This is a genomic window from Gordonia sp. LMA167 (assembly GCF_058130025.1).
Genome location: NZ_CM176708.1, coordinates 2462682 through 2520352 on the forward strand (window position 1 = coordinate 2462682; position 57671 = coordinate 2520352).

The 57671-nt window shown below is 65.1% G+C and carries 53 protein-coding genes (2 of these 53 cut by a window edge); 26 read left to right on the plus strand and 27 right to left on the minus strand.

The genetic code is table 11. The features are described from left to right. Positions 1–733, plus strand: the end of a protein-coding gene (locus ACVT6V_RS11100; RefSeq protein ID WP_119032178.1) for a class I adenylate-forming enzyme family protein. 824 nt of this gene lie to the left of the window's left edge; only the last 733 of its 1557 coding nucleotides appear in the window; the start codon falls outside the window, past its left edge; it ends in the stop codon at positions 731–733. On the opposite strand, the gene ACVT6V_RS11105 is transcribed toward ACVT6V_RS11100, so the two are convergent. Continuing rightward, positions 709–1371 (minus strand): TetR/AcrR family transcriptional regulator, encoded by a 663-nt coding sequence (locus ACVT6V_RS11105; RefSeq protein ID WP_489899799.1) that lies wholly within the window; start codon positions 1369–1371, stop codon positions 709–711. The genes ACVT6V_RS11100 and ACVT6V_RS11105 overlap by 25 nt on opposite strands. Before the next feature lie 245 nt (positions 1372–1616). On the opposite strand from ACVT6V_RS11105, the gene ACVT6V_RS11110 reads away from it, so the two are divergent. Both ACVT6V_RS11110 and ACVT6V_RS11115 read left to right on the plus strand, forming a co-directional pair. After that, entirely contained in the window at positions 1617–2828 is a 1212-nt protein-coding gene (locus ACVT6V_RS11110; protein WP_489899800.1) for an amidohydrolase family protein, read from the plus strand. A 250-nt stretch (positions 2829–3078) separates the two neighbouring features. Then, on the plus strand, positions 3079–3207 hold the full coding sequence (locus ACVT6V_RS11115) for a hypothetical protein (protein WP_489899801.1): 129 nt from the start codon (positions 3079–3081) through the stop codon (positions 3205–3207). A gap of 53 nt (positions 3208–3260) precedes the next feature. Here ACVT6V_RS11115 and ACVT6V_RS11120 read toward each other — a convergent pair whose 3' ends face one another. Beyond that, positions 3261–5489: a CoA transferase gene (locus ACVT6V_RS11120; protein WP_489899802.1), complete on the minus strand. Its 2229-nt coding sequence runs from the start codon at positions 5487–5489 to the stop codon at positions 3261–3263. A 46-nt stretch (positions 5490–5535) separates the two neighbouring features. Further along, a complete protein-coding gene (locus ACVT6V_RS11125) occupies positions 5536–6759 on the minus strand; it encodes a CaiB/BaiF CoA transferase family protein (RefSeq protein WP_039880741.1) in 1224 nt (407 codons plus the stop codon). Positions 6760–7014: 255 nt separating this feature from the next. On the opposite strand from ACVT6V_RS11125, the gene ACVT6V_RS11130 reads away from it, so the two are divergent. Together ACVT6V_RS11130 and ACVT6V_RS11135 are read left to right on the plus strand one after the other, a co-directional pair. Then, complete coding sequence (locus ACVT6V_RS11130) at positions 7015–8115, plus strand: acyl-CoA dehydrogenase family protein (RefSeq protein WP_489899803.1); 1101 nt, start codon at positions 7015–7017, stop codon at positions 8113–8115. A gap of 4 nt (positions 8116–8119) precedes the next feature. Beyond that, the gene (locus ACVT6V_RS11135; protein WP_489899804.1) at positions 8120–9199 is read left to right on the plus strand and encodes an acyl-CoA dehydrogenase family protein; all 1080 of its coding nucleotides are present in this window, start codon (positions 8120–8122) and stop codon (positions 9197–9199) included. Positions 9200–9306: 107 nt separating this feature from the next. Here the strand turns inward: ACVT6V_RS11135 and ACVT6V_RS11140 are convergent, their stop codons facing one another. The 4 genes from ACVT6V_RS11140 to ACVT6V_RS11155 form a co-directional block, all read right to left on the minus strand. Beyond that, on the minus strand, positions 9307–10863 hold the full coding sequence (locus ACVT6V_RS11140) for an AMP-binding protein (RefSeq protein ID WP_489899805.1): 1557 nt from the start codon (positions 10861–10863) through the stop codon (positions 9307–9309). 47 nt (positions 10864–10910) lie between these two features. Next, positions 10911–11516 carry a cysteine hydrolase family protein gene (locus ACVT6V_RS11145; RefSeq protein ID WP_124708141.1) on the minus strand — a complete coding sequence of 202 codons (606 nt, stop codon included), beginning with the start codon at positions 11514–11516 and terminating at the stop codon, positions 10911–10913. An 8-nt stretch (positions 11517–11524) separates the two neighbouring features. Further along, positions 11525–12301, minus strand: coding sequence for an SDR family oxidoreductase (locus ACVT6V_RS11150; RefSeq protein WP_005199139.1), 777 nt, complete (start codon positions 12299–12301; stop codon positions 11525–11527). A gap of 265 nt (positions 12302–12566) precedes the next feature. Further along, a complete protein-coding gene (locus ACVT6V_RS11155) occupies positions 12567–13391 on the minus strand; it encodes a PaaI family thioesterase (RefSeq protein WP_005199140.1) in 825 nt (274 codons plus the stop codon). Positions 13392–13503: 112 nt separating this feature from the next. Between ACVT6V_RS11155 and ACVT6V_RS11160 the strand changes: the two genes are divergently transcribed. From ACVT6V_RS11160 to ACVT6V_RS11175, 4 genes are all read left to right on the plus strand, one after another. Further along, positions 13504–14586: a Gfo/Idh/MocA family protein gene (locus ACVT6V_RS11160; protein WP_489899806.1), complete on the plus strand. Its 1083-nt coding sequence runs from the start codon at positions 13504–13506 to the stop codon at positions 14584–14586. A 345-nt stretch (positions 14587–14931) separates the two neighbouring features. After that, positions 14932–16128: an amidohydrolase family protein gene (locus ACVT6V_RS11165; RefSeq protein ID WP_124708139.1), complete on the plus strand. Its 1197-nt coding sequence runs from the start codon at positions 14932–14934 to the stop codon at positions 16126–16128. A gap of 24 nt (positions 16129–16152) precedes the next feature. After that, positions 16153–16443: a hypothetical protein gene (locus tag ACVT6V_RS11170; RefSeq protein WP_039880608.1), complete on the plus strand. Its 291-nt coding sequence runs from the start codon at positions 16153–16155 to the stop codon at positions 16441–16443. A gap of 126 nt (positions 16444–16569) precedes the next feature. Then, the gene (locus ACVT6V_RS11175) at positions 16570–17148 is read left to right on the plus strand and encodes a nuclear transport factor 2 family protein (protein WP_489899807.1); all 579 of its coding nucleotides are present in this window, start codon (positions 16570–16572) and stop codon (positions 17146–17148) included. Positions 17149–17315: 167 nt separating this feature from the next. Here the strand turns inward: ACVT6V_RS11175 and ACVT6V_RS11180 are convergent, their stop codons facing one another. From ACVT6V_RS11180 to ACVT6V_RS11215, 8 genes are all read right to left on the minus strand, one after another. Continuing rightward, the gene (locus ACVT6V_RS11180) at positions 17316–18257 is read right to left on the minus strand and encodes a phosphotransferase (RefSeq protein WP_489899808.1); all 942 of its coding nucleotides are present in this window, start codon (positions 18255–18257) and stop codon (positions 17316–17318) included. A 176-nt stretch (positions 18258–18433) separates the two neighbouring features. Further along, positions 18434–19279: a mycofactocin-coupled SDR family oxidoreductase gene (locus ACVT6V_RS11185; RefSeq protein WP_489899810.1), complete on the minus strand. Its 846-nt coding sequence runs from the start codon at positions 19277–19279 to the stop codon at positions 18434–18436. Continuing rightward, on the minus strand, positions 19279–20727 hold the full coding sequence (locus tag ACVT6V_RS11190; protein ID WP_489899811.1) for an aldehyde dehydrogenase family protein: 1449 nt from the start codon (positions 20725–20727) through the stop codon (positions 19279–19281). The genes ACVT6V_RS11185 and ACVT6V_RS11190 overlap by 1 nt, the downstream gene beginning before the upstream one ends. Before the next feature lie 35 nt (positions 20728–20762). Then, positions 20763–22031, minus strand: a complete 1269-nt coding sequence (locus ACVT6V_RS11195; RefSeq protein ID WP_489899812.1) for a cytochrome P450 — start codon at positions 22029–22031, stop codon at positions 20763–20765. A gap of 27 nt (positions 22032–22058) precedes the next feature. Beyond that, a complete protein-coding gene (locus tag ACVT6V_RS11200) occupies positions 22059–22250 on the minus strand; it encodes a ferredoxin (protein WP_124708134.1) in 192 nt (63 codons plus the stop codon). A gap of 178 nt (positions 22251–22428) precedes the next feature. Further along, positions 22429–23049 carry a TetR/AcrR family transcriptional regulator gene (locus tag ACVT6V_RS11205; RefSeq protein WP_005199151.1) on the minus strand — a complete coding sequence of 207 codons (621 nt, stop codon included), beginning with the start codon at positions 23047–23049 and terminating at the stop codon, positions 22429–22431. Positions 23050–23169: 120 nt separating this feature from the next. Continuing rightward, positions 23170–23520 carry a nuclear transport factor 2 family protein gene (locus ACVT6V_RS11210; protein ID WP_489899813.1) on the minus strand — a complete coding sequence of 117 codons (351 nt, stop codon included), beginning with the start codon at positions 23518–23520 and terminating at the stop codon, positions 23170–23172. A gap of 5 nt (positions 23521–23525) precedes the next feature. Beyond that, on the minus strand, positions 23526–24131 hold the full coding sequence (locus tag ACVT6V_RS11215; RefSeq protein ID WP_005199153.1) for a TetR/AcrR family transcriptional regulator: 606 nt from the start codon (positions 24129–24131) through the stop codon (positions 23526–23528). 96 nt (positions 24132–24227) lie between these two features. Here ACVT6V_RS11215 and ACVT6V_RS11220 point away from each other — a divergent pair, with 96 nt between their 5' ends. Further along, entirely contained in the window at positions 24228–25460 is a 1233-nt protein-coding gene (locus tag ACVT6V_RS11220; protein WP_489899814.1) for an FAD-dependent oxidoreductase, read from the plus strand. A gap of 318 nt (positions 25461–25778) precedes the next feature. Here ACVT6V_RS11220 and ACVT6V_RS11225 read toward each other — a convergent pair whose 3' ends face one another. Both ACVT6V_RS11225 and ACVT6V_RS11230 read right to left on the minus strand, forming a co-directional pair. After that, complete coding sequence (locus tag ACVT6V_RS11225) at positions 25779–26597, minus strand: FadR/GntR family transcriptional regulator (protein ID WP_489899815.1); 819 nt, start codon at positions 26595–26597, stop codon at positions 25779–25781. A gap of 153 nt (positions 26598–26750) precedes the next feature. Next, on the minus strand, positions 26751–27632 hold the full coding sequence (locus ACVT6V_RS11230; protein WP_489899816.1) for an acyl-CoA thioesterase: 882 nt from the start codon (positions 27630–27632) through the stop codon (positions 26751–26753). A 165-nt stretch (positions 27633–27797) separates the two neighbouring features. Between ACVT6V_RS11230 and ACVT6V_RS11235 the strand changes: the two genes are divergently transcribed. Then, on the plus strand, positions 27798–30248 hold the full coding sequence (locus tag ACVT6V_RS11235) for a CaiB/BaiF CoA transferase family protein (protein WP_489899817.1): 2451 nt from the start codon (positions 27798–27800) through the stop codon (positions 30246–30248). 80 nt (positions 30249–30328) lie between these two features. On the opposite strand, the gene ACVT6V_RS11240 is transcribed toward ACVT6V_RS11235, so the two are convergent. Together ACVT6V_RS11240 and ACVT6V_RS11245 are read right to left on the minus strand one after the other, a co-directional pair. Then, a complete protein-coding gene (locus ACVT6V_RS11240; RefSeq protein WP_489899818.1) occupies positions 30329–31090 on the minus strand; it encodes an SDR family NAD(P)-dependent oxidoreductase in 762 nt (253 codons plus the stop codon). A 45-nt stretch (positions 31091–31135) separates the two neighbouring features. Beyond that, a complete protein-coding gene (locus tag ACVT6V_RS11245; RefSeq protein WP_489899819.1) occupies positions 31136–32284 on the minus strand; it encodes an acyl-CoA dehydrogenase family protein in 1149 nt (382 codons plus the stop codon). Between the two features lie 153 nt (positions 32285–32437). On the opposite strand from ACVT6V_RS11245, the gene ACVT6V_RS11250 reads away from it, so the two are divergent. From ACVT6V_RS11250 to ACVT6V_RS11290, 9 genes are all read left to right on the plus strand, one after another. Further along, positions 32438–33202, plus strand: coding sequence for a crotonase/enoyl-CoA hydratase family protein (locus ACVT6V_RS11250; protein WP_039880611.1), 765 nt, complete (start codon positions 32438–32440; stop codon positions 33200–33202). A gap of 1 nt (position 33203) precedes the next feature. Continuing rightward, complete coding sequence (locus tag ACVT6V_RS11255; protein WP_489899820.1) at positions 33204–34715, plus strand: class I adenylate-forming enzyme family protein; 1512 nt, start codon at positions 33204–33206, stop codon at positions 34713–34715. Continuing rightward, positions 34712–36304 carry an AMP-binding protein gene (locus ACVT6V_RS11260; protein WP_489899821.1) on the plus strand — a complete coding sequence of 531 codons (1593 nt, stop codon included), beginning with the start codon at positions 34712–34714 and terminating at the stop codon, positions 36302–36304. Before ACVT6V_RS11255 ends, ACVT6V_RS11260 begins: the two co-directional genes overlap by 4 nt. Before the next feature lie 62 nt (positions 36305–36366). Further along, on the plus strand, positions 36367–36672 hold the full coding sequence (locus ACVT6V_RS11265) for a hypothetical protein (RefSeq protein ID WP_005199164.1): 306 nt from the start codon (positions 36367–36369) through the stop codon (positions 36670–36672). A gap of 14 nt (positions 36673–36686) precedes the next feature. Next, positions 36687–38198 (plus strand): class I adenylate-forming enzyme family protein, encoded by a 1512-nt coding sequence (locus tag ACVT6V_RS11270; RefSeq protein WP_489899822.1) that lies wholly within the window; start codon positions 36687–36689, stop codon positions 38196–38198. Further along, complete coding sequence (locus ACVT6V_RS11275; RefSeq protein ID WP_489899823.1) at positions 38195–39007, plus strand: enoyl-CoA hydratase/isomerase family protein; 813 nt, start codon at positions 38195–38197, stop codon at positions 39005–39007. The genes ACVT6V_RS11270 and ACVT6V_RS11275 overlap by 4 nt, the downstream gene beginning before the upstream one ends. Before the next feature lie 145 nt (positions 39008–39152). Beyond that, on the plus strand, positions 39153–40268 hold the full coding sequence (locus ACVT6V_RS11280) for an acyl-CoA dehydrogenase family protein (RefSeq protein WP_489899824.1): 1116 nt from the start codon (positions 39153–39155) through the stop codon (positions 40266–40268). A 1-nt stretch (position 40269) separates the two neighbouring features. Further along, the gene (locus tag ACVT6V_RS11285) at positions 40270–41463 is read left to right on the plus strand and encodes an acyl-CoA dehydrogenase family protein (RefSeq protein WP_489899825.1); all 1194 of its coding nucleotides are present in this window, start codon (positions 40270–40272) and stop codon (positions 41461–41463) included. 168 nt (positions 41464–41631) lie between these two features. Continuing rightward, positions 41632–42297: a TVP38/TMEM64 family protein gene (locus ACVT6V_RS11290; RefSeq protein WP_005199169.1), complete on the plus strand. Its 666-nt coding sequence runs from the start codon at positions 41632–41634 to the stop codon at positions 42295–42297. A gap of 104 nt (positions 42298–42401) precedes the next feature. Here ACVT6V_RS11290 and ACVT6V_RS11295 read toward each other — a convergent pair whose 3' ends face one another. Continuing rightward, on the minus strand, positions 42402–43382 hold the full coding sequence (locus ACVT6V_RS11295; protein ID WP_489899826.1) for an acyl-CoA dehydrogenase family protein: 981 nt from the start codon (positions 43380–43382) through the stop codon (positions 42402–42404). Between the two features lie 103 nt (positions 43383–43485). On the opposite strand from ACVT6V_RS11295, the gene ACVT6V_RS11300 reads away from it, so the two are divergent. After that, positions 43486–44652: an acyl-CoA dehydrogenase family protein gene (locus tag ACVT6V_RS11300; protein WP_489899827.1), complete on the plus strand. Its 1167-nt coding sequence runs from the start codon at positions 43486–43488 to the stop codon at positions 44650–44652. A gap of 31 nt (positions 44653–44683) precedes the next feature. Continuing rightward, positions 44684–45457: an enoyl-CoA hydratase/isomerase family protein gene (locus ACVT6V_RS11305; protein ID WP_489899829.1), complete on the plus strand. Its 774-nt coding sequence runs from the start codon at positions 44684–44686 to the stop codon at positions 45455–45457. Positions 45458–45532: 75 nt separating this feature from the next. Here the strand turns inward: ACVT6V_RS11305 and ACVT6V_RS11310 are convergent, their stop codons facing one another. From ACVT6V_RS11310 to ACVT6V_RS11325, 4 genes are read right to left on the minus strand one after another with little or no spacing between them, the layout of a single operon-like run. Next, on the minus strand, positions 45533–46300 hold the full coding sequence (locus ACVT6V_RS11310; RefSeq protein ID WP_489899830.1) for an enoyl-CoA hydratase: 768 nt from the start codon (positions 46298–46300) through the stop codon (positions 45533–45535). Further along, positions 46297–47355 (minus strand): TIGR03617 family F420-dependent LLM class oxidoreductase, encoded by a 1059-nt coding sequence (locus ACVT6V_RS11315; RefSeq protein ID WP_489899831.1) that lies wholly within the window; start codon positions 47353–47355, stop codon positions 46297–46299. Before ACVT6V_RS11315 ends, ACVT6V_RS11310 begins: the two co-directional genes overlap by 4 nt. Continuing rightward, positions 47348–48424 (minus strand): NADH:flavin oxidoreductase, encoded by a 1077-nt coding sequence (locus ACVT6V_RS11320; RefSeq protein ID WP_489899832.1) that lies wholly within the window; start codon positions 48422–48424, stop codon positions 47348–47350. Before ACVT6V_RS11320 ends, ACVT6V_RS11315 begins: the two co-directional genes overlap by 8 nt. A gap of 15 nt (positions 48425–48439) precedes the next feature. Then, positions 48440–49702: an FAS1-like dehydratase domain-containing protein gene (locus ACVT6V_RS11325; RefSeq protein WP_489899833.1), complete on the minus strand. Its 1263-nt coding sequence runs from the start codon at positions 49700–49702 to the stop codon at positions 48440–48442. Between the two features lie 71 nt (positions 49703–49773). Here ACVT6V_RS11325 and ACVT6V_RS11330 point away from each other — a divergent pair, with 71 nt between their 5' ends. From ACVT6V_RS11330 to ACVT6V_RS11345, 4 genes are all read left to right on the plus strand, one after another. Further along, positions 49774–50769, plus strand: a complete 996-nt coding sequence (locus ACVT6V_RS11330) for an LLM class flavin-dependent oxidoreductase (protein ID WP_119032136.1) — start codon at positions 49774–49776, stop codon at positions 50767–50769. A 3-nt stretch (positions 50770–50772) separates the two neighbouring features. Then, positions 50773–51543, plus strand: coding sequence for an enoyl-CoA hydratase/isomerase family protein (locus ACVT6V_RS11335; protein WP_489899834.1), 771 nt, complete (start codon positions 50773–50775; stop codon positions 51541–51543). A 67-nt stretch (positions 51544–51610) separates the two neighbouring features. Beyond that, positions 51611–53104 carry an AMP-binding protein gene (locus ACVT6V_RS11340; protein WP_489899835.1) on the plus strand — a complete coding sequence of 498 codons (1494 nt, stop codon included), beginning with the start codon at positions 51611–51613 and terminating at the stop codon, positions 53102–53104. A gap of 39 nt (positions 53105–53143) precedes the next feature. Further along, positions 53144–53911: an enoyl-CoA hydratase gene (locus tag ACVT6V_RS11345; protein WP_489899836.1), complete on the plus strand. Its 768-nt coding sequence runs from the start codon at positions 53144–53146 to the stop codon at positions 53909–53911. A 22-nt stretch (positions 53912–53933) separates the two neighbouring features. Here ACVT6V_RS11345 and ACVT6V_RS11350 read toward each other — a convergent pair whose 3' ends face one another. The 3 genes from ACVT6V_RS11350 to ACVT6V_RS11360 form a co-directional block, all read right to left on the minus strand. Further along, on the minus strand, positions 53934–54665 hold the full coding sequence (locus ACVT6V_RS11350; RefSeq protein WP_489899837.1) for an ABC transporter ATP-binding protein: 732 nt from the start codon (positions 54663–54665) through the stop codon (positions 53934–53936). Continuing rightward, positions 54662–57433 carry an ABC transporter permease subunit gene (locus ACVT6V_RS11355; RefSeq protein WP_489899838.1) on the minus strand — a complete coding sequence of 924 codons (2772 nt, stop codon included), beginning with the start codon at positions 57431–57433 and terminating at the stop codon, positions 54662–54664. The genes ACVT6V_RS11350 and ACVT6V_RS11355 overlap by 4 nt, the downstream gene beginning before the upstream one ends. A 93-nt stretch (positions 57434–57526) precedes the next feature. Further along, positions 57527–57671 carry the 3' portion of an ABC transporter substrate-binding protein gene (locus ACVT6V_RS11360; protein ID WP_489899839.1) on the minus strand. It continues 1118 nt past the right edge of the window, so only the last 145 of its 1263 coding nucleotides appear in the window; its start codon lies beyond the right edge, outside the window; it ends in the stop codon at positions 57527–57529.

A 57671-nucleotide genomic window follows, 5' to 3' on the forward strand; every position in this document is an offset into this window, starting at 1 on the left:
GGAGAAACTGCTGCCGGCGCTACGGAGCCTGAAGGGCGGAGGCGCGCCCTGTTCGGTCGAGCTCTTCGACGAGGTTACCGACATCCTCGGTGTGGCCCTGGCCCACGACTACGGGATGACCGAGGTGCCCATGCTCGCCGTCGCCGACCCACAGGATCTGCCGCAGATCCGTGCCCGGACCGACGGACGGCCGATCCCGGGCAACGAGGTCAGAATCGTCGACCTGGAGGGCAATCTGTGCGCGTCGCTCACGCAGGGTGAGGTTCAGGTGTCGGGACGGGGGGTCTGCCACGGTTACACCGATGCCGACGAGACCGCGAAGGCATTCACCGCCGATGGTTGGTTCCGCACCGGCGACATCGGCGTGATGCACCCGACAGGCCACATCGAGGTCGTCGGCCGGCTCAAGGACATGATCATCCGCAAGGGCGAGAACATTGCGCCGGTCGAGGTCGAGACGGCGCTCATGACGCACCCGGCGGTTGCAGAGGTGGCGGTCATCGGCTTGCCCGACCCGGAACGTGGCGAAATCGTCTGTGCGGTCATCAGCATCGCTGCGGGGGCCGAGGCTCCATCCCGCGCCCAATTGCGGGACCACCTACTCGGCTGGGGCCTGATGCCGCAGAAGATCCCGGAGCGCGTCGAGATCGTGGCGCAACTGCCTCGCACCGGGCTCGCCAAGGTCGCCAAGGCCGAGCTCAAGCTGCGCTACACACCAACCGAAGCGCTCTGAGGTTCGGTGATCGTGCCCATGATCATGTGGGCGATCGCCGCGACGACCTCGCGACTGTCGATGGGCAGGTGGCGGACATGGATCTGATTCCATGTCCGCTCCACCATCGACACGATGCTCAGTCCGAGCGCCTCCGGTGCGTCGGTCGGTGTCATCTGACGGCTTCGTAACGCGATACCCACCAGGAACGCTGTGCGCATCTGCAATCTGTTGGCAGTGGCGCGGAACTCTTCGTCGGTCGGGCCGGACTCGCTGAGCGCGTTCATGAACGCGCCGTGTTGATCCATGAAATCGAAGTAGGACTGCACCCATCCGCGGAGATCGTCGTAGCGGGTGGGACGGGGAAGTTCATCCAGTGCACCGACAACTGCCAGACAGTCCCGATAGGTGGTGCGGCCGAGGACCTCGACCACGTCCATCTTGCTCTTGAAGTAGGTGTAGAACCCTGCCCGCGATGCACCGCACTCGTCGGTGATGTTGTTGATCCGTGTGCCGGCGTAGCCCCGCTCGAGGAACAGTTTGCGGGCGGCATCGAGAATGGCCTCGCGCGCCTTCAACGCGCGAGGGCCGAGGTCGGCCAGTTCCTCGTCCGCAGTTGGCGTCGACGACTCGTTGCTCGCGCTTGTTTCCAAGGTCATCGGTGGTCCTCCTTGTGTCTTGGGATCGTCGCCGTCCGCGCAAGTGTCGCGCCGCGAGTCCATGGTAGCCAGCTACTTGACATCTCGTTCCGGCCATCTCATGCCCGTGTTATGTGTACCTGAACGGGTACTTTCCCCTCAAGTCCGAGACCCTAGCATGCAATAGTTGACACTTTCGTCAAACTAGCGTTATGTTCTGTCCAGCAGCTCATCAACTCTGCGCTCGCTTCTGAAAGGGGAACCCCATGACCCAGTTCACCGACGCACCGATCTTCGATGCGGATCAGCACATGTACGAGACGCCGGACGCACTCACGAAGTACCTACCTGACAAGTACAAGTCGGCAGTGAACTTTGTGCAGGTCGGCCATCAGACACGGATCTCCATCCTCGGAAAGATCCGTGATTACATCCCGAACCCGACATTCGACAAGGTGGCGGCGCCGGGTGCCTGGGAAGCCTTCTTCGCGGCCGAGAACCACGAAGGCAAGACCCTGACGCAGATGGCCAGGGAGCGTGTCATGGAGTCGATCCCGGCGTTCCGCGCGCCGGAGCCGCGTATTGCGGCGCTGGACAACCAGTCTGTGCACGAAGCGCTCATCTACCCGACGTTGGCCAACCTCGTCGAGCACTCGGCGTCCGAGGATCCCGAACTGTGCTCCGCGATGATCCACGCACTCAATCGGTGGATGCTCGAAACATGGGGGTTCACCCACGAGAACCGCCTTTTCATGACTCCGGTCATCAACCTCGGCCTCCTCGACGAAGGCATGCGTGAGCTCGAGTACGTGTTGGAGAACGGCGCCAAGGCCATCTTGATCAAGCCGGCTCCCGTCCGGAACTGGAAGGAGTGGCGCAGTCCCTCGCTCCCCGAGTTCGACCCGTTCTGGCGTGAGGTCGAGGCCGCCGGGCTGCCGGTCGTTCTGCACGCGAGCCAGCCTCCGCTCGACGACTACATCAACAAGTGGGAGCCACCCAACTCGCAGGTGTTCACGGAGATGAGTGCGTTTCGGTGGATTGCGCTCGGTCACCGCGAGATCACCGACATGATCACCGCGCTGATCACGCACGGGACATTCACGCGATTTCCCAAGTTGCGCGTTGCCAGCATCGAGAACGGATCTGCTTGGCTGCACCCGTTGTTCCACGACTACGAGGACTTCTACAAGAAGATGCCGCAGGCGTTCCCGGAGCACCCGATCGATGTGTTCCGGCGCAACATCTGGGTGAGCCCGTTCTGGGAGGGCTCTGTCGCCGACGTGGTCGAGACAGTCGGCTGGGATCGGGTGATGTTCGGTTCGGACTTCCCGCATCCCGAGGGGCTCCAAGAGCCCACCGGCTACTGGCGGTACGCCGAGGGAATGGACGAGAAGCGCACGTATGATTTCATGGGCGACAACGCGCGTCGCTTCCTGGGCCTGCCGGTGCGCAATCCGGCAGAACTCGCCACCTTGTGAGAAGTCACCTATGAGTCCCGCTGCGCTGGTAGTCGGCGCCTGCGAAGCGTCCCGGGAAGCGATCGCCGTCACGGCGACAAGCGTCCCGGGACGTCTTCGTTTGCCCGGTCCGGTGGTCTGTCTATAGTGTTGTGGTTCTTGTCTTTTCGCAGTCTGTTTCACAGCCGCATCTGGGCAGCCCTCACGCCTAGGTGACGGTCTCGAGCTTCTCGATGCGTCGGCGACTGCATCGGAGGCGGACCCACAGGCGGTGGGCACCGCGGTGATGGCGATGCTGGAGCGCTCCTGGTCCGTCGTCGATCACCAGCATCTGCCGTCACCGGATCGTGAGCGCGTTGTCGAGGCCATTGTGGAACTTGTGTGCCGGTTCCTCGCCTGACCGGGACCCGACGTCACCCCGGCTTCGCCGAGGCGAGAGATATTCAGACGTGCTCATGTCTGCAGGCGTTCGACGATCCCCAATTCCGCGAGAACCTCCGCGGTGTGCGTACCGGGCTCGGTCGATGCAGCGAGCCGCGGGGTACCGGAGTCCCACCTGACGAACCCGGCTACCACCGCCATCCGGCCGTGGATGTGGTGGTCGATGATCTGGGTGAAATCGTTGGCACTCAGGAACTCATCGAACATCTCGCGTTCGCGATCGAGCACCGGGCAGGCGGCGACGCCGGCGTCGGTGGCGCAGCGGATCGCGTCGTCCACCGTGCGGTCGGAGATGTCTGCAGTCACTGCGTCGGAAGGCGTGGCGATGCCGAGGGCATGGGCAAGGGGCGCATCGCTGCGGCGATCCGCCGCTGCGAACGCCACCCAGCCGTCGGCGCAGCGCTGCAGACTGCGAGCGAAGAACGGTCCGACGAAGTTCGCGCCGCCCACCACGGCGTTGGGGCTGCCGGCATAACTGGTGAACTCGTCGAACTGCGCGAAACCTGTTGTCTGCGCGAGTGACGACTCGATCCGCGACCCGCGTCCGGTACGGCTGAACCGGGCGTATAGGGCCGCGGTGATCGCCAATGCGCTCAATACGCCTGTTGCGGTGTCGTGCACCGAGATGTTGCTGACGACCGGTGGCCCGTCGCCACCCTGCGCCAGCGCCAGCCCGCTCATCGACTGGATTATCGGATCGAACCCCGGTAGACGCGCGCCGGCCTGGGTCGTGCCGAATGCGGTCACTGAACAATGGGTGATGGTCGCGTTGGCCCGCGCGACGTCCTGTGGCTCGAGTCCCAGTGCGGCACCCGAAGCGGGGCGTAGGTTGTCGAGGAGGACGTCGGACTTTCGGAGCAGCTCGATGAAGTGGTCGTGGTCGTCGGACTGGTGCAGGTCGAGTGACATGCACCTCTTGCGCTGATTCAAGGCGAGGTAAGCGATCGAAAAGGCGCGATAGGGATCTCCGGTTTCCTGCTCCACTTTGACCACGTCGGCGCCCATCTCGGCGAGAACGGCCGTAGCCGTCGGGCCGGCCAGGTACGACGCCAGGTCCACGACTCGCAGACCGTCGAGGGGCAGGTCGTCCCGGTGTTCAGCGCTGCGAGCCCCCCGCTTGTCCCAGCCGAGCGTTGCCAGGGCGGCCTCGTCGTCGAAACCGCCTGCAATCCAGGTATTCCCGTCGATGGTGAGTGGGATGGTAGGCATCTCGATCCGGCCGACAACCGGATGCTCGGCGGTGGTGAACGATCCGAGTTCGGTGACCAACTCACTCTCTCGCCACTCCTGTCGGGTGCCCGTCGGCGCGCACGGGACGCCGGCCTCGTGCAGAGTCTGCAGCCACTGATCGCGGCTGGCGGTGGCGAAGTGGTGTTCGAGGGCGGAGCCGGCAGCGGTGGCGGCGGCGGGCGAGATCCGGATCGAATCCGGATCTCCATCCACTCCCGGCAGAGTGAGGATGTCGAGGCGATCCAACGCGTCGAGGGCGCGGATGAACAAGGGTGACGTCAGTGCGGCGAGGAAGAGCCATTCTCCGTCGGCGCATTGGTATCCACGCCAACTCGGTACCGGGCCGCGCGCACTGCCGGGATTGAAAACCTCGCTGTCGAGTCCATCGACCATCATGGTGAGCATCAAGACGGATACGGCGTGCAGACCGGTCACCACAGCCGCGCCCCCGTGTCGTCCGCGAGCCCGCCCGACCAGCGCGCTGACTGCGGCGGTGGCACCGAGTGCGGCGTGCACGGGAGCGATCAGATCAACTGTGGTGGCCACCGGACTGCCGTCGGCCGACGGTCCATGCGTCGCCACACCGCCGAGCGCGGCCAGCAAGAAGTTGTCGGGCGGCAACTGATCGACCCAACGGCCCGTCGTACCGTAGGTGGGCATCCACACGTGGGTGCATCCCGGGGCCCGATCGGCGATAGCGGCCGCAGAGCACCCATGGTCGTGCAGATCGCCAGGCGGCCGATCAGTGAGATAAATGTCCGCGCTCTCCGCCAGACCCGGTATCTCAGTGGCGGATACGTTCACCCGGCGCTTTCCGCGGTGGTGGACCGGATTCCCACCGCAACAGGTGCACGGGCTCGCCGAATCGTCGTGAATCACCACCCGTACAACATCGGCCCCCAGGTCCGCGAGCAGGAGGCCTGCGAGACGCGCCTGCGGGGTGTGCGAATCCTCGAGTACGCGCACACCTGACAGCGGGGGAACGTTGGTCGTGTGTGAGGCGTGTGGCATCAAGACCTCCTGGGCGGTGACAAACGCGACGGGATCGTGCGCGGACTCAGGTGACTATCGAATCGACCTTCAACGCGATGACAGCGTCCCAGTCGAGGCCCAGTTCCTCCTGCAGAATGGCGTCGGTGTGTTCGCCGGCCGACGGCGCACGGGTGAGATCGGGAGGCGTCTCGTCGTACTGGACGGGGTTCGCGACCAGACCATAGGTGGCCGAGCCATCGGCAGTGGTAACCGGGCGGATGTAGCCGTTGGCGATCACCTGTGGATCCTCGAGGACCTCACCGGGCGTCTGTACGACGGCCCATGCGCCCTTGAGCTTGTCCATCCGCTCGCGCCACTCCGCCAGCGGTCGGGCCTCGAAGGCCTTGCGCAGTTCGTTCACACACTCGACGCGGTTCTGGAATCGGGCACCCGCATCGGCAAAACGCTCGTCGGCAATCAGTTCGGGGCGTTCGATGAGCTCGCACACCTCCGGCCAGAACCGGTCGGCCTGCAGCATCATCAGCTGGACGAAGCGTCCGTCGGAAGTCTTGTAGTAGTTGACGATCGGGTTCGGCATGTCGTCGGTGGTGAAGCGTGGCAGGTTCTCCTCGCCCAGGAGGCCGGTGGCCACCAGATCCGGGGAGATGTGCCAGGCCGCCGCACCGAGAAGTGAGACGTCGACGATCGACGTCTCGCCGGTCCGTTCACGTTTGAACAAGGCGCCTGCAATACCAGAGGCGATCATGAACCCGCCCATGATGTCGCCGAAGGCGGGGCGTTGCATGGGGGGCCACGGTGCGTCGGGTTCCTTGATCATGTGGGCGACTCCGCCTCGTGACAGGTATGCCGTGCCATCGAAGCCCGGCTTGTTGGCCTCGGCACCCTTTACGCCGAAACCGGTGCCGCGCGCGATGATGATCTGCGGATTCGCGGCGCGGAGGTCCTCGACGGTGAGGCGCAGCTTCTCCAATCGTTCCGCCAACATGCTGGTCAGGAAGACATCCGATTTCGCGACGAGCTCGAGTAACAACTCGCGCCCCCGTTCGGTCGTCACATCCAGTCCGAGACTGCGCTTTCCGCGGTTGGGCTGCTCGATGATGAAACTGACACCATTGGCGCCCTTCGCGCCCACCGCACCGACCGACAGTCCGCGTTGCGGATCGCCGGTCACCGGATCTTCCACCTTGATGACGTCGGCGCCCCAATCGGCGAGCACCGCGCCCGCTGTCGGCACAAATGTCCAGCCCGCCAATTCGACGACCTTGACGCCGTCCATTACTCCGGTCACCACATGTCCTTTCGGTTACTGTCTCGACGAGCCATCTGTTCACGGGGTTGGCGGTGTGGAATGCCGACAGAAGATCTGACGCCGGTGTCGCATGGTCTTCGAGCCACTCGCACTCGGCTTGGTGGAGTGTTCACATACGCTGCGAGGTCGGACTTCTGTCACCGGAACTGCTCTACATGAAGCATCGTAGCGAGGTTCTAACGGTGTTGTCACCAATTTGGTGATATCAATGATCACGAGCTGAGAGGAACAATGATGTCGGTTGCAGAAGAGTTCGGCGCGTTCCTCGCGTCGGAGGTGCCAGGTTTCCGGGAGCGATGGGACGACATCTCGGAATGGGCTGCCCGTGTCGACTGGCAGCGCACGCTCAACACCGGTCGATGGGCGGCGCCCGCCTGGCCTGAGGAACACGGTGGCCGGGGACTCGAGCCGCATGAGGTGGTGGTGGTCGAGGAGATGCTCGCCGCGGAGGGGTTCCCGATCATCGCCGGTGTCCTCGGCATCAACAATGTGGGCCCGACGCTCATCGCATGGGGCAACGAGGAGCAACAGAGCCACCTGCCGGCCATCCTCAGCGGAGATGAGATGTGGTGTCAGGGGTTCAGCGAGCCGAACGCCGGTTCGGATCTCGCATCGCTGCGCACCAAGGCTGTGCGCGACGGCGCTCATTTCGTGGTGAACGGTCAGAAGATCTGGACCTCGAACGGCACCCATGCCACGCATATGGAGTTGCTCGTGCGGACCGATCCGCAGGCGGCCAAGCACAAGGGCATCTCGGCGTTGACGGTTGACCTGTCGACACCCGGGATAGACATCCGCCCGATCAGACAGATCAACGGCGAGGAGGAGTTCGCCGAGGTGTTCTTCACCGATGTTCGTGTGCCGGTGGAGAACCTGCTCGGCCCGGAGAATCAAGGGTGGCGTGTCACCATGACCACGCTGGGCCACGAGCGCTCGGCGATCGCCGCTCTCGCCCGTCGACAACACGGCGACGTTGTCGCGCTTGTGCACGATCGCCTGGCAACGACAACCGCTCCGTCGTTGCGCGACGAACTCGTGCGGCGCTACATCGAGACTTTCGTCGCGGCCAACATGGGCGAACAGATGCTGGCCCGGGTGGCTGAGGGGGAACAACCGGGAGCCGAACAAACAGTGATCAAGCTGCTGTGGAGTGAGACCGGTCAACGGGTCGACGCGACCCGTCTGGCGATGGCGGGGGTCAACGGGGTCCTCGGTCGAGACCCTGATCCCGTGAAGCAGTATCTGACCGGACGCGCGCTCACCATAGCCGGTGGCACCACGCAGGTCCTCAAGAACATCATGGCCGAGCGCGTGCTCGGATTGCCGAAGGAGTGAGTCGATGCCCGTGACAACGCAGGCCGAACGGCGCGAGCTGCGCTCGGCAGTACGCGATTTCCTCGAATCCGTGTACCCGCCGCTCTCGTCCGAGACTCGTGTGGGTGCCGGCGACAAGCTCGACGACGCGACGTGGGCGCGGGTGTCGGGCGAGATCGGTCTACCCGGGCTGGTCGTACCCGCGTCGGAGGGCGGACAAGACCTCGGCGTGACCGAGGCCGCCGTCGTTCTCGAGGAGACCGCACGGGTCTTGTTCGCCCAGCCGTTCCTGAGTAGTTCTGTGCTGGCGACCATCGCGATCAAGGAATCAGGTGAGGGCGCAGCGTTCTTGTCCCGGCTGGCGTCGGGTTCGCTGATCGCGACGCTGTGTCTCGACGATGACCCGGACATGCCGATGACGGCCACGCGCGTCGATACCTGTTGGCAGCTCAACGGCGCCAAGGAGCTTGTGCTCGATGCGACGCTGGCGGGGTCGTTTGTGGTGAGCGTCGCGCTGGACGGGGAGACCGCACTTCTCCTGGTGGACGCCGACCAGGTCACGATCGAGCCGTATGAGGGAATCGACCTGACCCGCAGCATCGCTCGCGTACGGTTCGAGGCCGCTCCGGCGATCCGGCTTGGTGGAGACCAGACCGAGTTGGTGGCGCGTCTGGGACACCTTGGGGCGGTGGCCGCTTCGGCCGAACTGACCGGGTTGGCTGATCGAGCCATGACCTTGGCCGTCGAGTACGCGCAAACCCGAGTGCAGTTCGGGAGGCCAATCGGTTCTTTCCAGGCCGTCAAGCACCTGTGCGCGGACATGCTCACCATTGTCGAGAGCTCACGGGCCGCGACCGCAGCCGCAGCAGCGTCCGCCGACGACAGGCCGGACGAGCTCGCCGTCACCGCCGCGATCGCCAAGGCATGGACGTCTGAACAGTGCCCTCTGGCAACCGAACTGCTGATCCAGATCCTCGGAGGCACCGGCTACACGTGGGAGCATCCCGCACATCTGCTCCTCCGGCGGGCGCGCACCCTGGCCGTGACCTTCGGTGACGCTGCGGACCATCGGGAACGTCTGGCCGAGTTGCTCGCTGCCCGCTGAGCATGGCGCCGGTGCGCCGAGATGGTTACCGGCGCAGGAGATCATTTCGCACTTGTCGAGAGGATACGGATCAGCGGACTCGGGCGCTGCGTCAGAATGCGCGCTGCTCACGTCAGAGTCGCGCGCAGCGCCTTCTTGTCCAGCTTTCCGGTGGGAAGCTTGGGCAGTTCACCGACGGAGCGGAGAGACCTGGGCAATTTGTAGCGGGCCAGGGTCGGCGCAAGGTATTCCCTCAGTCCTTCGAGGGTGAGCCGAGCGTTCGATCGCAGGACCACCACGGCCGTAACCGCTTCGCCCCACCGCTTGTCCTGAACTCCGACGACGGCGCACTCGGCCACATCCGGATGTGCGCTGATCGCATCCTCGACCTCGAGTGAGTAGATGTTTTCTCCGCCGGAGATGATGACGTCCTTCTTTCGGTCGACGAGGTGCAGCAGACCGTCGTGGTCGACGATCCCGATGTCGCCCGTATGACACCAGCCGTCTCGGATCGTCTCCGCGGTGGTGATCGAGTTGTTCCAGTATCCGAGGAACATGGTCTCGCTGCGGACGATGATCTCGCCGGCGGTCCCGGTCGGCAAGTCTTCTCCGTCGTCGTCGACAATGCGTATCCTGTTGCCCGGGAAGGGTATGCCGACCGACGACAGTCGGCGGACCGACCGTTCGCCGTTGTCCCTGGTGTGGAACTCGAACGGTAGTCCCGACGTGATGACCTCTGTCTGGCCGTACATGTTGGTGAAACCGGCGTCAGGCATCGCCGTCATGGCCGCGGCGAGTGTCGAACTCGTGATCGGCGCGGCGGAGTAGACCACGACGCGCACCCCGGTCAGGCGGTGATCGGTCCTGCTGTCGGCTTCCTCCAGAAGTTCCTGGAGCATCGTCGGCGCGAGATGCAGGGCGGTGATGTCATCGGATGCGATGACGTGGAGTGCGTCAGCGGGTTCGAACTGCCTGCGCAGCACACAGCAGCCGCCGCGCGCGTGGAGGGCGAGCCCGATCGCCATGGCGCCGATGTGGAACATCGGCATCACCAGCAGCACGCGATCGGACGAGCCCGTCCTCATCTCGTTGTTCGTCGTGAACGCAACACGATGCAACCCGCGCTGTCCAAGCATGCAGCCCTTGGGTTTTCCTGTCGTGCCGCTCGTGTAGATCAGGCAGGCGATGTCGTCGGGTCGCGCACAAAGGGTTCGCGAACGGCCGTCGGCGGACGCCAGGAAGTCCTCGTAGTCCTCGCAGTCGTCAGGTGTCATACCCGCCAGCGGATCGAGCGCGACGATGACCTCGATGCTGCCGAGGGTTGGCAGCAACTCCGCCACCGATGCATAGCAGTCCGCGTCGACGAACAACACGCGCGGCGCTGCGTCCGCGAGGATAGCGACGACCTCGGCGGGTGCAAGCCGGAAGTTGACCGTGGCCACCACGATGCCGCTGAGCTGCCCCATGGCCAGGACCTCGCCGAACTGGATCGAATTGCGGCCGAACACGGCGACCCGGTCCTGGCGGCGGAGGCCCCGCGCCTCAAGTGCCGCAGTCAATCGGTCGGCGCGTTCATAGAGTTCTCGGTGCGTCCTTACCTGACCGTCGGCCAGGTACGCGGGTTGGTCGCCGAACCGTCTGGCGTTGTCCGAGACGAGGTCTGCCAGACAGACGTCGAGAGTCATTTCGGTGCTCCTGGTGCCAGGTGATCGCTGGTGGTCCCGGGGGGCAATCAGCGAGACGACCAGCGGGTGATCAGCTTGTCGGTTGTGGTCAGATCGGCAACCATCGCGATCGAATGCCGCAGCGCCATCTCGGCGTATTCAGGTGGCGTGCCGGCGACCGCGTCGCGTGGCACCACCACCCGGAACCCTGACTGCGACAGGTGCCCAGCAGTGAAAGGTAGTGCGACGTTGAGGGATACGCCGACGAGAACCACCGTCGCGATCCCGTGTCCACGCAGCACCGGGATCAGTTCGGTGTCCAGTGTCGGAAAGAGTCCGTGATGGCGCGGGACCACGAGATCGACCGTGTCGAACAACGCCGACACCACCTGCGTTTCGGGGGTCCCATGCTCCCAGTGGGCAGTGGCGGGACCCAGGGATCGCCACAGGCGTGCGGTCCCGGGTATTCGAGCGCCGACGTTGCCTTCGTGCGTCGCGTGGATCACCTGGATGCCACTGGATCGCGCAGTGCAGAGCAGACGCGCGAGCGTGTCGACCAAGATCGTCGAGTCGGCGCCGAGTGCCGGTAACACGGCGTCGGGTCCGAGCACGCCGTTCTGGCACTCCACACACAGTACGGCCGTCGCGGCCGATGAATCATCGCCATTTGTCATGTCGCGCGCTACTTGGGTTGGAACCTCTGAGCGCCGTCGAGCCGCAGTACCTCGCCATTGACGTACCCGTTGGTCAACAGGAACGTCGCGGCATCGGCGAACTCCTCGGGTGTGCCGAGCCGCTTCGGGTAAGGCACATTGGCGGAGAACTTCGCAATGGCCTCTTCTCCGACGGACTCCATGATGGGAGTCTTCATCGTGCCGGGCGCAATGGTGTTGACCCGGATCCCGACCGAACTCAGATCTCGCGCGGCGGCGAGGGTCAGGCCGATCACGCCCGCCTTCGCGGCCGCATAGGACGTCTGACCGATCTGCCCTTCGTACCCTGCGATCGACGCCGTGAGTACCAGGGCTCCGCGCCCGCCGGAAGCAAGCTCGGGTGCTGTGGCGACAGACGCGGCCACCAATCGGGCCACATTGTATGTGCCGGTGAGGTAAAGATCGATCGTCTTGGTGAACCCACTGAGGTCAGCGGGTGAGCCGTCGCGCTGCACCATTCGTTGGGCCACCCCGAAACCGCCGTGTGCGACGACGCCGTAGCGCAGCTGCCCGAGTTCGTTCGCCTTCTCGACGGCGCTGAGAACGCTCGCTTCGCTGGTGACGTCGGTCTTGACGAACGCTGCTCGCTCGCCGAGTTCCTTCGCGAGCTGCTCGCCCTTCTCCTCGGCGAGGTCGGCGATGACCACGGCCATCCCCTCAGCGTGGAGTCGGCGCACCGCGGCCTCGCCGAGTCCTCCCGCGCCGCCGCTGACTATTGCCGATGCTTCCTCGAATGCCGCGACCATCGTGGTCCTCCAGAATCATGTTCGGTGATCATTAGTTGACGATTATGTCAGATAACTACAGCCGAGGTCCGATGGCAAGCCCATGCGCGTCGCGCCGGTGTGCCCGCAGGGCTGATTTTGATGCTCAACTGCAGCTTTGACCAGATTCATTGCTTCTGGGAAGCTGGTGTCAGATCATCTGTGACTGGTGGAAACGTCCCGTCTCGCCACATCATCGAAGCTGCTAGGCGGTGATCTGTACTCCATGTCAACTGTCGCCGGGGCGTCAGCGATATGCGGTGACTCGAGCGACGAGTGCGACCTTTCCGTCGTCGCCGATTGCGCGCGCGTCGCCCACAGCGGTGCTGCGTCCCACCCGGATCGCCGTGCCCTCGTATCGGGAATTCTCTCCTGCCATGAAGGGGCGGAGGAAGTTCACCCGCAGCGAGGCGGTCTGCAGCTCACCCATATGGCCGTGGTTGATCGCTGCAGACGCAGCGAGTTCGAGGCCGGCTGACGCCACACCGCCGTGCACGATGCCGATGTCATTGTTCAGGCAGGGGTCGGACTTCTGTACCAGGACTTGACCGCCATCCGCTGATCGCGGGCTTACCGCCATGAGGTCGGCGATCGTCGTCGCGGCGGTCCGCTCCAGGGTTTCCTGTGGCCGCGGAGACAGGGTGTCACCTGCGTCGATGAAGAAAGAGCGCACCGTACCCCCGCCGATCACGGTTCCGCGATGGGTCAAAGTGCAGATGCCCAGCGAGGTGGAGCCCGTCGAACCCAGGACGTGCGCGCTCGCAGACACCAGGCCGTCGAGATCCTCGACTGCGGAGAGGTTGAGTTCGAGCGACAGTTCACTGGAGACCGTCCACTGATGTGGTCCACGGCGATGATGGTTAACGATTCCCGCGGCAGCGTCGACGAGTATGGCCAGCGGGCCCACGGTCGGCGCGCCGGTGATCGGATTGCGGTACCGCTCCATCGGCATGGACATCACGGCACTCGCCGCGTTCGGGTCGTCCTCGTCGTACGAGATCCCGAATCGGACCTGAATGTTGTCGGGTGTCTCCAGATCGTGGTCGTCGACCCGCTGTTCTGCCTTGCTCATTTGACAAGGTGTATCACGAGAAAGGCGAATGAGCTGCGTCATCGACAGCGGGCCACGCAAAATCTAACATCAGTGTCACAAGACGTATGCATCACTGGACTGAGGAGAGCGCATGGCGTTGAGGGTCGGCATCATCGGTGTGGGATGGGGTGCCCACGTACAGGTACCCGGGTTCCGGGCGGCGCAGGGGTTCGAGCCCGTTGCGCTGTGTGCACGCACACCTCGGCGACTGGAACGTGTCGCGGCGCGCCTCGACATCGATAGCACCTCAACCGACTGGCGGGCATTCGTCGCCCGTGACGATCTCGACGTCATCTCGGTCGCCACCCCCACGGCGTTGCACCACGATATGGCGCTCGCCGCGCTGGACGCGGGCAAGCCGGTGTTGTGTGAAAAGCCTCTGGCCGGTGATCTCGACTCGGCTCGGAATCTTGTCCGCGCCGCCGCCCAGACTGGGTTGCCCACCGCGTGCGGTTTCGAAAATCGTTGGAACGCAGACTGGTTGGCGGTCGCAGCCAAGGTGCACTCAGGCTTTCTGGGGAAGCCCTACCTTGCGCGTGTCAGCCGTAGCGCCAGTTACTGGCATCCGGACCATCCGCCGCAGGCGGCGTGGATGTACGACCGGGATCAGGGCGGCGGCTACTTGGCCGGGATGCTGGTGCACGACATCGACTTTCTGTGCAGCGCGTTCGGCCGCCCGCAGTCTGTGTGCGCCGAAGTGCGCACCAGTGAGCCTGTCCGCGACCTGCCCGACGGTGGGCGCCTCGCGGTCACTGCCGACGACACCGCCGCGTTGCTGATGCGGATGGAGTGCGGTGTGATCGCCATCCTCAGCGTCTCGGTGATGGGTGCCCACACGGACCACTATCGACTCGAGTTGTTCGGCTCTGACGGGACGATCATCGGAGACGGAGGCCTACGGTCGGCCCGATATCGCGCCGGCCTCGCCGGCGACGACGGGTTGGCGCCACTCTCGGTCGACGAACGCGAGCCGGCCTACCCCGATGTGTTGCCGAGCGGCCTGGCCGGCCATGCTGCTCGTGCACTGGCGCTGATGCTGCGCGATTGGTTGCCCGCGTTCGACGGCGCGCCAAGTGCGGCGCCGACATTCGCAGACGGCCTCCTGTCGCTGGCGGTGATCGACGCCGCGCATCGCTCCGCGACGGGCGAGGGGTGGGTCGACGTCCGTCTCTGATCACGGACGCGCGCGGAGCGTTCACTGCTGTCAGAAGTGACGGAGAATAGTCACTTGAGTTCTGGTCGAATGGACCTCGTTCGTCGCGACCGTGCAGTAATCCATGATGCAGATCAATGCGTGTCGCTCCTCGTTGCTGGCCAAGTTGACTCCGGAAGGGGTGACTTGTTTCCCGGTAGTGCTGGATTGTTGCCTAGATCACGTCTATCCTAATCTGGACGCAGTGTCAGAAACCGGACCGGCCTCAGTAGGTGGTTCCCACCTCGGGCGCTTGCGCGCCGAGATTTGCGGACCAGCGTGAGCCGTGCGTCGGACGTTTACGAACTTTCACGAGCAGGAGGCCCTATGCCACTCCAAGATCACCACCAGATCGTCTCGGTCGACGACCATCTGGTCGAACACCCGAAGGTGTGGCAGGACCGTCTGCCGGCCAAGTACCGGGAGCAGGGGCCGCGGATCATCGAAGTCGACGACAAGCATCTCTGGTCCTATGACGGTGCCGTGTTCCCCACCATCGGTCTCAACGCCGTTGCCGGGAAACCCAAAGAGGAATGGGGCATGGATCCGGTTCGCTACGAGGACATGATTCCCGGGTGCTACGAGCCCAACGCCAGGGTCAAGGACATGGACCTCGACGGTGTGCAGGCCGCCCTGTGTTTCCCATCGTTCCCGGGATTCGGTGGCGGGACGTTTGTGCGCGCGCAGGACAAAGAGCTGGCGTTGCTGTGTGTGAAGGCGTGGAACGACTTCTACATCGATGAATGGTGCGCGACCGCGCCCGATCGCTATGTGCCGATGTCGATCCTGCCGGTGTGGGATATCGAGGCGACGGTTGCCGAAGCCAAGCGGACGATCGCCAAGGGCTCACGCACGGTCTCTTTCCCGGACAATCCCATCCCGATGGGCCTGCCGTCGTTGCACTCTGATCATTGGGATCCGCTGTGGGCGGTACTCAGCGAATCCGGTGTCGTGGTGTCGCAACATTTCGGCTCCGGGTCGTTCGTCCCCGGATTCTCCTTCTCGTCGATGGCTCCCGTGGCCGGGCAGATGGCGATGCCGGATGCTCCGTTCGCGGTTGCCATCACGTTGTTCTCATCCAATCTGATGTGGACCACTGTTGACTGGCTCTTCTCCGGAAAGCTGCAACAGTTTCCGGATCTGCAGATCTCGCTCGCCGAAGGCGGCGTCGGCTGGATTCCGTATATCCTCGAGCGCGCTGACTTCGTCTGGGATCGGCACCGCTACTACCAGAACATCGACTTCGACGCGCGCCCCTCGGATCTGTTCCGCAAACACTTCTGGGGCTGCTTCATCGACGACGAGCACGGTCTCAAGAACCGCCACGAGATCGGCATCGATCGCCTCACATTGGAGATCGACTTCCCGCATTCCGACTCGAACTGGCCCAACTCGCGTAAGCGGGCTGCCGAGGTGCTTCGAGATGTCCCGGACGACGAGTGTTCGCTGATTGTCGAGGAGAACGCGCGGCGGATGCTGAACTTCCCCCGCGTCGACGTCCGCGACCCGGCAATCGTCCTCTGAGATGCGCACCGTAGGGGAATGGGCATGAGTGACAGTGATTCCGGTCCCGATGCACCGCAACGCGAGGAGGCCGAAGACCACGATCTGCTGACCTACGGCGAAGCCGGTGTGCGAGTGTTCGCAGAGGTGGGCAAGCAGAAGGATCTGCTTGCCGAGATGATCGCCGCCGGCGCTGATGAGGCTGCGATAGTGCGGGCCCGGCAGCGTCTGTCTGCGCTGGAAGACGCGCAGGAGCGCAACCGTAGGCAGCCCATCAACGACGAGAACTTCGAGTCGTTCTTCGGATACCCCGGAACGGCTCGACGCAACACGTGAACGAGCCGTGCCGGCTTGTCACTTTCGTGACAAGCCGGCACGCAGCCGGTCCTGGCCTGTTCGGTGCCGTTGGTGAAGCGGACGACCACTGAGTTCAGGACCTTGACATCGAAAGTAGGAACGCAGATGGCGGATCGAGCTGAAGTCGAGGAAGCATTCAAGGAGTACGTCAGGGTCGGGCTGGTCGGTGAGGACTGGGAAGCATGGACGAAGCTGTTCACCGAGGACGCCACCTATTTCGACCACTTCTACGGCACGTTCACGGGGCACGACGAGATTCTGCGCTACATCGAGGGCACGATGGGTGCGGCGCCGCACGTGTACAGCGTGCTTGTCTGGTACAACGTCGACGGAGATCGTGTCGTCTACCAAATCGTCAATCGGGCAGACAATCCCGAGCCGGGTGCACCCCCGATCGACTTCCCCTCGTGGCAGGTCATCCAGTATGCCGGCGACGGACGCTGGAAGTCCGAGGAGGACATCTGGGTGATGGGTGAAATGAAGACATTCGCACGCACATACTCCGAGGCCGCGCTTCGTCATCCCCAGTCGCTTGACGAGCGCCTCAGCCGGAAGGACTGGGGGCCATGGGTTGACTGGGCGCGCCCGGAGCCCGGTCACGTGGCGCGCCCGTCCTGGTACGACCGCCCTGGTTGGAAGCCATTGGGCTACAACGATATCGACTTCGGAATACGCAGTCACTGATCGACGTGGATACGAGTTGGGTCCAGTTGGTGTGAGTGCGCTGTGATTGCGTTCGCTGAACTTCGGGCGGAGTAGAGTACCTTACCTGCCGCTGTGAGGGCCCCGCATGAGCGTCCGTCACATCATGACCTCCGGCCGACGGCAGGTACGACGGGTACGGACCCAGCTCAGCGGAGTCCAGAAACCGCGTCGGCGCTGTGGAGATCCTCGATCGCAATGCATGCACGCCGCCAGCCGGCTTCGGCGTTGTCGGGTGCTTGCAGTCCTGGCCAGGCAATCGTCATCGCCGTCGCATCCCATGCCTCCGCGGCGTAGACGCGATACTGATCGAACGCAGTCGCCGCATCAGGCACACCAGGTGTCCCGGCTGATCGAAGACCGTCCAGGTAACGGTCGATCAGTTCGCGTTCGTGGGCCCGGCGTGTCTCCGGCTCGAGTCCGGTCACCATCCAGTAGGTGACCTCACGGATGCCAGGGCCACGCCAGATGACCTGCCAGTCAAGCAGTCCCGAGCGACCGTCGGCGCGGGAGAAGGTGTTGCCCAGGTGAGAATCGCCGTGCAACAACGTAAGCGGCCCGGTTTCGAAGGCGCGGTAGAAGGCGTCGGCATTGCCGTCGAGAGCCGAGACCAGGGCCTTCGCAGCGGGTCCGGCTTCGGGGCGGTCGAGCTGCAGGGCGGCGTGGCGACCGCGCGAGTAGAAACGATTCAGGAACTGGCTGCCCGGCCGCGTGCTCCACGGGCGTACCCAGTCGAGGTCCGAGGCGAAGCGCGAGCTGTCCCAGAATGTCGAATGCAGCCTGGCGAATGCGTCGATCAGTCCGCGCGCGTGGTCGATGGGACACGGGTCGGCCAGGGCGTACGGCTGCCCGCCTTCGGCGACCAGATCCTCCAGGACCATCAGGAATCGGGCCCCGCAACCGGCTCGCGCATACCAGGCGCGCGGAGCCACATCGCCGAGCGCTGGTGCGAGCTCGTTGTAGAAGCGGACTTCGTTGACGGCCATGTCGAGGGTGACGACCATGGCCCGGTTCTTGGCCGATAACGGCGTGCTCTTGATGAAGACGTTCTCCGGCAGACCCGCCGATTTCCCTGTGTCGTTCCACGCCACCGCGAGTCGGACGCGATCGGTGGTGCCGGTGGTCCCACCGATCGGTCCGGGTGTTGGTTAGCAGACGTGTTGATCGGGCAGATGAGGGACGTGGCATTGGTGATCGTTGTCCTTAGAAAGACGAATGCCTGGCTTCGTGGGCCGCCGAGTGCCCACGGAGCCAGGCGGACGATGCGTCAGCGCACGGTGAATCCGGCGTCGAGCGCCCATTCGGTGCCGGTGATGAACTGTGCCTCGTCGGAGACCAGGAAGGCGACCGCGTTGGCGATGTCCTCGGCGTCGAGGATCGAGATCGGTAGTGCGTTCTGCATCGCCGAGATGTTGCTGCCGATCTCGGCGGCCTTCTTGGCCATCGCCTCGTTCATCGTCATTCCCGAGATCACCCCGGTGGGATGGACGGTGTTCACGCGGATCATCTCTGGTGCATACTGATTCGCCAACACCTGCATGTATCCGACCAGGCCGCGCTTGGCGGCGGTATACGCCTGCGGGCTTGCATCCGGTGACGCGGTGCCCTTCAATCCCGCCGATGATGATGTCAGCACGATCGAGCCGCCCCGGCCACCCGCACGCAACTCGTCGATTGAGGCTCGGACGGCGTTGAAGGCGCCGGTCAGGATGACATCGAGGGTGTCCCGCCACTCCTGCTGCGGGTTCTCCTCGTCGGCATAGCGGATCATGCCTGCGTTGGCGATCACGATGTCGACCCGGCCGAACTCGGCGAATCCCGCGTCGAAGGCGGCCTTGAGTGCGCGGAAGTCGCGCACATCGGCCACCCCGGCGTGCATCCGTCGTCCCTCGTTCTCCACGAGTTTCTTGGCTTCCTCGAGCTCATCGAGCGTCGCACACGGATAGTCGAAAGTCGCCATGTCCGCACAGATGTCGACGCCGATGATGTCGACGCCGAGCTGCGCGAGACGAACTGCATGCGCGCGTCCCTGGCCGCGGCCGGCGCCGGTGATGAACGCGACGCGGCCTTCCAGCGAGCCGACCGGTAGCTTCTGCCCTTCGAGATTCAACATCAGACCAATCCCATTCCCACACTCTTGACACGGAGAAACTCTTCGATTCCGGCGCGGCCGCCTTCCTTGCCGACACCGCTGATCCCGATCCCACCGAACGGACGATGGACCGCGAGATTCATCGCGCCGTTGATGAGTACCTCGCCGGTTTCCAGCTCGGCGGCGATCCTGGTGGCGCGCGTGAGGTCCCGCGTCTGGATGTAACCCGACAGACCGTATTTGGTGGAGTTGGCGATCTCGATCGCCTCGTCATCGGTGCGGAACTTCGTGATGGCGAGCACCGGACCGAAGACCTCGGTCTGGGCCAGTTCGGATGCCGGGTCGACGTCGGCGAACACGGTCGGCTCGATGAAGAAGCCCTCGCGCTCCATGCGCCTTCCGCCGTGGAGCAGGCGTGCACCCTCGGCCTGGGCTCGCTCGATCATGCCCATGATCCGCTCGACGGCCGCCTCGTTCACGACCGGTCCGGTCAGCGTGGCGGGGTCGAAAGGGTCACCGGGGGCGATGGACGCCGCCGTGGCGAGGACGCCGTCGAGCACCTGGTCGTAGACGGACTCCTGGACGAGCAGTCGGGTGGGGAATGCGCATCCCTGACCGGTCATCAGCCCGACCGACATGAATGCGGCGTGTTGGCAGGCCGTTGCCAGATCGGCATCCTCGAGCACGATATTCGCCGACTTGCCACCGAGTTCGAGGACGACCGGCTTCATCGACGGTGCGCAGGCCTCGAGAATCCGGGTGGCGGTGACGGGACCACCGGTAAACGACACCTTCTTCACCAGGTCATGGGTGACGAGCTGATGCCCGGCTTCGGCGGTGCCCGGCAGGATGTTGACCACGCCGGGTGGGATCCCCGCCTCCTCCACCAGGTCCATGAACAATTCGGGTGCGAAGGGCGTCATCTCGGACGGTTTGACCACCACGGTGTTGCCGGCGGCGAGCGCGGCCGGCACCTTCATCGCCAACGAGATGAGCGGTCCGTTCCAGGTGATCACGATGCCGATCACGCCGTACGGCTGTCGTAGTGTGTAGCCCAGCTCGGAGTCCTGTAGCGGTTGGCCGGTCACCTCACCGGCGATCTTGTCTGCCCAACCGGCGTAGTAGCGGGTCCACTCCGCCGAGATCCCGATGCCGCCGGCCGCCAGGGACATCGGCATCCCGTTGTCCAGCGCCCCGCGGCGTGCGAACTCGTCGGCGTTGGCATCGATCAGGTCGGCCAGCTTCATGAGCATGCCGCGCCGGATGGCCGGTGGTGTCCGCCGCCACGAGTCGTATGCGGTGTGGGCGGCCCCGACGGCACGATCGACGTCATCCTTGTCGGCCAGGGGGATTCGGGCATTGACCGTTCCGGTGACGGGGTCGACGTGGTCGAAGAATCCGCCAGAGCCTTCGGGGAGCTTCTCGCCATTGAGGCGTAGGTGTACCGGTGGTGGTGTGCGATCGGTCATGTGGTTCTCCTGTTCTGCGGTGGATCAGAGTTCGATCAGAGGGTGAGCGCGGGGTTTCCACCGACGTCGGAGCCCTCGCGGACGCCGGCGGTGAAGATGGTGGGCAAAGTGACCCAACCGTTGACCACACCGATGGAGCGGAATGGTTCGGCATCATCGGAGATGTGAAAATCGGGCATCCGACGCAGGATCTCCTCGAGAACCACGCGGAATTCCAGTCGCGCCAAGTTCGATCCGAGGCATCGGTGCACGCCGATGCCGAAGGACTGATGCCGGTTGGGGAATCGGTCCAGTTCGACCTTGTCGGCATCGGGGAACAGTGCCGGGTCGAAGTTCGCCGACGCCCAGGACAGGAACAGCCGTTCGCCCTTGCGGATCTGCTGGTCGCCGATCACGCAGTCGTGCGTGGCCGTGCGCGCGAGTCCCTGCACCGGAGAGAAGAAGCGCAAGAACTCCTCGGTGGCCTGTGGAATCAAGCCAGGATCCGCGGCGAGCCGTTCGCGCTCATGTGGATTCGCCTCCAGCCATCGCAGCACACTGCTCAACAGGCTGCCGGTGGTGTCGACGCCGCCGAAGATGACCAGGCTGATGATCTCGAGCAGGCGCTGATCAGACATCGGCTCGCCGTCGATCTCTGCGTGGACCAACGTGGAGATGAGGTCATCGGTCGGATTCTGGCGGCGCGCCGAGATGGTTTCGGTGACCGTGACGAAGAGCTCCATGAGCCTCTGCGCGGCGTCGTCGGCAGCGAAGTTGCCATCGGGATCAGGTGGGGTGTGGACCATCTCGTGAATCGTGTCGGAGAAGCTGCGCCAGTCCTCGGTCGGCAGACCGAGCAGGGACAGGGTGGTGATGGCCGGCACGGGATTGAGGACATCAGCAACCAAATCGCAAGTGCCGCTATCGATGACCTGATCGATACAGTAGGTGGTCGCACTGCGGATGTAGTCTTCCCATTCGGCGATCACCGCGGGGGCGAAAGACCGGTTCAACAGCCTGCGGTATGCCGTGAACTCCGGGGGGTCCATCTCGATGGGTACCTGCCGGATCGGGCCGGCTGGAATCGTTGCGCCGGTGTGGGTGCCGTCGTCGAGTTCTTGGTACGAGGAGAATGCTGCGTCGTCCTTGGCGACTGTCGCGATGTCCTCGTAGGAGGAGAGAACCCAGAATCCGCCGTGCGCGTCGGTATGGGCAACCGGGCACGCAGCACGGTTCTGCTCATTGATCTCGCGCCAATGGCGCGCGTAATGCTCGGAGTGATGGTCGAAGTCGATGCTGGGGATGGCGGGGATGTCGGTCGTCATGGACACCTTCTCTGGAGTGATCAGGAATCAATCAACAAGGGAGACTGCTCTTTCCGGGCAAGACAGCCGCATCCGTCGCGCGGCGTCGATGAGGTGGTCGGGGAGCGTCTCGTGGTGGGGTACGGCGTGGCCCTCGTCGTCGAAATCAACGAGTGCTGGTGCCGTCACGCTGCACACCGCGTGGCCCTGGCACGCGCTCGGCTCGATCGACAGTCTCATTCTCGACCTCCGGTCGATCGAAAAACAGATTAATAGGTCATCTGTATGGTGTGGATCACAGTCACAATATACGGAACGGGAATCGTCCGCAAGTGTTTTGTGTAGACAGTGTCCCGCGTCGGAAACGCGTTTCGTGAGTTCGGTGATGGAAGGTGGATGTGTCGCGCGGCGGTGCCGCTCAGTCTCGAGCGTGTTCTGTGGATACTCCGTTGAGGAGCAGGTCGACCAGAGGCGTCACGTGCTCGATGGCCGAGTCACGGGCCGCGGTGCGGTCGGCCGGGGCCATTGCGAGGACGTGCATGAAGACGGCTCCGAACAGGCATTCGGCGAGTGCGGCGGCTGAGGCGCCGGGTGACAGCGCGCCGCGTGCGACATTGCGCTCGAAGAAGCGGGCCACTGCTTCTCGGTGCGCCAGCACTATTCGCTCGTAGAACTGCGCGAGCGGCGCGGTGTTGTCGGCGGCGTCCACGGCAATACGCAAGGTGGCCCATCCCGCCGGGTCCAGAAAGTGGCACATCAATTCGGCTGCCAGCGCGATCGTGTCGGACCGAAAGTCGCCCTGATCGACTGTCTCCGTCACTGGTTGTGACCGAGCCTCCAGCGCATCGACCAAGAGCCCTTCCTTTGACTTCCAGCGCCGGTAAAGGGCCGCCTTCCCGACTCCCGCGCGGCGCGCGACGCCGTCCATGGTGAACGCCGCCCAGCCGGTGCGGCTGTACTCGAGCAGGGCCGCCTCGGTGATTCGTCGCGTGACCTCCGGGTCGCGCGGCCGCCCTTGCGTGTTGTCAACCGCAGTCATGCGTCCATCCTCCCAGTCAGACCTCGGCACCCGAGACACCCATCACGGACGGCTCCCGTATCGTAAGTGTTTGCCGTGGCAAGCGCACCGGTTGTCGACTGGCGTATCGATCAGCGCACGTCACATCTGGCTGCGACCGCCCGCATTCCAGTAGTCCCGATTGTTCACGATCTTGCCGTCGCGAATCGCGCCGACCGATGATCCACGCAGGCCGGCGGGCCGCATGATCCACTCCGTGGCGAAGGCGTCGTCGGTGACCACGCTGTTCACCACTTCGTAGGTGGTTCCCGGGGTGAGTGCGATTGCGTGTTCGACGAATTCGCGTGCCTGCTCCGGTCCCGATGCGACGTGGGCCATCGGCACATCCTCCAACACGATGTCGTCGGCGAACCAGTTCACGATTTGATCGACGTCTGCCGAATCCCATGCGGCGTAGTAGTCGGTCACCCAGTTTGTGGTTGTTTCGGTCACGTCGGTCAACTCCCTTGTCGTGGTACATGTCCAGTAAAAATGCATTCCAATGATGCGATCAATGGCTCGGTCTGTACCCGCTCCGGCGCCGAGATCCCGGCCGCGGCCAGAGATGGGTGGATGGCGTCGCTCTGGGCCATCTGCCGCGTTGAGAGCCAACCCACGTACAGAAAATAGGTCGCGGCGAAGATCTCGACGCATTCCTGCTCGCCGAACCCGGCGCCTCGCAGGATGTCGAGTGCGGTCTCGGTGAGTTTACTTGCCGCCGGAGACTTTCCAGTCGCCGTCAGTGCTCGGGCGCCGGTTCCGGGGTAACGGAGGAAGGTTCTGTCCATGGCCAGGACGAGTTCGATGTATTGATCCTGCCACGAGGTCGACGGGTCCAGCCGTACCGTGATCTCGCGTGCCACCGCCTCGACGACGAGTGTTGCCAGATCGCGCTCGCCACGGAGGTGGTAGTGAATTGCCGGCGGTGTGACCCCGCATTCGTCGGCGACGGCGCGCACCGTCAGTGCGTCCAGGGACGAGCGCTCGACCACGCGTAGCGCTGCATCGAGAATGTCGGCGGTTGCCAACGGCGCCGATTGGACTCCGCCGCGCTGCCTTGGCATTGCACCTCCCGTATGTCCTGATCTCAAGGGGGACTTCCATTAATTAGGGGTAAATGCTATCCATTTAGTGACAGTAAATCAACGGATTGGGTCAGCATGAAGACTGATGTCGTCATCGTCGGCGGAGGAGTCGCCGGCAGCGCGCTCGCGGCCAGACTTGCTGCCGCGGACGTGGGTGTGGTGGTCCTCGAGCGGGAGTCGTCCTACCGCGACATGGTGCGGGGAGAAGCGATCGTTCCGTGGGGGTTCCTCGAGGCGGCCGCACTGGGTGTGGATGGCGCAATCATGGACGCCGACGGCGTCTCCGTCATCACACGCATGGTCCCGTACGACGCCGCGCTGACCGTTTCGGGCGCACAGGAGTTGGCTACGGACCTGTCGGATGCGGTACCGGGCGCACCGGGAGTGATCGGAATCGGTCATCCAGAACTACGCGAGGCCCTTGCCGATGCCGCGGTGAAAGAAGGTGCCACCCTCTACCGCGGTGTTCGCAGATCGACGGTTCGGGCCGGGGACAGTCCGGTCGTCACGTGCGAACTCGATGGGCGCACCGAAGAGATCTCATGCCGGTTGATCATCGCGGCCGACGGAAAGTTCTCGACGACGCGCGCTGCGCTTGGTGTCGAGATGGCGTCGACTCAGGCGCGCGTGAAACTCACCGGGATGCTCGTCGACGATGCCGGAGTCTGGGATCGGCGTGTGACGACGATCGCCGTGGACGGACGCAACCAGTTCATCGTGATTCCACGAGCCGACAACCGTTTGCGTCTGTACGTGGGTCGGCACGTTGACGATCCGGAACCGCTGACCGGACGTGAGGCGATCACCGCCTTCCTGGAGGCGTACCGCACCCCGATCTTCCCGGATTCGGACCGTCTCGCCGAGTCGACACCTGTCGGACCTTGTGCAACTTTCCCGATGTGCGATTCGTGGACCAGCACACCGGCGATGCCCGGCGCCGCCCTCGTCGGCGACGCTGCCGGGTGGAGCAACCCGGTGACCGCGCAGGGGCTGAGCATCGGTCTGCGTGATGCGCGTGTGTTGTCGGAGGTGCTGCTGGACAATCAGCGGTGGGGTCCGGAGGTGCTTGCGGCCTATGCAGTGGAACGGACCGAGCGGATGAGACGACTGCGTTTCAGCACCGCACTGGCTGATCTCGTCAGCGGATTCGGAATGTCGGATCGGGATACCCGCCGGGCACGGGTGCTCAAAGTGCTCGCGCGCCGGCCCGAACTGGGCCAGGCGCTGACCGCGATACACGCAGGACCGTGGAGTATCGGCGAGGAGGCATTCGGACCGGACATACTGACCACTCTTGCGCTTGCGTGAGATGCGATGTGCGGTCTGCATGGTTCCGCCACGGGGCGGCCGTTGACAGCGTGATCTGCAGCGCGTGCAGCACATCTCGGGGAGAATCGGGGATTGGTGGTCGCCACAAGCGCGGACAGCCCTGCGCCTCGAGGCGACATCGTGCCATAGCCGGTATGTCTACACCTCGTACTCCCGCAACTGTTGGGCCGCGGTGGATCGAGCAACCTCCGGGTCGACAGCATCGGCAAATCGGTCAGCGAATACGTACAGGCCCGGCTCGTCGAGGTGCCGGTCGACCTTCTCTCGACATCGCCGTGATCAGACCGCGAGCCCGGTTCAGCTGAAGAGATCGACGAGCGGCATGTTCTGCGGATCGAACATGAACAGGTATTTGGCGGCGATCTGCATGTGGGACCGCCAATGCTTCTCGGCGCCGTCGCCGTCCCGTGCTTCGATCAGGCGAACCATTTTCCGGTAGGAGCGCAGAGTCTTGTCGATGCTCGGCGGTTGCGCCTGTTGCTCCCGGCTCATCCCCTGAGAGATGGTGCGGGCCAGGTGGGTTTCCACGATGTCGGCGAGCACGGCGCCCTGCACCGCGAGGGTCTTGTTGCCGCATCGCTGCAGGAGTAATTCGTGAAATCGGTATGTGGTCGCGCTCCACTGAGACATGTCCGGTGTCTGCTCCGGAGCAGACTTGATCAATGAGGAGAGCTTGGCGACCACTTCTTGCAGGTCAGCGAGATCCTCGTCGGTTCGGATCCTGGCCAGCATGCCGGCACAGACCGGCTCGGACACCATGCGCGCCTCATAGACGTCCTGGATCGTGGTGCCCTGAAGTTGTAGGAGCAACGCGACGTGTCGCGCGGCGACCATCGGGTCGGGCGCGAGAACCTGTGCTCCGCCGCGGGCACCGCGGCGTACTCCGATGAGGCTCTCCGCTTCCAGAATCCGGAATGCTTCTCGCAGCGTTGGCCGCGACACCCCGAACTGCTCCATGAGCTGCATCTCCGGGGGTAGAGTCTCGCCGGGGGTCAGCTCACCTCTCACGATCTGGCGACGCAGATGTCCGGCGATGAGTTCGGCGGTCTTGGGGGCGCGCATCACCGTGCCGACCCGCGGGGCCTCGGCGGACGATCCTGTAGCTGCGACAGACATGTAGATAAATGTACCGTTTATAGGTGTCACACATTCGGGTCCCCGCCCGGTGTCGTGAATCGTCGCACCTTGGTCGGTCTCCCGTGTCGCGCACACCACGAGTCCGGGTGCGGATTCTCGGCCCGGCATCGGTCACCGGATCTGCACGAACTGTCAGGACCGGACCCGGATGAGTCCCTCCTGCATCGTCGTCGCACACAGCCGGCCGGTCCCGTCGAACATCTCCCCGCGACACAGCGCGCGGCCCGAACCCGCCCATCGCGAGTCCTGTTCGTACAGGAACCAGTCCGCAACCGACAGCGGCGCGTGAAACCAGATCGAGTGACTGACGGTCGCGAACTGGAGTTCGCCGCCCTGCAGCGTCAGCTGGTGCGGCCCGAGTGCTGCGGAGAGCAGCAGGAGGTCGGAGATGTAGGCGAGTGCGGCATTGCGGTCGGCCGACGTCGTGCCCACACGGCGCCGCGATCGCAGCCAGACGCTCTGTCGGGGGTCCACGCGATGGCCACGCGCGGCCGAGGATCGTGCCGGCAACATCGGGAACCGGGCGTCCACATCGATGCTGTCGGTCAGCCAGCGGACCCACTCCAGGTTCTCGGTATCGTCGGCGAACATCTCCTCGGGGGTGGGAAGGGTCTCGGGCCGAGGTGCGTCCAGCCGTGGTACCTGGTGTTCCAACCCTTTCTCCGGCCGCTGGAATGACGCGGTCATGGTGAAGATGACCCGACCGGCCTGGGACGCCCGGACGTGTCGGGAGCTGAACGACCGGCCATCTCGGCTCTCCTCGACCTCGAACTCCACCGGGACGGTGGTGTCGCCGGGGAGCAGGAAATGCATATGTGCCGCATGGATGTCGCGATCGGCCGAAACCGTTCGGTAGGCGGCGAGCACGGATTGGGCGGCGACCTCACCGCCGTAGGTGCGCGTCGGCGGACCCGGGCTGACGCCACCCCGGAATCGCAGAGGTCCGACCTCCACGAGCGCGATCCGCTCCGGGATCGGACGGCTCGATGCGTCGTGCGTAGTCTCGACTTTCACAGAACCAGTATAATCAGTTAAATGTATTTGGGGCGACTCTCGGTAGCCGTCGCTGGTCACGAAATAGTTTAATGAATTAGTCGAAAATCCTTGCGCCATCCATGCCCGATTGGGCAGGATGAGTGGCAACGATCACAGTCCGACGACCGAAGTGAGAGCTCCACGATGAATGTGACCCCCGATCCTGCTGTCGCACCGCTTGCCGGACTTCGCGTCGTCGACCTGTCGAGCACGCTGCCCGGCGCTCAGTTCAGTCAGTTCTTCGCCGATGCCGGAGCCGACGTGATCATGGTGGAACCTCCGGGTGGCAGCCCCGTGCGTGACTATCCGGGTTGGCCGGGGCTGCTGCGCAGCCGCCGCAGCATCACCCTCGACGTCCACGACGACTCCGACCGTGACGTGCTTCGTGGCTTGCTGGCGGAAGCCGACGTCATGGTGAGCACCATGCGGCCCTCGACCGCCGAGCGTCTCGGGATGACCGCAGAGCGGCTCTCCGCCGACTATCCGCGCCTCGTGGTCGCCAGCATCACCGGCTGGGGCTCCAACAGCCCGTGGAGTCACTACAAGGGCTACGAGGGTCTGGTCATGGCGAAAGCGGGCGTGTTGCACAACAAGCGTCAACTCACCTCGCGGCCGGGTCCCGCGTATGTGTCCGTGCCGTATGCGTCGTGGGGTGCGGCACAGTGTGCTGTGCACGGAGTGCTCGCCGCGCTGCATGAACGCGAACGCAGCGGCCACGGGCAGGTGGTCGAGTCAAATCTCGTACTCGGGATCGGCGCGATGGACCCGTACAACTGGTTCTACGAGATGGTCTTGGAACGCTACCCAGGGGCATACACGCCTCAGGATGTGGCCTACGACGATCAGGGCAGGCCCGCTGCTCCGCTGCTGTTCGCCCTGCTCATCGCACCGAGCAGCGACGGCACGTGGCTCCAATTCGCCCAGACCGCACCACGATTGATGCAGGCGTGGCTCACCGAACTGGGTCTCATCGAATGGCTGGCCGATCCGAAATGGAAGGGCTTCCCGGTCCTCGAGGATCCGGACCTGCGCCAGGAGTTCTGGTGGGAGATGATCTCGCGCGTGGGGCAGCGGAGCCTTGCCGAGTGGCAGGAGGCCTTCGAGCGCAACCCGGATGTCAGTGCCGAGGTCTTCCGCACGCCGACAGGCGCGTTCGAGCATCCGCAGGTGGTGCACGAAGGTCGGGCGATCACCGTCGAGCATCCGGTACTGGGGCCGGTCAAGCAGCCGTCCACCCAGATACAGGTGAACGGGCGCCCGCTCACCGAACCGACCGCGGCGCCGATGCCCGGCGACCACGGCGCCGAGCTCCGTGCGCTCGCTGCTGCGGCGACCCCGCTCGGTAGCTCCACGGACGCGTCATCCGGGCTTCCTCTGGAAGGAATCACCATCCTCGAATTCGGCGTGATGTTCGCCGGGCCGTACGGTGCGACCCTCCTGACCGACCTCGGTGCGCGGGTGATCAAGATCGAGGAGGCCGGTGGCGACAACATCCGTGTGCTGGTGCCGTTCCCCGAGGCAGGTGGCGCGAAGGTGTTGCAGGGCAAGGAGAGCGTCGTGGTGGACCTCCGCTCGGAGGAGGGGCAGGCGATTGTCCACGAGCTCGTCAAGGGCGTCGACGTCGTGCTCCAGTGTTTCCGTGCCGGCGCCGCCAAGCGGACCCGTGTCGATGAAGAGACGCTGAAGTCCATCAAACCCGACCTCGTTTACATCAGCGCAGTGGGTTATGGCGTCGACGGCCCGTACGGCGCTCGACCGGCATACGCACCCTCGGTCGGTGCGGCAATGGGATTGGCGTCGGTCGACGGCCGGGGGCGCAACGACACACCGCATTCCGACGAGGAGATTCGCAACGGAGCGCGCATCTTGCACGCGGCCAACGCTGTTCCGGTGGCTCAGGCCGATGGCGTCGCAGCGCTCGGGGTGGCGTCAACGATCATGCTCGGCCTCTACGCCCGCGATCGCGGCACGTCGATGGACGGCATCACGACGACCATGCTGGGTTCGGCTCTGGGCGCGCTGATGCACCTCAATAACGAGTACGACGGCGCCACCAGTCTGCCGGTCGTGGATGAGGGCTTCTGGGGAATCCATGCGCTCTACCGCATCTATCCCGCCGAGGATGGCTTCGTGTTCCTGGCAGCTCCGAAGGAGTCGGAGTGGGCCTCGCTCGTCACTGCCCTCGAGCCCTACGCCGATCTCGGCGGCGATGCCCGCTTCGCCACCGCCGAGGCGCGCCGTGAGCATGACGCCGAACTGACAGAGGTGCTTACCGGGATCTTCGGTAAGCGGGCAAAGCTCGACTGGGAAACCGAATTGCAGTCCCAGGACGTGGGTTGCGTCGAGGTCACCGAGCGCAACTCCGAGGCCTTGTTGCAGAGCGACGAGTACTACGAGGCGGGCTACAGCGTCGACGCCGTGAGCCCGATCTTCGACGAACACCGTCGGATCGCGCCGATGCTGCATTTCTCGCGGTCGGCCACTAAGGCCGATGCCGGCTGCACCATCGGACAGCACACCGATTCCGTGCTCGGCGAATTCGGTTACTCCGCAGAGCAACTCGCCGACCTTCGGGAACGAGGTGTCATTGCCTGACGCGTGACGGGGGCCGATAGCAAAGCGCCTCGCCCGGAACGATTCGGGCGAGGCGCTTTGCTGTGTGGTCGCGCTACGAGTCAGCGCGGGGCGAAGCGCATGCCGGCGTCGAGTCGCAGGCACTGGCCGTTGAGCATGGCGTTCTCGGCGATCGCGACGGCGAGCTTGGCGTACTCCTCGGGCTGTCCCATCCGCTTGGGGAAGGCGTTGCCGGCGACGAGTGGACCGACCATGTCCTCGGGCAGCCCGGCGACCGCACCGGTGTTGAACAGGCTCGGCGCGATCGCCAGAACCCGGATGCCGTACGACCCGAGGTCGCGAGCCATCGTCAGCGCCATACCCGCGATGCCGGCCTTGGCCGCACTGTAGGCGACCTGCCCGATCTGCCCTTCGAATGCGGCGATGGACGAGGTGTTGATGATGACGCCGCGCTCGCCGTCTTCGTTCGGTTCGGACTGGGCCATGTGCGCGGCCTGCAGTCGGTTGAGGTTGAACGTGGAGATGAGGTTCAGATTGATGACACTGGTGAAGGCGTCGAGCGCGTGTGGCCCGTCCTTGCCCAGCGTCTTGCCGACGATACCGCCGCCTGCGGTGTTGACCGCAATGTGTAAGCCGCCCAACGATGTGACGGCTTCGGCGAGCTGCGCCTCGAAGCCCTCGTGATCGGTGATGTCGCCTTCGATGAATGCTCCGCCGATCGCGGTGGCGACTTCCGCACCGGCGCCGCCCGGGCGGTCGATGATCGCCACCTGGGCCCCACGCTCGGCGAGCAGTTCGGCGCTGGCCCGGCCCATGCCCGAGGCGCCTCCGACGACGACGGCGAGTTTGCCTTTGATCTCCATGTGATGTGTCTCCTGGTCAGGTGAATGGTGTTGGGCGCGAGAGGGTCAGAAGCCCAGGTCGCGCCCGATGATGTCTTTCATGATCTCGGTGGTGCCGCCCAGGATGGTGCTGATCCGCACGTCTTGGTACGCCTTGGCGACCGGGTACTCGAGCATGTATCCGTAGCCGCCGTGCAGCTGGAGGCACTGGTCGACCACCCTTTTGTTCAACTCCGTGCACCACCACTTGGCCTTGGCTGCATCGACCGCGGTGAGCGTGCCGTCGAGGACCTGTTGGATGTAGTTGTCGATGTAGATCTGCGCGATGTCGAGCTCGGTCGCCATCTCGGCGATGGTGAAGCGGTTGGCCTGGAATGAGCCGATCGACTGGCCGAACGCCTCGCGATCGTGCGCGTACTGCACTGTCTGAGTAAAGATGCTGCGCGCGCCGGCCACGGCACTGATGCCGATGGACAGGCGTTCGGACGGCAGGTTCTCCATGAGGTGATAGAAGCCGCGTCCCTCGGTACCGAGCAGGTTGCTCGCCGGAACCCGGCAGTCGGAGAAGAAGAGTTCCGACGTGTCCTGGGCATGGTGTCCGATCTTGGCGAGCTTGCGCCCGGGTTCGAAGCCCGGAGTGCCCTTCTCGACGAGAATCAGGCTGAATCCCTTGTGGCCCGCATCCGGGTCGGTGCGGCACACCACGATGACGACGTCGGAGAGGATTCCGTTCGAGATAAACGTCTTCTGGCCGTTGATCACCCACTCGTCGCCCTCGCGGCGCGCCGACGTCTTGATGCCGGCGAGATCGGAGCCGGCAGTCGGCTCACTCATCCCGATCGCGAATGTCAGCTCGCCGCTTGCCAATCCGGTGAGCCAGCGCTGACGTTGCGCTTCGGTGGTCAGACGCAGCAGGTAGGGCGCGATGATGTCGTTGTGCAACGTGAGGGCGGGTCCGCTCAGGTGAGAGGCGCCGAGCTCTTCGGCGACGATCGCGTTGTAGCGAAAGTCGTCGACGCCGAGGCCTCCGTACGCCTCGGGAACCGAGAAGCCCAGCACGCCGGCCTGTGCCGCGGCCTTGTAGACGGTCTTGTCGACTTGTCCGGCCTGCTCCCATTGTTCGTGGTAGGGCGCGACATCGCGGGCCAGGAAGTCGCGGACCACTCCGCGGAACTCTTCATGTTCGGGTGTGAACACCGAACGGGGTGCAGCCATGCTTGTTTTCCTCTCCGAAAATCAGGTACGAAGACAGCTTAATCATTAAACTGATTATGTGCTAGTGTGCTGATGCGAAGAGACCCCATGGCGACCCAGCGCCGGGACGCCGCGCCGGCAAGACCGGCCGATCCGACCGAAGACGAGGACGAGATGTCAGACGAGGTTGTTGTCGAACGCCGCGACGGCGTACAGGTGATCACCATCAACCGGCCCGAGGCCAAGAACGCGCTCAACGGTGCGGTCGCCGAGGGAATCGCCGCCGCGATCGACGAACTGGAGGAGAGTGACGATCTCCGCGTCGGTGTCCTCACCGGTGCGGGCGGCACCTTCTGTTCGGGGATGGATCTCAAGGCGTTCCTGAGGGGGGAGAGCCCGGTCGTGGAAGGTCGCGGGCTCGGCGGGATCACTCAGGCGCCGCCGCGTAAACCGTTGATCGGAGCTGTCGAGGGCTGGGCCGTGGCCGGTGGCTTCGAACTGCTGCTCGCCTGCGACATGGTCGTCGCTGCCGAGAACGCGAAACTCGGCGTGCCCGAGGTGAAACGAGCTCTGGTCGCCGGCGCCGGCGCCGCCATGTTGCTCCCGCAGCGCATTCCTCAGGCCGTCGCGCTCGAGTTGCTGCTCACGGGCGATCCGATCAGTGCCGAGCGCGCTGCCGCCCTCGGCCTGGTGAACCGACTCACGCCTCCCGGCGGCGCGCTCGACGGTGCTGTCGAGTTGGCGTCGGCCATCGCCGCGAATGGCCCGCTTGCGGTTGCGGTGACCAAGCAGATCGCCCGATCGTCGTCGGACTGGACCATCGATGAGGGATGGGCCAAGCAGATGGAGCTCATCGGGCCGGTGATGACCTCCGAGGACGCCCGCGAGGGCGCCACCGCGTTCGCCGAGAAGCGTGCGCCAGTGTGGAAGGGCCGCTGACATGGACAGCCGTTCGCGATTCGCGGAGCTCCTCGACAACGCCCCGGCCGACGCGGAGGCGATCGAGTTCGAGGAGTCATGGACCACCTGGGGAACCCTGCAGGGTGTCGACCGCTCACTGGACTCTGTGCTGGGCGAGTACGGCCACGGTGAGGGCACCCGGGTCGGGTTGATCCTGGAGAACCGGCCCGAGTGCGTGGCCGTCCTGTTGTCGCTCATCGCGCGACGACGATGCATCGTGACGTTCAGTTCCCTGCAGCCGCCGGAACGGCTGAGTGCCGACATCGCCAGGGCTGACGTGCCCGTCGTGGTCGGAACGGCAACCGCACTCGCGGGTGACGGGGTGCGGGAGTCCGCCGGCGATGCGCTGGTACTGGCGTTGGGCACCGATACGGTGCAGGTGTTCGACGACCGCGACGTTCGCGCGGCGCGGCAATCCGACATCTCGCCCGGCGTGATCGTCGAGATGCTGACCTCTGGAACCACGGGCCCGCCCAAGCGGGTGTTGCTGCGTGAGAAGCAGTTCGACACCGCCATCTCCACAAGTGTGCCGGCGCCGCCGAATGATTCGCTCTTCCGTAGCGGAGTCAGCATCGTCTCGACCCCACTGGTGCACATCGGTGGCTTCTGGGGAGCGCTGGGTCCGCTGTTTGCCGGCAGGCGCATCGTTCTCATGACCAAATTCGCGCTGGAGCCCTGGCTGCGGGTCATCACGCGGCATCGGCCAAAGGCGACCGGTCTGGTTCCGGCGGCGCTGCGTTCCATTCTCAACGCAGGCGTGACGGCCGACCAGCTCGACGGAATCGAGGTGGTCACCACCGGTACGACCTTCTGTCCGCCTGAACTGATCGACGACTTCCTGCAGACCTACGGGATTCGAGTGCTCCCGACTTACGGTGCCACGGAATTCGCCGGTGCGGTCGCGTACTGGACAAAAGCACTCCACGAGAAGTGGTGGGAGTCGAAGGCGGGCAGCGCGGGCCGCCCACTGCCCGGGGTGACGCTGCGGGTCACCGACGAGAACGGGGCCGAGATCCCGGCTGGTGAGCAGGGACGGCTCGAGATCCGAACCGCTCAGTCGCCGGTCGGGGCCGACAGTTGGCTGCGGACCAGTGACCTCGCGGTGGTGGATGCCGACGGATTCCTGTGGATACGCGGCCGGGCCGACGATGCGATCGTGCGCGGTGGTTTCAAGGTCCATCCCGACACGGTCCGTAAGGTGCTCGAGCAGCACCCGTCGGTGCATGAGGCGGCGGTGGCGCCCAGGCCCGATGACCGCCTCGGCCAGGTGCCGGTGGCGGGCGTCGAGCTCGAGCCCGCCGAGGCCGGCACCGATCGGGCAGCCCTGGCCAAAGAGCTCGACGGGCTGTGCCGCGAGCATCTGCTGCCCTACGAGGTGCCGGTGCACATCGCCGTTGTCGATGCCTTGCCCCGAACTCCTTCGTCCAAGGTCAGCCGGATGGATCTGCTCGACGTCATCGCAGCCGACATGGCTACGTCGATCTCGGCATGACGACCGCAGGTCCATCGGCATCGGTCCTCACGATCGGCTCTGCGGCGCGGAACGCTGCTGCTCGGCATCCTGGCGGACACGTGGTGGTGGTCAGCGACGAACGACCGTATCGCAGCACCATCGGGATGCTGGGATGCGACGCGCTGTCCCGGGCGGCCTGGCTGCAGTCCATCGGGATCGGGCGCGGCGACGTCGTGGCCCTGCAGCTGCCGAACTGGTACGAAGGACTCGTCATCCAGGCCGCGACGTTCCTGGTGGGCGCAACTGTCCTGCCGATCGTGCCCATCTACGGACCCCGTGAGGTCGAGTTCATCCTGCGTGACTCGGGAGCGACGGTGGTGGTCCTGGCGGCGCAGGTCAAAGGCCGTCTGGTGGCATCCGCGCTCATCGAGGCCGGTGCGGTGAAGTCGGTCGGCACAGTGGTGGTCGTCGGCGACGACATCCCATCCGGTGCGATCGGCTGGGAGGACACCGCCGCCGACTGGCGGGAGGGGGAGGACCCCGCTGAGCCCGACGACATCGCCCTGCTCGTCTACACCTCGGGAACCACCTCGGATCCCAAGGGGGTCAAGCACACCCATCGCTCACTCATCGCCGACACCCTGTCGCCGGTGGTGGCCGACGGGGCCGGTCCGGACTCCTCGCACCTCAGTGTGTTCCCCTCCGGACACGTTGCGGCCGCCAATGGGCTGCTCCGGATACTGATCCATGCGACACCCACCGTTCTGATGGACGTCTGGAACCCCGTTCAAGCGGCGGAGCTGATCGACGAGTACGCGGTGACGTCGACGGCCGGGGCCCCGATCCATCTGTCCGGGCTCCTGGACGCGCAAGAGCGCGGCGAGGTCGCGCTTGCGACCCTGCGTGGCTACCTCGTGGGCGGCGCGTCGGTGCCGGCAGCACTCGTCGAGCGCGCCGACGCAGCCGGCATCGCGGCTTTCCGTGCCTACGGTTTGAGCGAGCATCCGACCATCGCGGGCGGGTCGCCCGACGATCCGATCGGCAAACGCACCCACACCGACGGCCGTATCCAGCCGGGCAACGAGGTCAGGATCGTCGACGACCTCGGTCGCGACGTCGCACCGGGAATCGACGGCGAGATCCTGAGCCGGGGGACCGAGCTCTTCGCCGGCTACCTGAGATCGGAACTGACGGCCGAGGCTTTCACAGATGACGGCTGGTTTCGCACCGGGGACGTCGGCAACGTCGACCGCGACGGTTATCTGACGGTGACGGACCGGAAGAAGGACATCATCGTCCGCGGCGGCGAGAACATCTCATCGCGTGAGGTCGAGGACGTTGTGTCCACGCATCCCAAGGTCAGCGAGGTCGCCGCGGTGGGAGCGCCGGACCCGGTGTACGGGGAGCGGGTCGCGGTCTTCGTGGTGCTACGCGAAGGCGCGGAGCGCCTGACCATCGACGAAGTGGGCGACCACTTCCGGCTTGCGGGAGTGGCGCGCCAGAAGACACCCGAGGTGATCCGCACGGTGTCCACGCTGCCGCGGACGGCGGCCGGCAAGGTGCAGAAGGCGCCACTCCGGCAGCAGCTCCGCGCTGGGACGAATCAGTCTATTCATCTAACGGATTAATGTGTTATCGTCGTCACTCTGGAGGACATCCGACAGACTTTCGACGGCTAGGAGTTGACGAAGTGAAGCTGCGAGTGGGACTGGCACTGGCAAGTGCCGTCGACACAACGAACGTGATCATCACACGAGTGCCCGACGGCGACGTCGAGTTGACCTGTGGCGGCGCCCCGATGGTCGAGAAGGGTCAAGCCGCGCCGGAGGCGAAGGCGGATCCGGCACAGATGAACGGAACGCTGATCGGCAAGCGATATGTCGATTCTGCCGATGTGATCGAGGTGCTGTGCACCAAGCCGGGTGAGGGCTCGTTGGCGCTCAACGGGGAACTCCTCGTCACCGCCCAGGCCAAACCGCTGCCGGCGTCGGACTGAGGGGAATCGGGATCGTGCGCCTTTCGATGCTGCTGGACATGGCCGCCGACGGATTCGGCGATCGTGTTGTTGTCGGTCGCCGAGCGTCTGGATTCACTGCGTCCGATCTGCGCGCCCGGGCGCTGACCGGGGCTGCGGCCATCCGTGCCGCCGGCGTGGATTCGGTGGTCTACCTGGGTCCGAACGGGCCGGCGTTCCCGGTGGCGATGTTTGCCGCCGCCTATGCCGGGGTGCCGCTGGTTCCGCTGAACTATCGCCTCGGCGACGACCAGCTCACGGGGTTGCTCGCCAAACATCCACGCGCCATCGGCATCGGCGACGAGACCGGCGTGGCTCATCTGCGTGCGGCCGGACTGTCGGCGCAGACCATGGGGGAGTGGCTGCAGTCCACCGCTGCCGACGGCGATCCTGCCGAGCCCGACGTCATCCTCGATGACGGGCCGGCCGTGGTGATCTACACGAGCGGGACGACGTCGGAGCCCAAGGGTGTTCTGCTCCGGCATTCGAACCTGGTGTCCTATGTGCTCGGGTCGGTGGAGTTCATGAATGCTGACGAGGACGATGCCGCTCTGGTGAGCGTGCCGCCTTACCACATCGCCGCGGTCGCCAACGTCATCTCCAACCTCTACGGCGGACGCCGCACGATAGTCCTGGAGCAGTTCGATCCGACGCAGTGGCTCGACACGGTCCGGACCGAGGGTGTCACCAACGCCCTGGTCGTGCCCACCATGTTGTCGCGGGTGATCGAGGCCATCGGCGACGGTGTCGACGGTTCGGTGCCCACGCTGCGGTCGCTTGCCTACGGCGGCGCTCCGATGCCGGCGGCCGTGATCGAGAAGGCGCTGCTCGCCTGGCCGGAGGTGGGTTTCGTCAACGCCTACGGCCTGACCGAGACCAGCTCGACCGTCGCGGTCCTCGGGCCCGAGGATCACCGGGACGCGTATGCCTCGGATGAGCCGCACATCCGGGCCCGCTTGGCATCGGTCGGCAAGGTACTGCCCACCGTCGAGATCCAGATTCGTGACGAGAACGGTACTGCGCTCCCGCCCGGGGCTCCTGGTCGTATCTGCGTTCGTGGTGACCAGGTGTCCGCCGAATATGCGGGCATCGGGCGCGCGGTCGATGACGACGGGTTCTTCGATACCCGCGACAACGGCTACCTCGACGACGACGGTTACCTGTTCATCGGTGGGCGCATCGATGACACGATCATCCGCGGCGCCGAGAACATCGCTCCGGCCGAGATCGAAGAGGTGTTGCTGCGGCATCCAGACGTGCTTGATGTCGCCGTCGTCGGTGTCCCCGACGAGGAATGGGGCCAGCGGATCGAGGCCGCCGTCGTGCTGCGCGTCGGCGCCGAACTTCTCGACGCGGACCTCAGAGAATTCGCCCAGACGTCACTGCGATCCAGCAAGACCCCGGACCGGTTCTGGTTCTGGCCCGAGCTACCGCGGACCGAGACCGGAAAACTGGTGCGGCGCAACGTGCTCAAGAAGGTGCTTTCGGCAGAAGGGGTCACCGCGTGACCGTATCGGTCACCCGACCCGCCGAGGGCATCACGCAGATCACGCTGAGTCGGCCCGAGGCGCTGAACACACTTGACCGTCGACTGACCGGCGATCTGATCACAGCCCTCGACGAGGTCGAGGCAGACACCGACTGCCGCGTGGTGATCGTGACCGGGGCGGGGCGGGCGTTCTGCGCCGGACTCGATCTGAACGGTTACCTCCCGCCCGATGGGTGGGCCGACGAGCTCGATCGACTCGGGCGCGCACAGGCTCAGCTGGTCATCCAGCGCGAGATCGCCGGACTGGCCCAGCGGTTGCACTCGCTGCGTCAACCGGTGATCGCCGCGGTGAACGGCCCGGCGGCCGGTGGCGGACTCGCCCTGGTCGCCGCCAGCGACATCCGGATCGCCGCACCGGAAGCCGTGTTCGCCGTCTCGTTCATCCGCGCAGGGTTCTCGGCATGCGACATCGGCGTGTCCTGGCTCCTTCCGCGCCTGATCGGCGCGGGCCGGGCCCATGAGTTGATGCTGACGGGCCGTCGGTTCTCCGCCGAGTACGCCCGCGAGATCGGTCTGGTGACCGATGTCGTGCCCGCCGGAGAGCTTCTCGATCGCGCTACGGCACTCGCAGCGGAGATAATGCTCAACCCACCGATCTCGGTGGAACTCACGAAGCAAGGCATGTGGCTGGCACTGGAGACGCCCGGATTCGATGCCGCGGTCGAGTTCGAGAACCGTCAGCAGGTCTTCACCTCATTCACCGAAGACCAGCCCGAGGCGGTCGCGGCATTCCTCGGCAAGCGATCCCCCCGCTATCGCCGACGCTGACGTCGGGGACACGTGGTCGGCCCCGAACAATCGTGTGCCTCACTCGGGACTGTCACCACTTCCATAACGGCACCGTAATCAGGTAACTTATTTTACTGAAAGGGTTCGAGCGTCGGTGACGCTCCTGCCGACCATGCAGCGGAGGATGACCATGATCACCGGATGGACCGACGACCACGAAGAGCTCCGAGCCGTGGTGCGACGCTTCCTGAGCGAGAAGTCGTCGACGGAGAAGGCTCGCGAGCTCGCCATCGCGGGCGCAGTGGGCGACCAGGCCGTGTGGCGGCAGATGGCCGAGCAGATGGACCTGCAGGGCCTGGTGATCCCTGAGGAGTTCGGCGGCGCCGGGATGGGTGCGGTCGAACTGGGCGTGGTCCTCGAGGAGATGGGCCGCGCACTGTATGTGGGACCGTATTTCTCGACGGTCGCGCTGGCGGTGCAGACCTTGACGGCGGTGGGTGACCGGGCGGCACAGGCCCGATGGCTACCGCGCATCGCGGCGGGAGAACTCACCGCCACCGTGGCAATCGCCGACGACGCGCCGTCGTTCGACCTCACCGCGGTCACGGCCACGGCCACGGCATCGAGCGACGGCTGGAGTGTGTCTGGCGCCAAGGCGTTCGTCATCGACGGGATGACCGCGGACCTCATTCTGGTGGCCGCTCGTACCGATGGCGATCTGGGCCTGTTCGCTCTCGCGGGTGACGCCGCCGGATTGCATCGCGAAGCGGTGCCCACCGTCGACGAGACCCGGGCGCTCGCGCGAGTCGAGTTGGATGCCGTACCGGCGGTTCGGGTCGGCGACGATGCCACACAGACGCTCGCGCGCGCCGGTGACCTTGCCGCTGCCGCCCTGGCCGCCGAACAGATCGGTGGTGCCGCTGCGGCACTGGACATGGCGGTTGACTACGCGAAGATGCGTGTCCAGTTCGAGCGTCCGATCGGCTCCTTCCAGGCGATCAAGCATCGATGTGCAGACCTCAAGGTGCAGATCGAATCCGGGCGGTCCGCAGCATTTTTCGCGGCCGCGCTGCTCGATGACGGTGATCCCGAGGCGGCGATCGCCGCGTCGACAGCTCAGGCGTGGTGTTCAGCGGCCTACACCAAGGCGAGCAAGGAGAACATCCAGTTCCACGGTGGAATCGGCTATACGTGGGAGTGCGACGCGCACCTCTACCTGCGCAGGGCCACCGTTTCCGACATTGTGCTCGGCGCTCCGCGGGCGCATCGCGCCCGGATCGCCGAGCTGGTGGAGATGTGAGATGACACAGCAGATCGAGACAGGCACAGTGATGACGATCGAGAGCGACGACGAGTTTCGCGCACGGATTCGCCAGTGGTTCGCCGACAATCGCCCCGCCAAGCGCCCCAGGGATCCGGCTGAGCGCAAATCGTGGGTGCGGGCCTACCACGCCCGGATGTACGACGCCCGGATGACCGGGCCGTCGTGGCCGCTGGAATACGGCGGCATGGGCCTGTCCTTTGCGCAACAGGTGATCTACCAGGAAGAACTGGCCAAGGCGCGTGTGCCCTCGCCGCTCGGGACCGGTCTCGGGATCGTCGCGCCGACGATCATCACCTACGGCACCGATGAGCAGAAGCAGCGCTGGCTCGGGCCGATGCTGCGCCAGGACCTCATTTGGTGTCAGGGTTATTCGGAGCCGGGTGCGGGTTCGGATCTCCCGGCTCTACGCACCACCGCCCGCCGTGAGGGCGACTTCTATGTGGTCAACGGCCAGAAGGTGTGGACCACACACGCCACCGACGCGGACGTCTTCTTCACGTTGGTGCGCACCGGGACCCAGGAGTCCCGGCAAAAGGGCATCACTTACCTGATCATCGATGCGCATGCTCCCGGGGTGACCGTACGCCCGCTGAAGGACATCACCGGCGGCGAGCACTTCGCCGAGGTCTTCTTCGATGACGTGCGGGTACCCATCGCCGATCGTATCGGCGAGGAGAACCAGGGCTGGCCGCTCGTCCGGACCTCGCTCGGGCACGAACGTGCCGCGGGAGCGATGAATCAGGCGACCAACTATCGGCGAATTCTCGACGAGCTGATCGCACTCGCCCGCGAGCGTGGGCTGACGACCGACCCGCTGACCCGGGACCGCCTGGCCGACTTCGAGATCCGGGTGCGACTGATGAAGTACAACGCCAGCCGGATCATCAACGACATCATCGCGCACGGCGAACCCGGTCCGGCGTCATCGGTGTCCCGGCTGTTCATCACGATGTTTGAACAGGAACTCCACGAGTTCGCCGTCGAGATGCTCGGCGCCGACGGAATCGTCACCCGCGACTCCGCGCGCGCCATCCAGCGAGGTCGGTGGCTCACCGGTTTCCTCGGGTCGCGGGCATCGACCATCGGTGCCGGAACGTCGGAGATCCAGCGAAACACGATCGCCGAGCAGGTCCTCGGTCTGCCCCGCGATCCGGCCATGCCGGCGCGCTGAACCCCGGCCGGTTCAGGCGTCGCGTGCTCACCTCAGGCCGGTTGTCGCAACATCCCGGTCGAGAATCTCCCGATACGACCTGATTGACTGGACCGAGGTGCCGGCGTGGGTGCCGGCAGGGACCAGGTTGGGGATGACACGGACTGTGACACAGCCGATGGGCGGCGAATGACGGTGGGCCATCGATTGAAGTTGGCGATTCTGGCGGCGGTCATGGTCGCGGGCGTCGTGGTGGCCGCGACCGTCGACATCCCCGATTCGACGACGATCCGCGACTCGGTGTCCGCCGCGGGCGTACCTGGGGTGCTGGCATTCATGCTCATTCTGGCCGCGCTGACGTTGACCCCGTTCCCCATGAGTGTGCTCACCGTGGCCGGCGGACTGATGTTCGGTTTGGTCCCCGGTGCGCTCATCGTGATCGTCGCGGCGACGTTCGGTGCCTGGGCCGGCTACTGGCTGGCCCGATCACTCGGGCGTGCATCCTTCGCCCAGATCAGTTGGTCGAGAATCGTCGCGCTCAATGCGGTGCTCGAGCGTCGCGGTATGAGTTCGATGATGGTGGTGCGACTGATCCCGGTGTTCCCGTTCGGCCTCGTCAACTATGCGGCCGGGCTGAGTTCGGTCCGGCAACGCGACTATCTGGTCGGTACCGCGATCGGCATCGTCCCGGGGGCGATCGCCTACAGCGCGGTCGGCGCCTACGGGACCTCCCCGCTGTCCTGGCCCTTTGTCGCAGCAATCGCGGCGGTGGTGGTCATCGGTGGGGGATCGGCAGTGCTCGCGCGCCGCCTGGGCGTCACCGGTTCGATTCGCGGTAACCAGACGCCGGTGTAGCCGACCGGGACCGGCAGTCTCGCCCGAAGGCCCGACCCCTCCCGTATCGACCACCCCGGGCTTCGGACCCAAGTGTTCTCGAGGATGGCCGCTGCCGTCGGCGGTCAGCCGGGCAACTGCGCCATCCGGTCGTGGTGGAACGCGGCATCCCCACAGAGCACCTCGTCGACCTTGGCGCGCCGGAGGTAGAGGTGCAGATCGTGCTCCCAGGTGAAGCCGATCCCACCATGGGTCTGTACGGCCTCACCGGCGATCGCGGGTACCTTCTCCGCGGCAAATGCCTTGGCCACACTCGCTGCGCTCGATGCTTCGGTCAGCCCGGCGTCGAATGTCATCGCCGCGTAATACGTCGCTGCCCGGACTCCGCGCAGCGCGATCAGCATGTCTGCGGCCTTGTGCTTGATGACCTGGAACGAGCCGATCGGCCGCCCGAACTGCTCGCGCACCTTGGCGTAGTCGACGGTCATCTGCAGGAGTCGTTCACCGACGCCGAGGGCATCCGCGGCAACCAGCACTGCAGCGGCATCGCGGACCGACTGGGCATCGACGTCGAGCAGGTGACCACCGTCCGCGATATCGCCGATCGCATAGAAGCCTCGACTCTCGTCGAGGGTGCGGCGACGCCGAGTTGTGGACGAATCGGCCTCGACGAGCCGCACCTGCGCGTCGTCCACGATCAGGAACCAGTCCACGGCTGCGGCGGCCTGGACGAGCGCATGATCGATGACCACTGCGGCGCGTCGTCCCCCCGACGCCAGTCCGTCGACCACATCCTCCGGTGCGCCGCCGCGATGAGCGACGTACGCCGCGAGAGCGGTATCGACCCACGGGCCCGGCGCCGCCGCCCGGCCGATCTCCTCGGCGATGAGACAGAGTTCCACGAGGCCCGCGTCGGCACCGCCGTGACTTTCCGGGACGGCGAGGCCGGTCCAGCCGATCTCTGTGCCGCGTTGCCAGACCTTGTCGTCGAGGTCCCGACCGGTGGTCGAGACCTCACGGACCAACTCAGGTGTGCAATGTGCCGACAACATGCTGCGCGATACGTCGCGTAGCATCTCCTGCTCGTCGCTGAGCTCGAAGTCCATGGCGCATTCCTCCCGTTGGGGCTGTCTCTCGACGGCTACGTATGATTAGATACGGTAAGATCATATAACTAATTAGGCAACGTGCGACACAGGAGGTCCGAAGATGCGGATCGAGACCGACGCTCATCTCGAACAGTTCCGGGCCGAGGTGCGCGCATTCATCGCCGAGCACAATCCCGGAATCAAGCATCACACGGGTGTGCGCGCCCCGGGCCCCGATCTGGTCCCGGAGATCCGACGGTGGACGGCCATGCTGTTCGAGGCGGGTTACCTGGGCGCGGAGTGGCCGGAGCGGTTCGGCGGTACCCCGGGTGTCGACCCGCAGCGTGCGTTCGTCGTTGCCGAAGAGATCGCTCGCGCGCGGGTGTGGGCACCGATCGGGGCCTATCAGCTGGCATCGGCCGCGCTCATCGACTTCGGCACCGATGCCCAGCAGCAGCACTACCTTCCGCGGATCCGGGGCGGGCAGGACATCTGGTGCCAGTTGTTCAGCGAGCCCGGGGCCGGCAGCGACCTCGCCTCGCTGCGTACCCGCGCACAGCTCGACGGCGACCATTACGTGATCGACGGGCAGAAGGTGTGGACCACCAACGGGCAGCACGCCGACGTCGGCTACCTCTTGGCGCGCACCAATCCGGACGCCCCGAAGCACCGAGGTATCACCGCCTTCGCGCTCGACATGACGTTGCCGGGAGTGCAGGTTCGTCCGCTCCGCGAGATCACCGGCACCGAGGATTTCAACGAGGTCTTCCTCGATGGGGTGCGGGTGCCCGTCGATGCGGTGATCGGCAAGGTCGATGATGGCTGGCGAGTGGCCAATTCGAGCCTGGCGCACGAGCGGACCGGGGTGGCGTCGATGGCAACCGAGTTGCTGCAGAACGTCGACCGGCTGGTGACGCTCGCCAAGGATCGAAGCGATGATGCCGGCCTGCGACGCGACGTCGGACGTATCGCCACGCATGCCCGTGTGATCGATCTGATGAGCAAGAGCGTGCAGTCGGGGATGCTGGCCGGTCGCACCGACGTCGCCGACGCCCCGTCGGTGAAGATCTTCTTCAGCGAGACCAACCTGGCGATGACCGAGCTCGGGATGGCATTGCAGGGTTCGGATGCCGTCGCGGTCGAGGGCGACGAGGGTGCGGTCGCCGACGGGTGGTGGCAGGACGCGTTCCTGTACGCCCGGGCCTGGACCATCGCCGGCGGCGCGAACGAAGTACTCAAGAACGTGATCGCCGAACGTGGCCTCGGTCTGCCACGCGACCCGTCCTGACACACGTCTGATCTGAAAGCGAGCCTGGATCATGGGTTTCGACACCATCCTCTACGACGTCACCGACCACGTCGCCACCATCACGATCAACCGCCCCGAGGCGCACAACTCTTTCAACGCGACGATGGTCGACGAGTTCCGGCGGCTGTGGAAAGATATCCGCGAGGACGACGATGTGCACGTCGTGGTCCTTCGTGCCGCCGGGGACAAGGCGTTCTGCACCGGGGTGGATGTCCGTGAAGGACTCGACCTCCACGAGAACTTCTGGAGTCAGGATGATCCCGGTCAGGGGCTGTCCCCGCGCGCCAACAAGGTCTGGAAGCCAGTGATCGCCGCAGTGCACGGCATGGTGGCCGGCGGTGCCTTCTACTGGCTCAACGACTGCGACTTCATCGTCTCGGCCGATGACGCGACCTTCTTCGATCCCCATGTGTCCTATGGACTGACGTCAGCGCTGGAACCGATCGGTCTGGCACGGCGGATTCCCCTGGGCGAAGCGATGCGCTGGGCGTTGGTCGGCCTGGACGAACGGATGTCGGCGGAGCGGGCGTTCGCCATCGGACTCGTGTCGGAACTCAAACCGCGCGAAGAACTCTGGGAGCACGTCGACGGTCTGGCACGGCGGATCGCGGCCAAACCCGCCGTCGCGGTGCAGGGCACGGTGAAGGCCGTCTGGGAGACGCTGGACATGGATCGCAACGCCGCTTATGCCGTGGCATGGAACTACCCGGGAATCGGCAACCCGATCGGTACGGCGGAGGTCTCGCGCGACGGGTTCGTCAAACCGAAGTGGACGCTGCGCTGATCGAGACCCTCCCCGCTGATCGAGTAGGTGACGAGCGTAGCGAGGAGCCGTATCGAGATCACGTGCTCCACCCACTCAGGTCAGCTGGGATCGGTTACGTTCCATGACGTTTCGCCGGTTCTCCTCTAGCGCGTCCCAGGCTGTCGGGTGGGCCGCGGACAGGCGGGACTCGATTTCGAGGACCTGCCCGGAACCAGCCTGCCAGCCCGCGGTGTACATGTGCTTGAGTGCGACCATCACGTCGCCGCCTACGTCGCAGATCCGGCCGGCCACCTCGAGTGCGTGCGGGATCAGCCGATCGTGCGGCACCACCTCGGTCACCAAGCCGATCCGTAGTGCCAATTCGGCATCGACGAGCTCACTGGTGAACGACATCCGACGCGCCCACGCCGTGCCGACCCGATCGGGGAGGCGGGCGGTCAGGCCACCGCCGGGTAGCACGCCAACGCGCGCGTGGGTGTCGGCGAACACCGCCCGATCCCCGGCGATCGAGAAGTCGCATCCCAAAGCGATCTCGAGACCGCCGGTGACGGCGGCACCGTTCACGGCACCGATCACGGGTGTGCTGAGTTGACCGACCAGCCTGATGCAGTCGTCGTCCTCGAACAGCTTCAAGTATTCGGGACCGTCGTCGGCGAGCGCACGGAGGTCGAGTCCCGCACAGAATGCCGGGTCTGCGCCGGTGAGGACGATTGCGCCGACCTCGGTATCCGCGTCCAGGGAGCGTAGTGTCGCGCTGAGCTCACTGATCAGCTCGGGGCTCAGAGAGTTGCGAGCCTCCGGGCGGTTGAGTGTCACGAGCGCGACCCCGCCATCGATCTCGCTGAGCACCACCGGAGTCATCGGACCGCGTTCTGGATCTCGCGGGCCAGTTGCATGACCAGATCGGGGTCGTCGATACCGAGCGTGTTCACCGAGTAACGACTGACCACGCCTTGACCCCGTGCGGCGAGTTTGCCCGGGATGTCTGCGGGCGTGCCCACCACGGCGAAGGCCTCGAGGACCTCGTCGGGGAGGCGTTCACCCATCTTTGTCCACCGATCCGGGTCGTCGGATTTCGACAGTGCGTGCATCTCGGCACCGAGATCCTGCCAGCCGTGGAGTTCCAGGACGGGTAGATATGCGGGGGTGGAGGCGTAGAACGCCAGTTGCTGTTTGACTGCCTTTGCCGAGGCCGCGAACTCTTCGTCGGACCGGCCGGTGACCACAAAGCTGAGATCGACGATCTCGAAGTCGTCGCGCAGTCGGCCACCGGCTCCGCGTTCGAGGGCGGGGACGGTCATCTCCCGCAGGTAGCGCTCGGTGGAAAAGCCGTGCACCAGCAGCCCGTCGGCAACGGCCCCCGCCGTCTCGCACATCTTGGGTCCCACCGCGGCGATGAACACCTTGGGTGCCGGTGTCTGCGACGGCGGAGTGAACATGGGGGTCATCAGGGTGTGGGTGTAGAAATCGCCACGGAAATCGAGCTTCTCCCCGGTCTCCCATGCGAACCAGATCGCACGGAGCGCGGCGACGAACTCGGCCATGCGGGCGGCCGGTGCACTCCACGGCATGGAGAAGCGACGCTCGACATGGGGTTTGATCTGGCTGCCCAGTCCGAGGATGAGCCTGCCGCCCGAGTAGTCCTGGAGCGCGCGGGCCTGGGTGGCGAGCGTCATGGGTGACCGGGCGAACGCAACCAGGATATTGGTCATCAGGTCCACCCTCGACGTGCTACCCGCAGCCACCGTCAGATGCAGCAGTGGGTCCGACGACAGTTCGGCGTACGAGATCCCTTCGAGGCCTGCGTCTTCGGCGAGACGGGCCAGCGCAGCTGTGTCGGCGAGTTGCTGACCCGGCGGGCCGATCGGCAGCACCACCTTGGGGGCGGCGACACTCGCAGTGGTGGTTTCAGGCAACGAAATCATCCCAATTCGTGGAGAGGTAGTCGAGGAACGCGGGGCCGACGGATTCGCCGACCAGGTGATCGGCCGGAACCGGCTGTTGCCGAGCGCGATACGTCGGGTCGGCGACGATGCTCCGCGCGAAATCGTGATGGAGGATGGCTGCCGTGCCGATGAGGACGAAATCGGCGCCCCGCTCCAGACATTCGCGAGCACCGGGGGCGTCGGTGATCTTGCCGGCCACGCCCACACGGGTGTTGCCGCGGGGCAGATCGGTGAAGAAGTCGATCAGGCGACGACCACGGTGAGCCTCGTCGTAGGGTTCCTTGAATGCGTCCCACAGGGACAGGTCCAGATAGTCGAGGTTGCCGCGGTCGAGGACCTCGAAGGCGAGAGCGCGGGCCTCGTCGAGGACGATTCCGTATCGCTCCGGTGAGAGTCGCAGGCCGAGTTGGAAATTCGGCGACACTGCCGCACGGATGCCGTCGACGATCTCGTGGACGATGCGGAACCGGTTCCGGGTCGATCCGCCGTAACGGTCGGTGCGGTGATTGCTACGGGTATCAAGGAACTGCGCGATCAGATAGCCGTGGGCTCCGTGGACTTCGACTCCGTCGAAGCCCGCTCGCTCAGCCCGGACCGCCGCGTCGACGAAGTCGTGCACGACCTGTTCGACCTCGCCTGTGGTCAGTGCGGTCGCTCCCTTACTCGGGTCGTCCCAAGGGGCGACAACGGGACGCCCCGAGATCTGGGCATTCGCCCGCCGCCCACCGTGTTGCAGCTGTACCGACGACACCGCCCCGGCCGCTCGCAGGCCGTCGGCGAGTCTCGTGAGGCCCGGCAGTTGGGCATCGTCGCAGATACCCAACTGCCCGGGAAATGCCATGCCGGCCTGGCTCACATGTGCCGCACAGGTCATCACCATCCCGAACCCGCCTTCGGCTCGTCGGGTCAACCATCGGTACTCGTCGTCGTGGAGTGTCCCGTCGTCGTTGCTCTGCATGTTTGTCAACGGAGCGAGGGCGATTCGATTCTGCCAGTCGGGACCGTGGCGGAAGGTCAGGGCGTCGGCGAGTGCGGTCATGTGTGTGGTCCCGTCTCAGGCGAAGCGCTCGATCTCATGGGCCAGCAGCGACTGGAGATCGTCGGCGGGTGGCTTCGGCAGTTCGACGGCCGCCTCGCGAGTCGGCAGCAGTACGACCGCGGTTCCCGGGGTGTTGGTCTCGCCACGCTGGTTGGTGCATGCCAGTTCCAGGTGGACCTCATTGCGGGTGCCTTGCTCGTCGGTCACCTGCCGCTTGTCGACGACCTTGCCGGTGATCCAGGTGGTGTCGCCGATGTAGTTGAACTTGCGGTGCTGGCACGACAGCTTCCACAGCCAGCCGTCGTCGCCGATCCAGTCGGTGAGCGCATGGGTCAACCAGGTCTCGCGCATCGCACCATAGTCGTAGTTCATCGGGATGCCGAGTTCCGCGGCACGTTCGGATTCCCAGTGCAGGCGTTGCACGGTATCGGGGATGTTCCGTGAGTTCGCCGGGTACAGGCCGGGGACCTTGCGACGGATCGCCCGTGAGATGCCGAATGTCCCGGGCGGGGTGAGCTGCATGCCCCAACCGACATGCCACACGATCACATCGGTGACGGTGAGTGGGCCTTTGACGCGCTTGTCGATCTGGTGGCCGATCTCGACGTCCTCCCAATAGCGGGTCTCGGCGCCGCGCCTGGTCTCGGCGTCATAGGCCGCGTCGATCTCGGCGAGTTGCTCGTCGGTGTACGGGGTGGTGAAGTCGATGGGATCGGCCTTCTTGGCATTGGCCCGCGAGGTGTGGCGCTCGGCGTTGATCCAGGTGCCGCGTTGGATGGCGTGGATCTCACCGGCACCGTTGGCGAACAAGAAGTCGTTGGTGACGTGAGCAGTGCGACCACCGAACTTCGAGGGCTTCTCCTCGACCCCGACCTGCGCACGGACGACCTGACACCGGTCGCCGAGCGTCAGCGGGCGAAACCACTCGAACTCCATCACAGCCTGGTACGAGCCGAGTCCGGCGAACGGGTCACCCTTCAACAGGGCCTTCTGCTCGGGGCTCACCGGCGGCGCGGCGTTCTCGCCCATGGTGTACATGAAATTCGGCGGCGCGATCAGGGTTCCCCAGCGGGTGTTCTTGCCGTAGTCGGGATCGCACCAGAGGGGATTGGCATCGCCATATCCGAACGCGAAATGGCGTGTGCCATCGGCGGTCACCTCGTGATTGTGCGGGGTCAGAGGGCGTTCCGGAATGCCGATACGCCGGCGTGAACGCTCGAACGACTCGTCGGTCAGAATGCCGTACTCGGCGGATTGCGGGTTGGTCACATCACTCACGGCGACTCCTCATCTAGCGGCTATTGCAGCCACTATATAGTACAATCAGCTAAATGATTAAAGGAGTCGAGATGGAGTTCGGATTACCCTGGCCCGGAGCCGAGGTCGCACAAGAGGCGGAGAAGGCCGGCATCGCGGCGTTCTGCACCGGTGATTTTGTCGACAACGACGCATATTCGGTACTGGCGGACATGGCGGCAAACACGACAAAAGCCCAGGTCGGCACCAGTATCGCCTATGCGTTCTCCCGGAGTCCGTACGCGCACGCGTCCGCGATTCGGACGCTGCACAAGCATGCTGCGGGCCGATTGTTCCTCGGGCTCGGTTCGGGTGCCTACGCGATCAATCGGGACTGGGTCGGGGCAGAGGCCGACCGCCCGGTCGCGCGAATGAGCGATCTCGCCGGAGCGGTACGCGCCTGGCTGCATGCGGAGAACGGCGAACGTGTCCGTTACGACGGTGAGTTCTATCGGGTCGACGCGCGGGTCCAGGCGCCGGTACTGGGCCGACTCGATGTCCCGATTTTGTTTGCCGGCTTCAACAAAGGCATGGCCGCTGCTGCGGCCCGACATGCCGACGGGGTCATCGGCCACGGCTTGTTCACCGCGCAATGGTGGAACGACGTCGTCCGGCCGGCGACCGCCAAAGGACTGGCCGACGCCGGCAAGAGCAGCACGATCGAACACGGTTGGCTGATCACTGCGGTTGATGACGACAACCCGGATCGGGCCATCCTCGACGCCCGCCGCATGATCGCCTTCTACCTCACCGTGAAGACCTACGACGCGTTCATCGAGCAGCATGGCTGGACGGACGCCGTGGCGGCGCTGCGCGCCGCCTTCAAGGCCGGGGACATGGACACCTTCACCAATGCCGTCACAGACGACATGCTCCACACGATTGCCGTGTGCGGCACAACGGCCGATGCGCGTTCGCGTCTGGCGGAGCGCAGGGCCGAGGGGTCGCTGGCCCGGGATCTGACATATCTGGGGCAGCCGGCGTTCCTGGTGAGCGATCGGCGACGAGCGGTCTACGCTCACAACAGCCTGGCGTTACTGGAGGGCTGATACGTGAGCTTCGTCAGCTACAGCTTCGAGTCAGGTTGTGCGCGCATCACATTGACCGATGGTGACCGGGGGAACCCGGTCCACTCCGATATGGTCGAGGAACTGTTTGCCGCGGTGCGGCGGGCATCGGCTGACTCGGCGCGAGTGATCGTGCTCAGCGCGCAGGGACGCTTCTTCTCCGTCGGCGGGGATCTGGCGGCATTCGCCTCGGCTGCGGACATGTCCAACTACATCGACGACCTCGCCGACTCCTTGCATCGTGTGGTGAGCGAACTCGTCCGCGCCGACGCCGTGGTGGTCTCGGTGGTGCAGGGTCCTGCTGCCGGGGCGGGCTTTCCGCTCGCCGCCGCGGCGGACATCATCATCGCGGCCCAGACGGCGACATTCAGTCTGGGCTATACGAAGGTCGGGCTCAACGTCGACGGTGGGACCAGCCTGCTCGTGCACTCGCTGGGTCTGCATCGCTCGCTGCGGCTGGCCCTTCTCAACGATGCGATCAGCGCCGACGAGGCACTGGCGACGGGCCTGGTCGCCCGGGTGGCTCCGGATGGTGATCTCGATCGGGTAGCCGAGAAGATCGTCGATCAGGTCCTCGCCGGCCCGGCCGGGGGACAGGCCGCCACCAAGCAGCTCTTGCGGGCGACCGCGGACGCGGCTCCCGAGAGCGCGTTGCGTCGGGAGGCGCTTGCCATTCGCACCACTGCCGGTGATCCCGACGCGAGAGAAGGGGTCGGGGCGTTTCTGGCGAAACGCCGACCTGAGTTCGCCAGATGATCGATGGTGGAAGCCGCTCACCGATATCGCACAATCGGGTGACGTTGACAATCACGGAGGAACACTGATGCACCTCACCGCGCTCGCTAGCGAGCTGGGAAGCAAACCTGCTGTGATCATGGGTGAATCGGGCCAGTCGATCAGCTATGCGGAACTCGAGCGCGCGTCGAACCGGATCGCGCACGTGTTGGCCGACCTCGGATTGCTGCCGGGGGACCACATCGCGATCCTGATGGAGAATCGTCTGGACGTTTTTCCGGTGGCGTGGGCTGCGCAACGCTCAGGGCTCTTCTACACCCCGGTCAACTGGCATCTCACCGTCGCCGAGGCGGCATACATCGTCGACAACTGCGAGGCGACGGTGCTCATCTCATCGCCCGAACTCGCAGTGCTCGCCGATGAATGCGTGCGATCGGCCTCGCGCGAGGTGACCAGGCTGACCGTCGGTGAGGATCTCGAGGACCTGGCATCCGCGGCTTTGGACATCCCGATCGCGCATGAGCTGGAGGGCTGCTACATGTTCTACAGCTCCGGCACCACGGGCCGTCCCAAGGGGATACTGCCCGAGTTGACCGGTGATGCGTTCGGAACCGGATACGCGATCGACCACATGATGGGTACCGCATTCGGTCTCGGCCGCGACACGATATACCTCAGCCCGGGTCCGCTCTATCATGCGGCGCCGTTGGGGTGGTCCATGGGGGCCATCCGCAACGGCGGCACAGCAGTCGTGATGGAGCGGTTCGATGCGGAACGCTCGCTCGCCCTGATCGAGCAGTATGGTGTGACCGCAGCACAATTCGTACCCACCATGTTCGTTCGGCTGCTCAAGCTCCCCGACGAGGTGCGCCGATCCCACGACGTCGGCTCGCTGCGCATCATGATCCACGCCGGTGCGCCATGTCCCGTCGAGATCAAACGGCAGATGATCGATTGGCTCGGGCCGATTCTCGTCGAGTTCTACGCAGGCAGTGAGGGAACCGGATTCTTCATGGTCGACTCGAAGGCCTGGCTCGAACGGCCCGGTACGGTCGGAAAGGCTCTGCTCGGAGTTGTGCACATCTGCGACGACGACGGAAACGAACGGCCGGTCGGCGAGGTCGGGCAGGTCTGGTTCGGTGACGTCCGCCGGTTCGAATACCACGGTGATCCCGACAAGACCGCTGGTGCGTGGAATGACCGGGGCTGGAACACCCTCGGAGATCTCGGTCATGTCGACGCCGACGGCTATCTCTACCTGTCCGACCGGCGAACCGATCTGATCCTCTCCGGTGGCGTCAACGTCTATCCACGTGAGATCGAGGACGTACTCATCCTGCACCCGGCAGTTGCCGACGTCGCCGTCATCGGGGTGGCCGACGACGAGTTCGGCCAGCGGGTGCACGCGTTCGTATTGCCCAGTGGCCAGACGCATCCCGGACCGGATCTCGAGAAAGCGCTCGCCGCGTACGCACGCGAGCACCTCGCCGGCTTCAAGGTTCCCCGCGGGTGGACCTTCCTCGACGAGTTTCCGCGGCTGCCCAGTGGAAAGGTCCTCCGCCGCAAGCTGCCGGTGAGCTGAAAGCCGGCGCTTCCAGAGTGTGATGACGGGACGGTAAACATGACCAACGAAGCAGGCGGGCAGCCGTTGCTCGTGGATCGTCGCGGCGGCGTCACCGTCCTGACGTTGAACCGCCCTGCCCGACGCAACGCACTCGACAGGGCCTTGCGCCGTTCACTCAGGAAGGAGTTCGCCACCGCTGAAGCCGATGACGATGTGCGGGTCATTGTCGTCACGGGCGCGGGAAGCGCATTCTCGTCAGGCGTGGATCTGTCGGAGGCGTTGACCGGGCCTGCGACGGCCCCGGAAGGTGCGACACCCACACAGGTGATGCGATCGCTGTCGAAGCCGGTGATCGCAGCTGTCAACGGTCCATGCTTCACCGGTGGGCTCGAGCTCGCGGTCAGCTGTTCGTTCATCATCGCCTCCGAGGAGGCCGTGTTCGCCGACACGCACACGTCGATCGGTCTGATCGATGGATGGGGCGGCAGCGCGATGCTGCCGCGGATTGTCGGACTGCCGATGGCCACCCAGATCATGCTCACCGGGAACCCCGTCGATGCGCAGACGGCGTTGCGTATCGGGCTCGCCAACGAAGTCGTGCCGGCCGATCGGCTCATGGAGCGGACCCTCGAGATCGCAGAATCCATCGCGGCCGCGCACCCCGAGGCAACACATCGACTGCTCCGGTTACTCAACGACGGCGCCGGAAGCTCCACGGCGCACGCCCTTGGTCTCGAGGCCGAGGCAGCGGCGACCTGGCGGCCGAACGGCGCGGAGATCCGTCGTCGCTTCTCCACGCGAACGCAGAAGCCCGATCAGACGTAGCCGGATCAGACGTAACCGGGTCCTACTCGGCGGCAACCTTGTCGCCGCCGAGATAGGCCGCCTCGATCCGCTCCGGATGCGCCAACAGCTCCCCGGCATCGCCGGAGAGGACCTCGGTTCCGTGGGCGAGCACAACGGCGCGGTCGGCGGTCTGCAGGGCGAGACGGACATGCTGCTCCACGAGAATCACCGCTGTTCCGGTGTCGTCGGCGACCTGACGGATCACCGGAAGGAGTTGTTCGACGATGACCGGCGCCAGACCCATGCTGAGTTCGTCGATGAGCAGCACCGTGGGGTCCTGGACCAGCGCGCGCCCGATGGCGAGCATCTGCTGTTCGCCGCCCGACAGCGAGCCGGCGGCTACCGAGGTCCGTTCGCGCAGACGAGGGAACAGATCGAACACCCCGTCGATCTTTGCCTTCTTGCGGCCGGCGAGTTTCAGGTTCTCGTAAGTGGTGAGCGTGGTGAACAGCGCACGATCGTCGGGCACCAGGACGAGCCCGTGGCCGGCGGCCTGGCGAGAGTGCCCTGACCGTAATGTGTTGCCGTCCAGGGTGACCGACCCGTCCGCCCGGTTGATCAAGCCGGCCAGCGCCAGCAGGGTAGTGGTCTTGCCTGCACCGTTGGGGCCGAGCAAGGCGAGGATCTCGCCGCGGTGAACACTCAGGTCGACATCTCGGATGACCGGTGCGCCCGCATAGCCCGCGGACAGTCCTGAACATGACAGCACTGGGGTCTTTGATGTGGTGTTCACGTGGTGACCTCCTGGGCCTGGGCGAGGGCGGGTTCTCCCAGCGCGGCCACCTCCGGGGGTGCGCTGCTGCCGAGGTATGCGCGGATGACCTCGGGGTTCTGCTTGATCTCGTCGGGAGTACCGATGGCGATCACACGCCCGAGGTCGAGGACGACGATGCGGTCACACAGGTCGAGCACCAATCCCATGTCGTGATCGACCATGACCACCGTCGTCCCGGCGCCTCGGACTGCGCGCAGTCGCTGCCCGAGCCACATGCTCTCCGAACTGTCGAGGCCGGCGGCGGGCTCGTCGAGCATCAATGCCTTGGGTCGTCCGGCCAGCGCGCGAGCGATCGACACCAACTGTCGTTGTCCCTGGGACAGTTCGGCGACCATCCGGTCGGCGACCGGGGTCAGGTGCAGGATTTCGAACAGTCGCTCGAGATCGGGGTCATCCTCGCCGCGATGCTTGGCGGCTTCGGTGCCGACGAGCACGTTCTCCCGCACGGTCAGGTCGTCGTAGAGTTCGATGCCCTGGAAGGTACGTCCGAGTCCGCGCCGGCTGCGTTCGTGTGGTGCGAGTTCATCGAGACGCTCGCCGTCGAGAACCACCGAGCCAGTCGAGTTGGCAAACCCGCTGAGCGCGTCGATGAGGGTTGTCTTGCCCGCCCCGTTCGGTCCGATCAGACCGAGGATCTCGCCTGAGCGGACTGAGAAGCTCACGTCTTCGAGGGCGATGACGCCGCCGTAACGCATTCCGACGGCCTCGGCGGACAGCACTTCGGCGCCAAGAGCGGGAGCTTCGGATATCGAGGTCGGGTCGACAGAGAGCTCCAGATCGACCGATCCGTTGGGGCGGTGGCGAAGTCGGGCGATCAGCGCGTGGACGGGGCCGACGATGCCGTCCGGGTTCACGATGACGGACACAATCAGGAGCACACCGGTGATCACGGCGAAGTAGTCGCCGAGGTTGACCCACTTGTCGAGCGCAAAGTACAAGATGCCACCCACCCCGATGACACCGGAGAGAACCCCGCCACCGATTGAACTGATGCCGGCCAGGTACACGGTTGCGAACAGGGCGATTCCGGCCAGCGCTGAGTAGCTGGCCGCCGACGCGACATTCTGTTGATAGGCCATCAGGGCGCCGCCGAGGCCGGCGATGAACGAACCGATCGCGAACGCGATGATCTTGACCCGGTTCACCGCGATGCCGGATGCCGCGGCAGACCGCTCGTTGGCGCGCACGGCGAGCATCGACGCGCCGAGCCTGCTACGGCGCAGGAACGCGACGCCAAGGCCGACGAGTACGGCGACCACGAGGCAGAGGATTCCGAAGGTGATGCGGGGATACGCGTCGCCGTTCCCGATGCCGAAGTCCAGACCGAACATGGTGGGGTTCTCCACCGGAGCACCCGCGGCACCACCGTTGAGGTCGGTGTTTCGGAACCAGAAGGCCTCCAACGTGACCGCCATGGCCAGGGTGAGCACCGCAACGGGCAGCCCGCGCAGTCGGAGTGCGGGTAGGCCGATCACGACTCCGATGACGGTGGCGACGAGCGCCGCGAGTATCGGAGCGAACGGAAACGGCACGCCGAGGACCGTGGTCAGGCGGCTCACGACGAAGGCCGAGGTGCCCGCGAGGGTCAACTGTGCGAGAGACACCTGGCCGGCGAATCCGGTGACCACCACCTGGGAGAGTCCGATGATGGCCAGCACGATGGTGGTGATCACCGCACCGCGGGTGCCCCCACTCGTGGCGAACAACGCCACGAGCCCGATGGCGACCGCAATCATCGTCGGCGTCACAAGGTTCCGCGGCCGTGGTGCGCGTCCCAGCGACAAGGAGGAGAGAGTCCCGCGCTGAGGGAGTTGATTGCGTCGGACGACGAGCAACACCAGGATCAGCACGAGCGTGGCCAGCTCCGCGACGCCGCCTGCCGGGAACCAGTCGATGGTGTTCTGCAGGTAGATCAGCTCACCCTGGACCATGCCGATGATCAGTCCCGCCGCGACGGTCGGCCCCACCTTCGTGAAGCCGCCGACCATTGCCGCGGCGAGCGCTGGGACGATGAACAGTGTGTATGACAGCGGCACCAACGGAACGATCGGCGCGATCAGGATGCCACTGACGCCGGCGACGACGACGCTCAGAGCCCAGTTGATGGCTGCGACACGATTGGGCGAGAGGCCCGAGACAATCGCTCCACGTTCGGTTTCGGCGACCGCCCGGGTGGCCAGTCCGAACCGCGTGTATTTGATCAGCGCGCCCAGGGCGAGCGCGAGCACGATGATGATGAGCGCGAACCAGACCCGGTCGGCCGGGATGCGGACACCGGAGACCGTGTAGATCTCCTGCGACAGAATGGGTTCGACCGAGACCGGACTGGTCCCGACCCGCATGGCGAGTACGAGCTGCACGACGAGCATCACTCCGATGCTCGCGACAGCCTTGGCCACTGGGGACGACGTGCGCAACCAACGAAAGACCAGTAGGTAGAGGATGAGACCCACGGCAGCTGCGATCACCAGGGAAATGGCCGCGGCGGAGGTAAACGTCAGCGGCTGGGACGAGAGCGTGATGGTCTGCGGGAACCCGGGAATGGGAACAAGGAGTTCCCCCTTGCGTAAGAAGGCGAATGTGTAGGCGATATAGAGAGCGAGCGCACCCGTGGCGAAATTGACGACCCCAGAACTGCGGAAGGTCACCACCAGGGACATACCCAGCGCAGCGAACACCGCACCGGCACCGAGGCCGAGGATCAGGAAGGCGAGATGGTCAGACACGCGAAGGTTGCTCTCTGCTAGACGAATGGGGCCGGGGCGGTTGGCCCGATTCCGTTGGCTCAGGCGTTATCCAACGGAACCGGACCCGGGACGTCAGTTCAGCTGCTTGACGTCGGTGATCTGGCCGTTGTCGACGGTGCCCACCAGGGCGCCTGCGCTACATGCCATGGGCAGGCCGGGGACGGCCTTGCCGTTGCAGCTCATCGCCAGCCCATCGCCGACCGGCAGTGGAACATTC

Coding starts and splice junctions, on each gene's coding strand:
- ACVT6V_RS11200 (WP_124708134.1), bottom strand. CDS start 22,250: ATGAGACTGTCGATCGAGCCGAGCGCGTGCCAGGGCCACGCGGTGTGC.
- ACVT6V_RS11290 (WP_005199169.1), top strand. CDS start 41,632: ATGACGGTGGGCCATCGATTGAAGTTGGCGATTCTGGCGGCGGTCATG.
- ACVT6V_RS11280 (WP_489899824.1), top strand. CDS start 39,153: ATGACCATGATCACCGGATGGACCGACGACCACGAAGAGCTCCGAGCC.
- ACVT6V_RS11235 (WP_489899817.1), top strand. CDS start 27,798: ATGAATGTGACCCCCGATCCTGCTGTCGCACCGCTTGCCGGACTTCGC.
- ACVT6V_RS11160 (WP_489899806.1), top strand. CDS start 13,504: ATGGCGTTGAGGGTCGGCATCATCGGTGTGGGATGGGGTGCCCACGTA.
- ACVT6V_RS11145 (WP_124708141.1), bottom strand. CDS start 11,516: ATGACAAATGGCGATGATTCATCGGCCGCGACGGCCGTACTGTGTGTG.
- ACVT6V_RS11215 (WP_005199153.1), bottom strand. CDS start 24,131: ATGCCAAGGCAGCGCGGCGGAGTCCAATCGGCGCCGTTGGCAACCGCC.
- ACVT6V_RS11110 (WP_489899800.1), top strand. CDS start 1,617: ATGACCCAGTTCACCGACGCACCGATCTTCGATGCGGATCAGCACATG.
- ACVT6V_RS11300 (WP_489899827.1), top strand. CDS start 43,486: ATGCGGATCGAGACCGACGCTCATCTCGAACAGTTCCGGGCCGAGGTG.
- ACVT6V_RS11220 (WP_489899814.1), top strand. CDS start 24,228: ATGAAGACTGATGTCGTCATCGTCGGCGGAGGAGTCGCCGGCAGCGCG.
- ACVT6V_RS11250 (WP_039880611.1), top strand. CDS start 32,438: ATGTCAGACGAGGTTGTTGTCGAACGCCGCGACGGCGTACAGGTGATC.
- ACVT6V_RS11170 (WP_039880608.1), top strand. CDS start 16,153: ATGAGTGACAGTGATTCCGGTCCCGATGCACCGCAACGCGAGGAGGCC.
- ACVT6V_RS11260 (WP_489899821.1), top strand. CDS start 34,712: ATGACGACCGCAGGTCCATCGGCATCGGTCCTCACGATCGGCTCTGCG.
- ACVT6V_RS11165 (WP_124708139.1), top strand. CDS start 14,932: ATGCCACTCCAAGATCACCACCAGATCGTCTCGGTCGACGACCATCTG.
- ACVT6V_RS11120 (WP_489899802.1), bottom strand. CDS start 5,489: ATGCCACACGCCTCACACACGACCAACGTTCCCCCGCTGTCAGGTGTG.
- ACVT6V_RS11285 (WP_489899825.1), top strand. CDS start 40,270: ATGACACAGCAGATCGAGACAGGCACAGTGATGACGATCGAGAGCGAC.
- ACVT6V_RS11330 (WP_119032136.1), top strand. CDS start 49,774: ATGGAGTTCGGATTACCCTGGCCCGGAGCCGAGGTCGCACAAGAGGCG.
- ACVT6V_RS11135 (WP_489899804.1), top strand. CDS start 8,120: ATGCCCGTGACAACGCAGGCCGAACGGCGCGAGCTGCGCTCGGCAGTA.
- ACVT6V_RS11195 (WP_489899812.1), bottom strand. CDS start 22,031: ATGACGACCGACATCCCCGCCATCCCCAGCATCGACTTCGACCATCAC.
- ACVT6V_RS11175 (WP_489899807.1), top strand. CDS start 16,570: ATGGCGGATCGAGCTGAAGTCGAGGAAGCATTCAAGGAGTACGTCAGG.
- ACVT6V_RS11140 (WP_489899805.1), bottom strand. CDS start 10,863: ATGACTCTCGACGTCTGTCTGGCAGACCTCGTCTCGGACAACGCCAGA.
- ACVT6V_RS11225 (WP_489899815.1), bottom strand. CDS start 26,597: ATGTCTGTCGCAGCTACAGGATCGTCCGCCGAGGCCCCGCGGGTCGGC.
- ACVT6V_RS11310 (WP_489899830.1), bottom strand. CDS start 46,300: ATGACTCCGGTGGTGCTCAGCGAGATCGATGGCGGGGTCGCGCTCGTG.
- ACVT6V_RS11320 (WP_489899832.1), bottom strand. CDS start 48,424: ATGACCGCACTCGCCGACGCCCTGACCTTCCGCCACGGTCCCGACTGG.
- ACVT6V_RS11295 (WP_489899826.1), bottom strand. CDS start 43,382: ATGGACTTCGAGCTCAGCGACGAGCAGGAGATGCTACGCGACGTATCG.
- ACVT6V_RS11240 (WP_489899818.1), bottom strand. CDS start 31,090: ATGGAGATCAAAGGCAAACTCGCCGTCGTCGTCGGAGGCGCCTCGGGC.
- ACVT6V_RS11245 (WP_489899819.1), bottom strand. CDS start 32,284: ATGGCTGCACCCCGTTCGGTGTTCACACCCGAACATGAAGAGTTCCGC.
- ACVT6V_RS11150 (WP_005199139.1), bottom strand. CDS start 12,301: ATGGTCGCGGCATTCGAGGAAGCATCGGCAATAGTCAGCGGCGGCGCG.
- ACVT6V_RS11305 (WP_489899829.1), top strand. CDS start 44,684: ATGGGTTTCGACACCATCCTCTACGACGTCACCGACCACGTCGCCACC.
- ACVT6V_RS11105 (WP_489899799.1), bottom strand. CDS start 1,371: ATGACCTTGGAAACAAGCGCGAGCAACGAGTCGTCGACGCCAACTGCG.
- ACVT6V_RS11155 (WP_005199140.1), bottom strand. CDS start 13,391: ATGAGCAAGGCAGAACAGCGGGTCGACGACCACGATCTGGAGACACCC.
- ACVT6V_RS11190 (WP_489899811.1), bottom strand. CDS start 20,727: ATGACCGATCGCACACCACCACCGGTACACCTACGCCTCAATGGCGAG.
- ACVT6V_RS11130 (WP_489899803.1), top strand. CDS start 7,015: ATGTCGGTTGCAGAAGAGTTCGGCGCGTTCCTCGCGTCGGAGGTGCCA.
- ACVT6V_RS11185 (WP_489899810.1), bottom strand. CDS start 19,279: ATGTTGAATCTCGAAGGGCAGAAGCTACCGGTCGGCTCGCTGGAAGGC.
- ACVT6V_RS11205 (WP_005199151.1), bottom strand. CDS start 23,049: ATGACTGCGGTTGACAACACGCAAGGGCGGCCGCGCGACCCGGAGGTC.
- ACVT6V_RS11345 (WP_489899836.1), top strand. CDS start 53,144: ATGACCAACGAAGCAGGCGGGCAGCCGTTGCTCGTGGATCGTCGCGGC.
- ACVT6V_RS11340 (WP_489899835.1), top strand. CDS start 51,611: ATGCACCTCACCGCGCTCGCTAGCGAGCTGGGAAGCAAACCTGCTGTG.
- ACVT6V_RS11255 (WP_489899820.1), top strand. CDS start 33,204: ATGGACAGCCGTTCGCGATTCGCGGAGCTCCTCGACAACGCCCCGGCC.